This is a genomic window from Actinomadura sp. GTD37 (assembly GCF_041951365.1).
Classification (GTDB): domain Bacteria; phylum Actinomycetota; class Actinomycetes; order Streptosporangiales; family Streptosporangiaceae; genus Spirillospora.
In genome coordinates, this window is record NZ_JBGNUS010000007.1 from 1 (window position 1) to 57303 (window position 57303).

Consider the following 57303-nt stretch of genomic DNA (forward strand, 5'->3'; position numbering starts at 1 on the left):
GCCCGGGGGGTCGCCCCCCCGAAAACGGCGAAGGGCCCCTCGGGAAGCCGCAAAGCGGCGACCAGAGGGACCCTAGGACCCGTAGCGGGGGCAGGATTTGAACCTGCGACCTCTGGGTTATGAGCCCAGCGAGCTACCGAACTGCTCCACCCCGCGGTGATGTCTTAAGTCTATGGCATGGCGGGAGTGGTTCGTACGGTGGCGTTCAGCGGGTGCAGGCGGGGATGTCGCCTTTGCCGGTGGTGTAGGCGTTGATGGCCTGGATGCTGCTGTGGAGGGTGTCGGCGCGGACGAGGCGGAGGCCGTCGGGGCGGGCGGCGGCGGCGTCGGCGCAGTTGTCCTTGGGGGTGAGGAAGACGGTGGCGCCGGCTTTGCGGGCGGCGATCATCTTCTGCTGGATGCCGCCGATGGGGCCGACTTCGCCTTCGGGGGTGATGGTGCCGGTGCCGGCGATGAATTTGCCCTGGGTGAGGGGGCCGGGGGTGAGTTTGTCGTAGATGGCGAGGGAGAACATGAGGCCGGCGGAGGGGCCGCCGATGTCGCCGATGCTGATGTCGATCTTGAACGGGAACTTGTACTGGTCGGAGAGGACGATGCCGACGACGGCGCGCTTGCCGGTGGGGTCGGCGACGGTCTTGAGGGTGGCCTTCAGCTCTTTGCCGTCGCGCCTGTAGCCGAGGGTGGCGGCGTCGCCGATCTTGAGTTTGGCCATGGTGCCGGTGACCTGGGAGACGCTGGTGACCTTGGCGCCGTCGAGCGTGGTGATCTCGTCGCCGGGCTTGAGGGCGGCGGCGGCGGGGAGCCCCTTCTGGACGCCGTCGACGACGACGCGGGTGGTGAGGGGGACGCCGAGTTCGTGGAGGGCGGCGGCCTCGGCGTTCTGCTGGGAGTCCTGCATCGCCCGGGTGTTCTCCTGGTCGACCTCTTTGGGCGACTCGTCCTTGGGGAAGATCGTCTCTTCGGGGACGATGGCGGTCTCGCCGTCGAGCCAGCCGCGGAGGGCGGTGAACAGGTCGATGCGTCCGCCGGGCCCGCCGCGGTAGGTGACGGTGGTGAAGTTGAGGTGCCCCTGGTCGGGGTAGGTCTTGCGGCCGTCGATCCGGATGAGGGGCTGGCCTTTGTCGTTCGTGCCGAGGGTGTTGCTCGTGGGGCCGGGCATCAGCGCGACGTAGGGGACGCGCATGACGGAGCCGATGACGGCGAGCACGAGGACGAGCACGCTCGCGAGGGTGAGCGTGGTGGCACGACGAGACATGCCGGAAACTCTATGCGGTCGGGGCGCTCGGCAGGTCCCGACCCGGGTTCAGCAGGCGCCGACCCATTCGTCGTCCCCGTCGGTGAAGGTCTGGTGCTTCCAGATAGGGACGCCGGCTTTGAGGTCGTCGATGAGCCGGCGGCAGGCGTCGAACGCTTCGCCTCGGTGGGGGCAGGCCGCGGCGACGACGACGGCGATGTCGCCGATCTCCAGGTCGCCGACGCGGTGGACGGCGGCGAGGCCGAGGACGGGGTAGTCGGCGGCGACCTTCTCCATCACCGCGCGGAGCTCCCGCTCGACGGTGGGGTGGGCGCTGTAGGACAGGCCGCTGACGGCGCGGGCGTGGTCGGTGTCGCGGACGGTGCCGGCGAAGACGGCGATGCCGCCGGCGCCTGGGGCGCCGACGGCGGCGTACACCTCGTCGATCGACAGGGGGGTCTCGCGGACGCCGATCAGCCGGATGACGTCCCGGCCCGCAACGCTTTGGCTCACGTCCCGCAGGCTACCCCGCCGCGCGCGGGGCTACTTCTCCCGGGACGCGCCGGGCTCGTCGGGCTCGAGGGTGGCGACGAGGGCCTCGGGGAGGCCGGGGACGAGGTCGGGTCCGCGGAGGACTTCGTCCTCGGTGTCGTGGCTGCGCATGCGGAGGGCGGCGTGCCGGGTCCCGTCGCGGAGGACGCCGACGACCATGCGGACCTCCTCCCGGGCGGGGTGGCTTCCGACGAACTCGGCCGCCTCGGCGTGGTCGTCGGGGATGTCGGCCTCCACGTCGGAGGGGAGGACGACCCGTTCGATGACGAGGACGCAGCCGTCGACGGTGTCGGGCCAGGCGATGCCGGCGAGCGCCTCCTCGACGCTGCTTCCTTCGGGGAGGCGTTCTTGTTCTACGGGGACGAGGCTGTCGTCGTCCGCGGGCAACTGGTCGGCTATCCCCGGCTCGGCGCGGCGGAGTTCGGCGCTGCGGACGAGCGCGTACAGGCTGGGCCCGCTGTCCCACCCCTTTTCGGCCGAATGACGTTCGAGGTCCAGCACGACTGCTTCCAGAAGACTCACGGGGCCATCTTTCCCCCAATCGGGACCCGGAAATGCGGGAACCCGCGCTCCAGTCGGTAAGTTGCATCTACAGCACCGGCGGGCGGCCGGTGGTCGAGATCTCGATCGGAGGGGCCTCTTGACCTTCCGGACTCCCGGTTTCGGGCGCCGGCTCGGTACCGGACGGACGCGGCTGCTGCTGCCGGTCCTGGTGACGCTGGCCGTACTGCTGATCGTCTTCCTGGTCTTCACGGCGACCTACACGAACCTGCTGTGGTACCGCTCCATCGGCTTCTCGTCGGTGTACACGACGCAGCTGCGGGCGAAGATCGTCCTGTTCTTCGGGGCGGGCCTGCTGATGACGCTGGTGGTCGGCGCGAACGTGCTGGTCGCGTACCGGCTGCGTCCGGCGTACCGGCCGCTGTCGGTGGAGCAGCAGGGCCTGGAGCGGTACCGCGCGGTGATCGATCCGCGCCGCCGGCTGATCTCGTTCGTGCTGCTGGGCCTGCTGGGGGTGCTGACGGGCTCGTCCGTGGCCGGCCAGTGGCCGGTGTGGCTGGCGTTCCTGAACCGGACGCCGTTCAACGTCGAGGACCCGCAGTTCCACAAGGACGTGTCGTTCTACGTCTTCACGTACCCGTTCCTGCGGCTCGTCCTCGGTGTGGTGTTCGCCACGGTGATCCTGTCGATCCTGGCCGCGGTGATGGTGCACTACCTGTACGGGGGGCTGCGGCTGCAGGGTCCGGGCGACAAGGCGAGCCCGCCCGCGCGGGCGCACCTGTCGGTGCTGTTCGGGCTGTTCATCCTGCTGAAGGCGGTCGCGTACTGGCTCGACCGGTACGGCCTGGTGCACTCCGAACGCGGGGTGACGTCCGGCGCGTCCTACACCGACGTCAACGCGCTGCTGCCCGCCAAGACGATCCTGGCCGTCATCGCGCTGCTGTGCGCCGCGATGTTCTTCAGCAACCTGCTGCGGCGCGGCATGATGCTGCCCGGCGTCGGGTTCACGCTGCTGGTGCTGTCGGCGATCCTGCTGGGCGGCGTGTACCCGCTGCTGATCCAGCAGTTCCAGGTGAAGCCGGACGAGCTGGCCAAGGAGCGCCAGTACATCCAGCGCAACATCAAGTTCACCCGTGCGGCCTACGGTGTGGACGGCGCGAAGGTCGTCCCGTACGGGACGCAGGCCGAGACGGACAAGAAGAAGCTCCAGGAGGACGCCGACAAGCTGACCGCGGGCGGCGTGCGCGTCCTCGACCCGAACGTGGTGGGCGAGACGTTCCAGCAACTTCAGCGGATCCGGCCGTTCTACCAGTTCCCCGACACGCTCGACGTGGACCGCTACCAGGTGGACGGCAAGCCCGTCGACACGGTGGTCGCGCTCCGCGAGCTGTCGGGGGCGCCGGCCGGGCAGCGCAGCTGGATCAAGGACCACATGGTCTACACGCACGGCTACGGGTTCGTGTCGGCCTACGGCGACCGGTTCGACTCGCGGGAGCCCGCCTTCATCAACCGCGACATGCCGGCGTCCCCGGCCCAGCAGATCAAGGTGGCGCGGCCGGAGATCTACTTCGGCGAGCGCTCGCCGAAGTACTCGGTGGTCGGCGGGCACGGCCAGCAGGAGCTGAACTACCCCGACAACAGCGAGTCGGGGCAGCAGAGCAGCACCTACGACGGGCAGGGCGGCGTCCGCATCGACTCGTTCCTCCACAAGCTGCTGTACGGGGCCAAGTTCCAGGACAAGAACATCCTGCTGTCGGGCGCCATCAACAAGGACGCCAAGATCCTGTACGACCGGTCGCCGCGGGAGATGGTGCAGAAGGCCGCGCCGTGGCTGACGCTGGACGGCGACCCGTACCCGACCGTGGTGAACGGCCGCATCCTGTGGATCGTGGACGGCTACACGACGTCCAGCAGCTACCCGTACTCGGAGGAGATGAGTCTCGGGGAGGCCACCCGCGACACCATCACCGACACGCGGCAGGCCGTGGCGCGGCAGGCGAACGACCACATCAACTACATGCGGAACTCCGTGAAGGCCACGGTGGACGCCTACGACGGCAGCGTCCACCTGTACCAGTGGGACGAGAACGACCCGGTGACCAAGACGTGGATGAAGGTGTTCAAGGACACCGTCCAGCCGCGTTCGTCGATCCCGCCCGAGCTGGAGTCCCACTTCCGCTACCCGCAGGACCTCTTCAAGGCGCAGCGGAAGATCCTCACCAAGTACCACGTGACGGACCCGTCGGCGTTCTACAACGGCGAGGGCTTCTGGGAGGTCCCGCAGGACCCGACGGTCAAGGGCAAGCGGCAGCCGCCCTACTACCAGAGCCTGCGGATGCCCGGCCAGGACACGCAGTCGTTCTCGCTGACGACGGTGTTCAACCCGCGCAACAACCCGCAGCTGGCAGCGTTCATGTCGGTGGGGTCCACGCCAGGGCGCGACTACGGGCAGATCCAGATCCTGCAGATGCCGCGCAACGCGCAACCGGCCGGCCCCGGGCAGGTGCAGAACTCCTTCGAGACCGACGCGAAGGTGAAGGGCGACCTGTTCGCGCTGAGACAGGGCGGCACGAAGACCGTGGCGGGCAACCTGCTGACGATCCCGTTCGGCGGGGGCCTGCTGTACGTCGAGCCGATGTACACGAAGGCGTCGGGCGGCGCCGAGCAGCAGCCCTACCCGATCCTCGGCAAGATCCTGGTGCGGTACGGGGAGAGCATCGCCGCCGCCGACACCTTCGACGCGGCGCTGAAACAGGTCCTCGGCGGGACGGGCGCGCCCGCGCAGCCGGGAGCGCCCGAGGAGACGCCCGGCAGCGGGCAGCCGGAGCTGAGCGCGGCGGCCCAGAAGGCGATCGGCGACCTGAACACGGCCGTCACGGACTACGAGAACGCGCAGAAGAAGGGCGACTATCCGGCCATGGGCGACGCCTGGAAGCGGATCAAGGACGCGCAGGCGGCGCTCGCGGCGGCGGGCCGGGCCGCGCCGAAGACGTCGCCGGGCCCGTCCGGGTCGCCGTCTCCGAGCGCGACGCCGCCGGCGAGCTGACCGGCGCGGGGCCGCCGCCGGGCCGGCGGCGGCCCGGCCCGGTCTACCTGCGGCGCTTGCGGGCGCGGCGGATCGCGGCGGCGGCGCCGATCGCGGCGACGGTCGCGCCCGCGGCGGTGGCCATCGTGGCCTCCTTGCCGCCGACGCGGCGGCCGACGACGGCGTGCCGCCCGGCGGTCTCCTCCATCACGGTGCGGAGGGCGGCGGCGTTGTCGTACAGCGGCTTCCAGCCGGCGGCCCGCAGCCGGGCGCAGTCGACGACCCACGGGTAGGCGACGTAGTGCAGGTCGGTGGCGGGCGCCGGGGTCATGCCGAGCCGGTGCAGCCGCTGCGCCATCCCGAACGTGAGGGCGGCGGGCAGCTCGAAGGTGCGCTTGCCGGTGATCTCGGCGACCTCGTCGGGGCTCAGCCAGCCCTCGCAGCCGACGGCGACGGGACCGCGCACGTCCTCGGCGACGACGACGTCCAGCGCGGACGCGAGGTCCTCGACGTGGCAGAACTGCCAGCCGGGCGTGCTCCCCTTCACCGACAGGAGCCTCGGCGCCTCGAAGTGGCGGGTGACGACGGTGTCGACGCCGGGCCCGACGACCGCGGCGGGACGGACGACGGTGACGGCGAGGCCCGGGTGGGTGACGGGCGCGGTGGCGGCCAGCTCCTCCATCTCCAGGTAGTCGCCGGCGATGCTGGTGCTGGCCTCGGCGAGCAGCGGCGCGTCCTCGTCCAGCGGCACCTCGTTCTCCGGCCCCGCCCCGTACACCATCGCGGACGTGACCAGGACCACCCGGCGGACGCGGGCGGCCGCGGCGGCGGTGACGACCGTCTGGGCGCCGCGGACGTTGTGGGTGCGGCGCTCGCGCGGGTCGGCGTCCGGGGACCGCTCGATGTCCAGGTTGACGAGGACGTCCACGTCGGAGAGGCGTCCGGAGAGCAGCGGGTCGCGGATGTCGGTGACGCGCCAGGTGACGCCGGGCACGTCGCCGCGCTGCCCGTCGATGGCGACGACCTTGCGGATCTCTTGCCGTTCGGCGAGCCGGGCGGCCAGCAGCCGCCCCGCCCCGGTGGCGGCGCCGGTGACGGCGACGACCGGGCCCTTGCTACGCCGAGGGCGAACCTTGCCCGTTGCCACGGGGCTGCCCCCTTCCTTGTGTACGCGACCTTGCCGGGACCGGCTAACGTTGCGGATATGAGCCCATCATGCATCCCAGGGGCGATCCGATGAGCAACACTCCCTTCGGCTTCAATCGTCCCGGCGACGGAGACGACGACGACCGGCCCCAGGATCCATTCAAGGGCATGGGCGGCGACATGGCGCAGTTCGCCGACATGCTGCACCGGTTCGCCGACATGATCGGCGCGCAGGGTGCGGGCGGCGGGGGCGGCGGCCCGCTCAACTGGGACCTGGCCAAGAACATCGCGCGGCACACGGTCGTGGAGCAGGGCGACCCGTCGGTCGTCGACGCCGAGCGGCGCCAGGTCGAGGAGGCGCTGCGCCTGGCCGACCTGTGGCTGGACGAGAAGACCACGCTGCCCGCCGGCGTCCGGACGCCGCAGGCGTGGAGCCGGTCCGAGTGGATCGAGCAGACGCTCCCGGTGTGGGCGAAGGTGTGCGACCCGATCGCGACCCGCATGGTCGAGTCGATGGGCGGGGCGCTCGGCGGCGGCGAGATCCCCGCCGACATGCAGGCGATGGCCGGTCCGCTGATCGGGATGGTCAAGCAGATGGCCGGGGCGATGGTCGGCGGCCAGGCCGGGCAGGCGCTCGGCGCGCTGGCCCGCGAGGTGACCGGCTCGGCGGACGTGGGCCTGCCGCTCGCGCCGGACGGCGTCGGCGCGCTGCTACCCGCGGGCGTCGAGGCGTTCGGCGAGGGGCTGGAGGTCTCGGCCGACGAGGTCCGCCTCTACCTGGCGCTGCGCGAGGCCGCCCACCAGCGGCTCTTCGCGCACGTCCCGTGGCTGCGCGCGCACCTGCTGGGCGCGGTCGAGGAGTACGCGCGCGGCATCACCGTCGATTTGTCGGGCATCGAGCAGGCCGTCCAGGGGCTCGACCTGAGCAACCCGGAGGCGCTCCAGGAGGCGCTCGGCGGCGAGCTCCAGCTCCAGCCCGAGGAGACGCCCCGGCAGAAGGCGGCGCTGGCCCGGCTGGAGACGGCGCTCGCGCTGGTCGAGGGCTGGGTCGACACGGTCGTGAACGAGGCCGCGCAGGGGCGGCTGCCCGGCTCGGTGAAGCTGGCCGAGGCGGTGCGGCGGCGCCGCGCGACCGGCGGCCCGGCGGAGCGGACGTTCGCGACGCTGGTCGGCCTGGAGCTGCGGCCCCGCCGGCTGCGGGAGGCCGGGGTGCTGTGGCGGTCGCTGACCGAGGCGCGCGGCACGCAGGGCAGGGACGCGATCTGGGACCACCCCGACCTGCTCCCGACGGCCGACGATCTCGACGACCCGGAGGGCTTCGTCCACGGCCCCGACGAGATCGAGGGCCTGTCCGACCTGGACTGGTCCGATCTGACCAAGTCGGCGGACGACAAGCCCGACGAGAAGGGTCCGGGCGACGATCCCGGTCCGGGCGGCGAGCCCGGTCCAGGCGACGGCGGGCCGCGCGCATGAGCCGCTCGCGCCGGTCCCGGGTGCACGGCTGCCGCTACGAGCCCGGGTCGTCGGCGAACGCGATCCGGCGGCGGGTCGCGCGCGCGAGCCTGTGCTGGCAGCGCCCGCTCGACCAGGAGCGCCGGCGCCGGCGTCCCGACAACTCCCGCTATCCCCGCATCGGCCGCACGTGAGCGGAGGCCGGGGCAACGGCCCCGATCAGGCCGCCGTCCCGCACGGCCGGGTGCGCGCGTGAGCGACGGGTTCGCGGGTGCGCGTCCGGTGTCGGGCGGCCTGCACGACGACGCGGTGCGGGTGCTGTCGTCGTGGCGGGCGCCCGACGCCGGTCAGGAGCGGGTGCGGCGGGAGTTCCTGCGGCATCTGGCGGAGCATCCGGCCGACGGGATGTGGCGGGAGTGCGCGGCCGGGCACATCACGGCCAGCACCGCCGTGCTCGACGCGTCCCGCTCCCGCGTGCTGCTGACGCTGCACGCGAAGGTGAAGGCGTGGCTCCAGCTCGGCGGGCACTGCGAGCCGGGCGACGCCACGCTCGCGGACGCGGCGCTGCGGGAGGCGACGGAGGAGTCGGGCATCGCGGGCCTGCGGCTGCTGCCCGAGCCCGTCCGGCTGGACCGGCACGCGGTCCGCTGCCACCCTCAGGGGACCTGGCACCTGGACGTCCAGTACGTCGCGATCGCGGCGGAGGGCGCGAGGCACACGGTGTCGGACGAGTCGGACGATCTCCGCTGGTTCCCGGTGGGCGATCTCCCCGAGCCCACCGACGACGCCGTCCGGCGCCTGGTGGCACAGGCGGTCTCCGCGGGCCGCTGACGGGCGGGCCGACGGGGTCAGGAGCCGAGGGGGTGGCCCTCAAGAAGGGCGCGGGTGTTCTCCCAGCCTTCCAGGCCCGGGTCGAGAAAGCGCAGGTCGCCGGGGGTGCGCAGGCGGTGCCAGCCGGGGCCCTGCGGCATGAGGCCGGGGCGCGGCGCGGCGGCGCGGAGGCGGGCGAGGGCGTCCGGGGTGTCGAGGTCGACGTCGCGGAGGGCCGTGGCGAGCCAGTCCGGGAGGGGGAGGCGGGCGGCGAGCGCGACGAGCGTGCCGTCCTCGGCCTGGCAGGCGGCGGACGGGGCGTCGCCGAGGGCGCGGAACAGTTTGCCGAGCAGCAGCGGCGGCAGGTCGGGGGCGTCCGGCGCGACCAGGGCGGCGGAGCCGGCGCCGAGCGCGTGCAGGGCGGCGAACGCGCCGGTGAGCGTCGCCTCCCGGACGATCGGGGTGCCGGGCCAGGTGACGGCCTCGGCGTCCGGCTGGTCCGGCGGGTCGAGCACGAGCGCGGGCGTCACGAGTTCGAGCCCGGCGACGACCTCGTAGGTGTCCTCGAGCAGCGCGAGCGCGAACTCGCCGGCGTCGACGCCGGGCGGAACGTCCCTGGGGCGGGTGGGGAGGGAGAGCACCGCGGCGAAGCGGGCGGTTCCCGGCACCCGGTCGGGGGCGTCGGTCACCCGGCGGCCTCGTGCGGGAACTCGTCACCGGGGTGCAGGTGGTCGCCGTGGTGGATGCCGGTGACGTCGTCCTCGGGGGCGTCGGCCTCCAGCGGCAGGTGCGCGGCGGCGGCGACGCCCTCCAGGTAGCCGCGGGCGCGGTCGGCCTTCGGGTAGTTGGCCACCAGCTCCCAGAAGTCGGCGCCGTGCCCGGGGACGAGCAGGTGCGCCAGCTCGTGGACGAGGACGTAGTCGACCACCCAGCCGGGCATGCCGCGCAGCCGGGTGGAGAGCCGGATCGTGCCGTCGTCCGGGGTGCAGGAGCCCCAGCGGGCGCGCTGGTTGGCGACCCAGCGGACGCTGACCGGGTCGGCGCGGCCGTCCAGGTAGCGGCGGGACAATTCGCGGGCGCGCGACTGGAGGTGGGCGTCGGTGGGCCGCCGGCGGCGCTCCCGCTCTTCGAGCCGTTCCAGAATGGTCGCGATCCACTGTTCCTCTTCGGCCTTGCTGAGCCTGGACGGAACCATCACCACCACCTTGTCGCCGTCGCGGTAGGCGGACACGGTTCGCCTGCGCCTGGCGCTGCGGCGGACCTCAACGTTAGGGGGCACGCCTGAACCGTACTCGAAAATTTGCCTGCGCCAAAGGGGGTGTTTGACGTTGCCGCAGGTCAGCCCCTACGTTTTGACCATCCCTCCGGGGCCGGAAGGTAAAACTCCGCGGGCGGTGTACGCGGCTTTACTCGCCGGTGAATTCCGGGGTGCGCTTCTCCCTCTGTGCCGCGAGTCCTTCGAGCATGTCGCGGGACGCCATCGTGACCGGCTGCGCGAGCGACTCCCAGCGCAGCGCCGATTCCATGTCGCCGTGTCCGCCGCCCGAGAGGGCGACCTTGGTGAGCCGGGTCGCGATCGGCGCCTGCGCGGCGATCCTCGCGGCGACGGCGAGGGCCTCGTCCAGGACGTCCGCGCGCGGGACGGCCCGGTTGACGAGCCCGTTCTCGGCGGCTTCGGCGCCGGTGAGGACGCGTCCGGCCAGCAGCATCTCGCGGGCGAGCGGCAGCCCGGCGGCCTCGGGGAACAGCCAGGTCGCGGCCATGCCGGGGTGCAGGCCGAGGGCGGTGAACGGGGCGAGCAGCTTGGCGTCGCCGGCGGCGTAGCGCAGGTCGCAGGCGAGGGCGAGGCACAGCCCGGCGCCGACGGCGTGCCCGTTGACGGCGGCGATCGTCGGCACCTCGAGGGCGCGGATCGCCAGCCACGTCCGGTAGTACTCCAGCATCCGGTCGCGCAGCGGCGGGACGGCGACGGCGTTGGTGTCGGCCAGCCAGGACAGGACGCCGCCGGAGCTGAACGCGCTGCCGGCGCCGGTGACGACGACGCAGCGCAGCCCGGCGTCGGCGCGCAGTTCGGCGATCGCCGCCTTCCACGCGGCGGTCATCTCGTCCGACATCGCGTTGCGGCGGGCGGGGTCGTTCAGGGTGAGGACGGCGACCCCGTCGGGGCGGCGTTCGGCCAGCAGCACAGCGGCGGAGTCTCCGGACATAGCCCCGCACGTTACCGAATCATGCTCGGCCTGCGGTCGGCCGCACTCCCCCAGCGCCGTGAGAAAGCGCACACTTACAGCGTTGGCCCAGCTCAGCGACGCGGGCCGGTTCCGGCACCGGCGATACTTGCGGATGATTGTGGCGGGAACGACACTGGATCACCGACAATGTACGGCGTGAGCGATCTCCCCCGCCGCGCGGTGACGCGGTCAGCAAAGCTGGCGTCCCTCCCCATCGGCTTCGCGGGGCGCACCGCACTCGGCGTCGGGAAGCGGACGTTCGGCAAGCCGGCCGAGGCCGTCGCGATCGAGATCCAGACGCGGACCGCCGAGCAGCTGTTCAAGGTGCTCGGCGAGCTCAAGGGCGGGGCGATGAAGCTCGGCCAGATGCTGTCGATCTTCGAGGCCGCGCTGCCGCCGGAGATCGCCGGCCCGTACCGCGCGACGCTGACCAAGCTGCAGGAGTCCGCTCCCCCGCTGCCGGCGTCGACCGTCCACAAGGTGCTGGAGGAGTTCCTCGGCGCGGACTGGCGCGACTACTTCGAGTCGTTCGACGACCGGCCGGCCGCCGCCGCGTCCATCGGGCAGGTGCACCGCGCCGTCTGGCACGACGGCCGGGCCGTCGCGGTGAAGGTCCAGTACCCGGGCGCGGGCAAGGCGCTGATCAGCGACTTCAACCAGCTCGCCCGGCTCGGCCGGCTGTTCGGCGTGCTCATGCCGGGGCTGGACGTCAAGTCGATGCTCGCCGAGCTCAAGGAGCGGGTGGTCGAGGAGCTCGACTACACGATCGAGGCGGAGTCGCAGACCCGGTTCCGCGCGGCGTACCTGGACGACCCGGATTTCTCCATCCCCGAGGTCATCGCACAGTCCGGCGACATCCTCATCACCGAGTGGATGGACGGCACCCTCCTCTCGAAGATCATCAGCGACGGGGACCAGGAGACCCGCGACCACGCGGCCCTGCTGTACTGCCGGTTCCTGCTGTCCGGGCCGAAGCGGTCCGGGATGCTGCACGGCGACCCGCACCCCGGCAACTTCCGGCTGCTCGCCGACGGCCGGCTCGGCGTCCTGGACTTCGGCGCGGTCGACCGCATCCCCGGCGGCTTCCAGAAGCGGCTCGGCCTGCTGCTGCGCATCGGCACCATGGCCGACATCGACGAGGTCGAGGACGCCCTGCGCCGGGAGGACTTCATCCGCGAGGGCGTGGACGTCGACGCCGAGTCGCTGCAGGCGTTCCTCGCCCCGATCACCGAGCCGTTCGTCAACGAGACGTTCAAGTTCAACCGGGAGTGGCTGCGCGACATGGCCGTCCAGGTCACCGACCTGCGGCCGTCCAACGTCGTCCGGCAGCTGAACCTGCCGCCCGAGTACGTGATCATCCACCGGGTGCTGTCGGCGGGCACCGGGGTGCTGTGCCAGCTGGAATGCGAGATCCCGGCCCGCGCCGAGTCGCTGAAGTGGGTGCCCGGCTTCGCCGACGACGAGGACGGGGAACTCGTCACCGGCTGACCGGCCGGCCGATCCCGGCCAGAGCGCAGCGGGGCCCCGCGCACTGATGAGGTGCGCGGGGCCCCGTTCTTCGCGCGTCCGGTGAAGTGGGCCACCGGACGCGCTCCAGGCGCCCGCCGGGAGGCGCGCCGCCCGCCAAACCATCCAAGAAGGACGGGCGGGCGCCTGCCACCGGCGGGCATTCGGTTGTTCGGCCCGAAACGGGCCCGGCGCCCCCGCGACCGGGCCGGCGCTCAGTCCCGGTACGGCGCCGGCGCCGTCGGCGCGAGCAGGACGCGCCGGACGCGGGACGCCCTCGTCCGGGCGTCGCGCCGGGCGCGCCGCAGCGCGCGCACACGGGCGGCGACCTCGTCGGGCACGGTCGCCGGTATTCGTTCTCTGGACAGGTCCTGGCTGAGCAACGTCATCTCGTTCTCCCCGGCGGCCCGGAGGCGCGGTCCCCGCGTGGGGGCCACGCCTCCGGGGTCGATTCGGTCGATCGTCGCGGGCATCACTGCCTCACACCGCCACTTCGTCCGGGCGGGGGTGCTTGCGCGGGCGGCCGCGCGGCCGCTTGCGCGGGACGATCACCCCGCGGACGAAGAGCTCGCCGCCCCAGACGCCCCAGGGCTCCTTGCGCTCGAGCGCGCCGGCGAGGCACTCCCTGCGGAGCGGGCACTCCAGGCACAGGGCCTTGGCGAGCTCGACATCGGCGGGAGCCTCGGCGAAGAAGAGCTCCGGGTCGGTCCGGCACGGAAGCGTGAGGTCCTCTTCGCTGATAGCGAGGGCCCCCTGCATCACAGTCACCCTTGTTCCTCTCGTTGGATCTCAACGGGTGTGTCGGTGGGTCTGGGCAAAGAGAAAGGCCGCGGATCCGGTCTGGATCCGCGGCCTGGGGGCTTGCCGGTTGTCTTGCTAGACCGGTCGCCTCCAGGGGTACGGACCCGACACGCCACCCTTGACGGTGACGCCCACGTGGGCCGTGGCCGGAGCCGGAGCGCTCATGTCCTCGAGAAGGTGTTCGAAGACACTGCGCCCCTGGTCGTCCTGGATCAGCTGCTCAAAGCGCAGATCACGCAGATTGGCGCGCTGTCGTCCGCGCAGTCGCCAGCCGGGCGCCTGGAGATAGGCGCCGGGCATGGAGACGCGGGACATCGCGCCGCCGCGCACCGAGACACAGGGCTTCGAGGCACGGGGCATCGAGGCGCCGGGGACGGCGGCGGCCCAGGACGACGTGGATTTCAACGACGTGTTGCTCACCGGACTGCACACCACCTCTCTGGCTCCTCGGGCCGGGCCGGCGGATTCAAGATCCACACCGGACGGCCGGTTGATTGCTCGCGACGAGCGTACGGGGAGCTCGCCGAATCAAGCAAGATATTTTTGACCTGCGGTTTTGTGGGTGAGTTCACCCTTTTCCCGGGAAACCCGCCCGGTCTCCCCCGCGTCGGACCTCACGGGAGTCCCCTGAGGAACGATCATCCCAGGATACGGCCCCGCGCGCTCCCGCCGCCACCGCCCCGGCGGGCGGAGGCGGCGCGGGCGCCCCGCCGGACGTCAGCCCTCCGGCTGGTCGCGCAGGCCGCGGAAGAACGCGCGGACGTCGTTCAGCAGCAGGTCGGGGGCGTCGTGGGCGGCCCAGTGACCGCCGCGGTCGTACTCGCGCCAGTGGACGATGTTCTTGTGGTCGCGCTCCGCGAAGCGGCGCAGGGGGCGGAAGTCGTAGGCGAACGACGCCAGCCCGATCGGGAACGTGGTGGGCTCGGTCTCCTGCGGCTCGTGGTGGTTCTCGTAGTAGAAGCGGGCGGTGGACGCCGACGTGTTCGTCAGCCAGTAGATGGTGGCGATGGTCAGGATCGTGTCGGGGTCGGGCAGGGCGGCCAGGAGCTGGCCGACCCAGGCCAGCTGGCCGGCCGGGGAGTCCGACAGGGCGTGCGCGAGGGTCTGCGGCTGCGCCTCCTGGGACCGGTCGTGGATGGCGTGCTGGACGAACCCCTGGAGGAACTCCAGGTACTGCCCCTCCTCCGGGGTCAGGCCGGCGAGCTCGGCCGGGTCGCCCGACGGGAACGAGAAGATCTGGTTGACGTGGACGCCGATCACCCGGTCCGCGTGGCGGCGGCCGATCCACGGGCTGACGATCGCGCCGGCGTCGTTGCCGTGCGCGCCGAAGCGGTCGTAGCCGAGGCGCGCCATCAGCTCGGCCCAGGCGTCCGCGGTGCGGGCCGAGCCCCAGCCCTTGGTGCGGGGGCGCGACGAGAAGCCGAAACCGGGCAGGGACGGGACGACGACGTGGAACGCGTCCGCAGGGTCGCCGCCGTGCGCCGCCGGGTCGGTGAGCGGGCCGATCAGGTCCAGGTACTCCACGAACGTGTTCGGCCAGCCGTGCGTGAGGATCAGCGGGGTCGCGTCCGGCTCCGCCGACCGGACGTGCAGGAAGTGGATCAGCTCGCCGTCGATCTCGGTGGTGAACTGCGGGAACTCGTTGATCCGTGCCTCCTGGGCGCGCCAGTCGAAGTCGATCCAGCGGGCCACCAGGTCGCGGACGAAGGAGACCGGCACGCCGTACTCCCAGCCCGGCTGGACCGGGCCCTTCTGGGCGCCGTCGGTCACCTCGCTCTCGGGGAGCTCGTCGGCGAAGCGCGTGCGGGCCAGGCGGTCGCGCAGGTCGTCCAGGTCGGCCTGCGGCACGTCGACGCGGAACGGCGTGATCTCAAAGCTCATCGGAGCCCTCCTCATTTCGGTACCCCGAGTCTGTTCGGCGGCGGCGCGCCCGGGTAGTGCCTGGCGCACCGGCCGGGCTGCGGTCCGCAGGCCGCCGACGTGCAAAGTGCACAGGCGCGCGACCTGCATAATTGCCGCCATGCGCGACAGCCGCCTGCCGCTCTTCGCCGGGCTCGTCCTGTTCTGGACGTACCGGGTCCTGCTGCTGTGGGCCGGCCCGGTCCCCGGCGACCGGGCGGGGGCGGCGGCGCTGCTCGCCGGGACGGGCGCGGCGCTCGGCCTCGGCGTCCTGCAGGCGCGGGCGCTGGCCTGGAGCGGCTCGCTCGGCAACCTCGCGGCGCAGGCGGTGCTGGCGTACGCGCCGCTGCTCGTCCTCGGCAACGCCTGGCGGCCGGCGACGCCGCTGCTCGTGACGTCGGTGCTGCTGCTCGCCGCGCCCGCCAGGGCGCGCTGGCCGGCCGCCGCGGCCATCGTGGCCGCCGAGTTCGCGATCAGGACGGTGTGGCTGACCGACGCCGGCGCCGGGTACGCCGCGTGGGCCGCGGTGGTGACGCTCACCGGCGGCCTCCAGTTCCTCGCCCTGGCGCGGCTGGGGCATCTGGTCCGGGCGCTGGAGGCCACCCGCACCGAGCTGGCCGCCCGGCGCGCCGCCGGGGAGCGGCTGCGGATCGCGCGCGGCCTGCGCGCCGAGCTGGGGCGGCGGCTGTCGGCCGCCGCTGCGTCGGACGACCCGGGCGAGATCACGGCGGCCGCGCGGGCGGCGCTGGCCCGCGCCCGATCGGTCGCCGACGACTACCGGGACCGGTCGCTGGCGGCCGAGATCGAGGCGGCGCGCACGGTCCTCGCGGCCTCCGGCGTGCCGGTGCGCGTCGAGGCGGACGCCGCCGCGCCGCGGTCGCCGCGGGCCGACGCGGCGCTGGCAGGGGTGCTGCGCCGCACCGTGGTGGCGGCCCTGCGGCACGGCGGCCCCGACGGCTGCGTGATCGAGTGCCGCACCGGCCGCGGCGGCCCCGAACGGCTGCGGGTGGCCTTCTCCGGTCCCGTGCCGTCGTTCGACGGGCCGCTCGCGGACTCGTCCGCCGAGATCGCCGGCCTCGGCGGGCGGCTCGCCACCGGCCCCGCCGTGGCGGCGGAGATCCCGCGGGCGCGGGCCTGGACGGGCGGCCCGGTCGGCGCGGCGCCGTGGCTGGCCTTCGCCGTCCTCCTGGTCCTGGAGCTGGACCAGCTCGGCACGGTCGCGGCCAGCGTGGCCATGGCGCGGGGCGCGGGCGTCGCGGTGGACCCGGCCCGCCTCGCGGTGGCGGCGGTCACGCTGCCGCTCGTCGCGGCGCTGCAGCTCTACCACGTGCTGCCGCGCGGCGAGGCCCGGCCGCGCCGCTGGGCGCTCCCCGCCCAGGTCGTCCTCGTCCTGGCGGCGTTCGTCTTCGCGGGACCGCTCGTCCCGGCCGACCACGGCGGCCTGCCCGCGACGTACGGCGGGCTGGTCGCGGGCGTGGTGCTGCTGAACGTGCGTCCGCCCTGGTCGTGGGCGGCGGCCGCCGCGCTGCTGCTGATGCCGTTCCCGCTGCTGTACGGCGCGCGCCCGCCGGCGGTGGCGCTGCTCACCCTGCTCGGCTCGGCCGCCTTCATGATCACCGTGTACGCGCTGGGCCGGCTGCCCGTCGCGGCGGCCCGGCTGGACCGGGCGCGCCGCGAGCTGGTCCGCACGTCGGTGCTCCGCGAGCGGCTGCGGATCGCGCGGGACGTGCACGACCTGCTCGGCTCGCAGCTGTCGGCGATCATCATCAGGGGCGAGCTCGCGGCGGGCCCGGCGGACGGCGCGCGGCTGGCCGGGCTGGTGGGCGCGGCGCTCGCCACGGTCCGCTCGATCGGCGCGGAGCCCGCCCCGCTGCGGCTCGCCGCCGAGGTCGAGAGTGCGCGGGACCTGCTGGGGACGGCCGGGGTGCGCGTCCGCGTCACCGTCGTGGAGCCGCCCGCGGACGTCGCGGCCCTGTTCGCCGTCGTGCTGCGCGAATCGGTGACCAACGTGGTCCGGCACGCGCGGGCGCGGCGCTGCGAGATCGCCATCACGCCCGGCCGCCTCCGCGTCTCCAACGACGGCGCCCCCCGAGCGGGCGCGGCGCGTCCCGGCGGGGGCGGCGGGTCGGGGCTCGCCAACCTGCGCTCGCGCGCGGCCGAGGCCGGCGGCGCACTGGCCGTCGAGCACGCGGCCGGCCGGTTCACCGTCCGCGTCGAGGTGCCGGCCGCCGGCCCGTCAGATCCAGCCCGCCTCGGTGGCGATGCGGATGGCGTCGACCCGGTTGCGGGCGCCCAGCTTGGTCACCGCTGACGCCAGGTAGTTGCGGACGGTCCCGTAGGACAGGCCGATCCGGGCGGCGATCTGCGGCGGCTCCGCGCCGGACGCGGTCAGCCGCAGGACCTCGCACTCGCGGTCGGTGAGCGGGCAGTCCGGCGCGTCGAGCGCGGCGAAGGCCAGCTGCGGGTCGACCACGCGGCCGCCCGCGGCGACGGTGCGGACGGCGTCCACCAGCTCGCCGGGCGCGCTGTCCTTGACCATGAACCCGGCGACCCCGGCCGCCATCGCCCGCCGCAGCGTGCCGGGCCGCCCGACCCCGGTCAGGATCAGCGTGCGGCAGCCGGGCAGCCGCCCGGCCAGTTCCGCGGCGGCGCTGACGCCGTCCAGGCCGGGCAGCTCGATGTCGAGCACCGCGACGTCCGGCCTGTCGCGCAGGGCGGCGGCGACGATGGCGTCCCCGGTCGCGACCTGCGCCACGACCTGGATGTCGTCCTCCCTGTCGAGGAGCCCGGCCAGCGCCTCCCGCAGGATCCGCACGTCCTCCGCCAGCAGAACCCTGATCACCGCACGCCCCCCTCGGTCCCCGCGCGGGCGGGGCGCCTCGTCAGTTCTTGCGCTCGTCGGCGGAGACGCGGACGAGGCCCTCCTGCATGACGGAGACGACCAGCTCGCCCTCCCGGGTGAACACCTGGCCGCGGGCGAGGCCCCGGGCGCCGCCGGCGAACGGGGTGTCCTGGTAGTAGAGCAGCCAGTCGTCGGCGCGGAACGGGCGGTGGAACCACATCGCGTGGTCGAGGCTGGCGCCCATCGTCCGCTTGTCGCCCCAGGCCAGGCCGTGGTTCAGCAGGACGGTGTCGAGCAGCGTCATGTCCGATGCGTAGGTCATGAGGCAGACGTGCAGCAGCGGGTCGTCGGGCAGGTCGCCGTCCACCTTCAGCCACACCTTCGACTCGGGGGTGGCGAGCGACGGGTCCCTGGCCGCCTCCCACGACAGCGGCGTCGCGTGCCGGATGTCGAAGGGCCGCCGGGTGACGAACTCGCGCGCGCCGACCTCGCCGAACACCGGCGTCAGCCGGGTCAGGCCGTCCGGCAGCGTCTCGGGGGCGGGCGCGTCCGGCATGGCGGCCTGGTGGGACGGGCCGTCCTCGACGATCTGGAACGACGCCGACAGCGTGAAGATCGCCTTGCCGTGCTGGATCGCCATGACCCGGCGCGTCGTGAACGACCGGCCGTCCCGCACCCGGTCGACGGTGTAGACGATCGGGACGAGGGGGTCGCCGGGCCGGATGAAGTAGGCGTGCAGCGAGTGCACGGGCCGGTTCGCGGGGACGGTGCGCCCGGCGGCGACGAGCGCCTGCCCGGCGACCTGGCCGCCGAAGACGCGCTGCCGCCGCTCCTCGGGGCTGCGGCCGCGGAAGATGTCGTTCTCGATCTGTTCGAGGTCGAGCAGGTCCAGCAGGGCCTTCAGCGATTCCTTCACGGCGGCCAGTCTTCCGTATCGGGCCGGGTGGCCGGGATCTCACCCCGCGGGCACCTGCCCGGCGGGCTCGGCCGGGTGAGCGGGATCTCACCCCCGCGGGCACGGTCCCCGCAGGTCGGCCGCAGCAGGGGTCAGCCGCCGTCCCAGGTCAGCCGCAGCACAGGATCAACCGCAGCACCGGATCAACCGCAGCACGGGGTCAGCCGCCGCACAGGGTCAGGACGGCGTCGCCGTAGCGGTCGAGCTTGACCTTCCCGACGCCCGGGATGCCGGCCAGCTCCTCCAGCGACCCGGGGCCGTGCTCGGCGATCGCCTGGAGCGTCGCGTCCGTGAACACGACGTACGCGGGGACCTTCTGCTCGGCGGACACCTGGGCGCGCCAGTCCTTCAGGGCGATGAGGAGTTCCTCGTTCAGTTCGGAGGGGCAGTCCTCGCAGCGGCCGAGCTTGCGTTCGACGGCGGCGGTCAGCGGCCGGCCGCAGACCCGGCACGGCTGCGGGCCCTTCGCGGCGCGGCGCTTCGCCCGGTCGGCGCGGGGCGGCGTGTGCGTGGTGGTCTTGCCGGTCAGGCCGTCCAGGAAGCGGGACGGGCGGCGCGTCTGCGACCCGCCGGGCGAGCGCGACAGCGCCCACGAGAGCGCCAGGTGCACGCGCGCCCGCGTCACCCCGACGTACAGCAGCCGGCGCTCCTCCTCGACCTGCGCGGGCGTCTTGGCGTAGATGATCGGGAGCGTGCCGTCGGCCAGCCCGACGAGGAACACCGCATCCCACTCCAGGCCCTTGGCGGCGTGCAGGGACGCCAGCGTGACGCCCTCCAGCGGCGGCGCGTGCTGCGCGGCGGCGCGCTCCTCCAGCTCGGCGACGAAGTCGGGCAGCCCGGCCTTCGGGTCGTCGGCGGCCATGTCCTCGGAGAGCTGGGCGAGCGCGGCGAGCGACTCCCAGCGCGCGCGGGCCGCGCCCGCGCCCTCGGGCGGCCGGTCGGAGAACCCCGCCCCGGACAGGACGTGCCGGACGGTCTGGATCAGCCCCGTCCCGTCGGTCTCGGCGTCGCCGCCCGCCCGCGCCGCGCCGCGCAGCCGGACCACCGCCTCGCGGACCTCAGGCCGCTCGAAGAACCGCTCGGCGCCCCGCAGCACGTACGGGACGCCCGCCGCCGCCAGCGCCGACTCGTACGTCGCGGACTGCGCGTTGATCCGGAACAGGATCGCGATCTCGCGCGCGGGGACGCCCTCGTCGATCAGCTTGCGGGCCTGCCGCGCGGCGTCGTCGGCCTCGGCGACCTCGTCGTCGTACTCGTTGAAGACCGGCTCGGGCCCGTTCTCCCGCTGGGCGACCAGCTCCAGCCCGCGGCGCGCCCCCCGCGCCTGCCCGATCACGCCGTTCGCCAGCCGGACGACCTGCGGCGTCGACCGGTAGTCGCGGACGAGCTTCACGACCTTCGCGTCGGGATGCTCGCGGGTGAAGTCGAGCAGGTGGGACGGCGACGCGCCGGTGAAGGAGTAGATGGTCTGGTTGGGGTCGCCGACGACGCACAGGTCGTCGCGGTCGCCGACCCAGGTGTCGAGCAGCATCTTCTGCAGCGGGTTGACGTCCTGGAACTCGTCGACCACGAAGTACCGGTACTGCTCGCGGACCTGGTTGGCGACCTCCCGGTGCTCGGTGAGGACGGCGGCGGTCAGCTCCAGCATGCCCTCGAAGTCGAGCAGGTTGCGCTCGCGCCTCAGCTGCTCGTACATCGCGTAGACGCGCGCGACGTCGACGATCTCGGCGGACGGCCGGCGGCCCGCCTCGACGGCCGCGGCGGGGTAGTCCTCGGGGCGGTGCTGGGTGACCTTCGCCCACTCGATCTCGCCCGCGAGGTCGCGCAGCTCCGTCCGCGCGAACGACAGCCGGCACGCCCGCGCCGCGTCCGCGACCAGCGTGATCTTCGAGTCGATGATCTTGGGCGGCTCGCCGCCGACGACGCGCGGCCAGAAGTAGCTGAGCTGCCGCAGCGCCGCCGCGTGGAACGTGCGGGCCTGCACGCCGGGCGCGCCGAGCTGGCGCAGCCGGCTGCGCAGCTCCCCCGCCGCCCGCGTGGTGAACGTCACGGCGAGCACCCGCTGCGGCGTGACGACTCCGGTCATGGTCGCGTACGCGATCCGATGCGTGATGGCCCTGGTCTTGCCCGTCCCCGCGCCCGCGAGCACGCACACCGGGCCCTTCACCGCCTCGGCGACCGCCCGCTGCTCGGGGTCGAGCCCCGCCAGCACCGACTCAGCCAACATGCCCCCATAATCGCAGCCCGTCCCACCTGTATCAGCCGGTGCGGCAACCTGTGGACAACGAGACCCGGCGCACGCGGCGGGAATGCCGGGGACGCGCCCGCGGTTCTTCCGTACGCACTGATCGTCCGGACGAACGAGGGAGACGACGAACCGATGGCGACGCCTTCGACCGCTCAGGGCACGGGCCCGAGCGGCCAGCTCACCATGTACACCACGACATGGTGCGGGTTCTGCCGCCGACTGAAGAGCCAGCTCGCCCGGGACGGCATCGAGATGGTCGAGGTCGACATCGAGCGCGACCCGGCCGCCGCCGACTTCGTCATGAGCGTCAACGGCGGAAACCAAACGGTGCCGACGATCGTCTTCCCGGACGGCACCGCCGCGACCAACCCGAGCGCGAAGGAGGTCAAGCGCCGCCTGGCGGAGATCGCGCAGGCCGGCTGACCTCTGGAGAAGGCCCGCCGCCCCACGGGGTCGGCGGGCCTTCGCTCGTTCCAGTGCGCCGTCAGAAGGGCGGCATCTTGGGGAGCTCTCCGCCGTACCAGCGCATGATGAGCTGGGCGGCGATCGACAGCGGGCCCGGCGCGACGATCTCGCCCGCGTCGATGGCGGCGCGCAGCTCGTCGCGGCTGTACCAGGCCGCGTCCAGGATCTCCTCCGGGTCGGGGTTCAGCGGGACGTCGCCGTCCGCCCGCGCGGTGAAGCCCAGCATGAGGCTCTGCGGCAGCGGCCACGGCTGGCTGCCGAGGTAGCGGACGTCCCGGACGGGCACCCCGACCTCCTCCTTCACCTCCCGCGCGACGGCCTGTTCGAGCGACTCGCCCGGCTCCACGAACCCGGCGAGGATCGAGCGGCGGTCGGCGGGCCACTGCGGGCCGCGGGCGAGCAGGACGCGGTCGGCGCCGTCCGTCACCAGCATGATCACGGCGGGGTCGACGCGCGGGAAGTGCTGCGAGCCGTCCTGCGGGCACACGCGCACGTGCCCGGCGGACGCGACCCGGGTCTCGGCGCCGCAGCGCGGGCAGTACCGGTTCGTGTCGTGCCAGTGCTCCAGCGCGACGGCGTGCGTGAGCAGGCCGGAGTCGCGGTCGCCGAGGAGGGCGCCGACGCGGCGGAGCCCGGCCTGCTCGGTCCCCTCGACGGCGGGCGGCGGGCCGGGCACGCCGAAGTAGACGGTGCCGTCGTCGTCCGCGCCGAGGAGCCAGCGCTCGCCGTCCGGCGCCTGGTCCGGCGGGACGAGGACGAGCGCGGGGCTCGGCTCGTAGGTCACCGGGGACCGCCCGTCCTGGATGACGAGGACGCGCGTCCGCGGATCGTTCCAGGCGGCGTCGAGCCAGGCGTCGTCCTTGCGGTTCAGCGCGACCCGGTCGAGCGTTCCCCGCGCGAGGGCCAGCCACTCGAGGCTTTCCGTCACAGATGCTCCTCTCCGGGTGTGTCAGCGCAGCGCGGTGGCGAGTTCTTCCCACAGGTACGCGGCTGCCTCCGCGCCCTTGAGCAGCAGCGGGATCTCGACCTTCTCGTTCGGGGCGTGGATGCGGTCGCCGTTCAGCCCGACCGCGACGAAGACCAGCGGCGCGTCCAGGATGTCGGCGAGGTCGGCCTCGGGCCCGCTGCCGCCCTCCCGGGTGAGCAGCACCTCGGCGCCGAACGCCCGCTCCATCGCGCGCCGCGCGGCGGCGACGCCGGGCGAGCCGATCGGCGAGAAGCACGGCCGGACGCCGCCGGCCGGGGCGCGGACCTCGGCGTCCACGCCGGGCGGGGCGTGCTCGGCGACCCACGCCTTGAACGACTCCTGGACCTTGCCGGGGTCCTGGCCGGCGACGAGCCGGAACGAGATCTTGGCGTGCGCGTCGCGCGGCACGATCGTCTTGCCGCCCGGCCCGGTGTGCCCGCCCCACATGCCGTTGATCTCGGCGGTCGGGCGCGCCCAGACGCGCTCGAGGGTCGTGAAGCCCTTCTCGCCGTGCGCGGCGCGGCTCTCGCCGGCGGCGCGGAGCCACGCGTCCTCGTCGAACGGGAGGCGGGCGAACAGCTCGCGCTCCTCGCCGGTCAGCGGGACGACGTCGTCGTAGAAGCCGGGGAGGGTGACGCGGCCGTCGGCGTCGTGCAGGGCGGCGAGCAGCACGGCCATCGCCTGCAGCGGGTTGGGGACGGCGCCGCCGAACGACCCGGAGTGCAGGTCGGTGGACGGGCCGCGCAGCGTGACCTCGGCCTCGGCGAGCCCCCGCATCCCGGTGCACATGGACGGGACGTCCGCCGCCCACATCGTGGTGTCGCTGATCACGACGGCGTCGCAGGCGAGGCGGTCGCGGTGGGCGTGGAGCAGGTCGGCGAAGTGCACCGACCCCGACTCCTCCTCGCCCTCCACCAGCAGCTTGACGGTCACGGGCGGAGCCTGCCGCCCGGACGCGGCGAGCAGCGCGCGGATGCCCAGGGTGTGGAAGAAGACCTGCCCCTTGTCGTCGGACGCGCCGCGGCCGATGAGCCGGTCGCCCCGCTCGACGGGCTCGAACGGCGCGGTCTCCCACTCCTCCAGCGGCTCGACCGGCTGGACGTCGTGGTGGCCGTAGACGACGACGGCGGGCGCGTCCGGGTCCTCGGCGGGCCATTCGGCGAAGACGGCGGGCAGCCCGCCGGTCTCCCAGATCTCGACGGTCGGGAAGCCCTGCCCGCGCAGGTGGGCGGCGAGCCAGTCGGCCGACTCGCGCACGTCGGCGACGTGCGCCGGGTCCCCGGAGATGGACGGGATCGCCAGCCACTCCTTGAGGTCGGCGACGAACCGGTCCCGCTCGGCCTGGATGTACGCGACTACGTCGTTCACCCGCATGCCCCTTCGCATGTGTGTTTGTCGTACCGTTGCACCGGCTCCACGAGCCTTCACCACCAGCCTCCACCACCAGCCCGCACCACGAGCCCTCCACCACGGGCCCTCACCACCGGCCCTCACCACGGGCCGTCACCGCCGCGAGCTTACATCGGCGTCAACGCAGTGTTAGGGGAAGCAGCTTGATCCTCATCGATCCGCCGCTGTGGCCCGCGCGCGGGCGTGTCTGGTCGCACATGGTGAGCGACGTCTCGTACGAGGAGCTGCACGCGTTCGCCGCGGAACTCGGGATGCCGCCCAGGGCCTTCGAGCGCGACCACTACGACGTCCCGTCCGAGCTCTACGAGGCGGCCGTGTCCCAGGGGGCCCGTGCGGTCGGCTGCCAGGAGCTGCTGCTGCGGCTGACCAAGGCGGGCCTGCGTCGCCGCAAGGAGTACCGCCCCCGCGTCTCGGGCTGACGAAGACGGGTTGAGCAGGATCGGCCGGGCAGCGCTACGCGCCGAGCAGCATCAGCTCTGTCCGGATGTTGGTGCGCGCGTGCTCCTCGAAGCGTTCGCGTGCGGCGGGGGTGTGGAAGAGCTTGGGGAGGGCCAGTAGGCCGTTGAGCACTTCGGCCCGTCCGGCGCGGAAGAACTCGTCGGGGACGAACGCGTACTCCTCGCGGACGGCGGCGGCGTAGGCGGCGTACGCGTCGGGTTCCGCGCCGAGGATGGCGAGGTCGGCGTCGCACAGCACTTGGCCGTTGCGGTCGTCGTCGTCCGGTGCGTGCGTGGTGGTCAGCTCCACCAGCCGGACGACCTCCCGGACGCGGGCGGGCGCGAGGTCGGTGTCGGCCAGCATGCGGTCGGCGAGCTTGGCGCTGCGCTCCTCGTTGTCGGCCCGCTCAGGGTCGTAGACGGCGTCGTGGAACCAGGCCGCGAGCCGGACGGCGGCGGGGTCGGCGGCGTGGCCGGCCAGCTCGTCCACGAGGTCGAGGACGGCGGCCAGATGGTCGCGGGTGTGGTAGCGGCGGTGCGGCTCGCCGTAGCGCTCGTCCAGCTCCACCCCGATATGCCGGGTGTGCGGCCCTGCCAGCGCGACCCACCGGTCGACAAGATCCATGGCCCCATCCTGGCGGACCGCCGGGCGGGCCGGGACACGCGGTGCCGCCGTTGTTGCGCGCGCGGTGCGGGCTCGCCACTATGGTGATCACTAAGAGTTAGGCAAGGCTTACCTCACTGCTTGCCGCACTCACCAGCCGACCTGGAAAGGCCGATCGTGGCCGCCTCCGTCCTCCTGGTCGCCGGGAAGGCGACCGACTCGGTGACGCACGGGTTCCTGCCCGCCGCCGCGCGCCTCGGACTCGACGTGACGCTGCTCACCGACCGCCCCGCCGTCCACCGGACGGGCGGGCGCGCGTTCGGCGGGCGGGTCGTCGAGTGCGACGTCTCCGACTTCCGGGACATCATCGCGCGCGCCGGCGGCGAGCGGCCCGCCGCCGTCCTCTCCAACAGCGACTTTCTCCAGGCGCCCGCCGCGCTGGCCGCCGCCTACTTCGGCCTTCCGGCCAAGGACTGGCGGGCGGCGACCCGCGCGAAGAACAAGGCGCTCATGCGCCGCCACCTCGCGGACGTCGACCCGGTCTTCTCCGCGGACGCGCGGCTGGTCCCGGCGGACGCGCCGTACCCGCTCGTCCTCAAGCCGCGCGAGGGCGTCGCCAGTGAGGACGTGTTCCTCGTCCAGGACGCCCTGGAGCTCGCCGCCCGGGTCGACGAGATCGCCGCCAGGCGGGACGATCCGCTCGTGGCCGAGGAGTACTTGCCGGGGCGCCTCCACACGCTGGAGACGCTCGGCGACGGGCGGGGGCTACGGGTGCTGGGCTCGTTCCGCACGACCCTCTCGCCGCCGCCCTTCTTCGTGGAGGAGCGCCTTGAGTGGACGAAGCCGCCGCCGGAGACGCCGCAGGTTCTGCGGCAGTTGGAGGCGCTGGGGGTCGGGTTCGGTGCGTGCCACACCGAGTTCGTCGTCCACGAGGGGCGCGCCCGCATCATCGAGGTCAACTACCGGTTGATCGGCGACCACTGCGACTTCCTCCTGGCCGACCTGCTGGGCGTTCCGCTCTTCGAGCAGATCTGGCGGGTGCATCTGGGCGAACCGCTGCCCGGCCTGCCGGTGCCGCGTCCGCGGCACGCCATCGCCGAGCCGGTCATCGCCGACCGCTCGGGCACGCTCACGGCGGCGCCCGGCCCACTCCAGGTGGACGACGGCCCAGTGCGGCTCTCCTACCGTCCTCAGCGCGCGGTGGGGGACTCGGTCGCGGTCACCCGCACCAACCGCGACTACCTGGGCACGGTGCGCGCGATCGGCCCCGGACCGGACGAGGTCGACGCCGCTCTGGCGCGCTTCCGCGCGGCCCATGACTGGACGATCACGTGAGCGGCGAGAACCGTCTCGCCGCCCGCGTTCTGGACGCGCTGCTACGCGAGGACTACGGGGGCCTGCGGCGCTTCATCCGCGACAGGGCGTTAGACCTGCCGGGCCGTTCCGTGCGTCTGCTGCATGCGCGCCCGGTGTTCCTGTCCGAACTCGTCGTGGACCCTGGGCAGGACCTCAAGTTGAGCGACGTCTTCCAAGCCGTCCGCATGGTGGCCGACCCGCGCGACGACACGGCGGCCTTCGAACGCGAATGCCTGGACGCGCTGGCGGCCGGGAGACTCCAGGACGACGCGCGGCCGGCCGTGCTCCGGCGGCTGGCGCGCGTCCCGGACGAGCTGCGCACCGGCCCCGGGACGTTCTACGAGACGCTCGCGGCCTACAACGACCATCCGGTGCATCCGGCGGGGCGGGGCCGCGCCGGGCTCTCCATGGCCGATCTGAGCCGCTACGCGCCCGAGTTCACACCGTCGTTCCCCCTGCGGTGGGCCTCGGTCCGCGACCCGGTGCTCGCGGGGTCGCTGCCGGAGTGGTGGCCCGCGCCGTCCGATGTGGGCATGGATCCGGGGACGGCCGACGCGCTGTTCCCCGTCCATCCGCTGGCGGTGCGGCAGGTGCGCGGCCAGCCCGGCGCGGCGCCGGCTCCAGAACCGTTCCTGCGGGCGTCGCCGACGCTCTCCATGCGGACCGTGGCCCTGGGGGGCGGCGTCGCGCCGCTCGTCCACTTGAAGATGCCGCTGCCGACCAGCACCCTCGGCCTCCGCAACCGGCGCACCATCATGCCCGGCACCCTCCTGGACGGCGCACTGGTCGAACGCATCCTGCGCCGGGTGCTGCTGCGGGAACCCGGGCTCCCCGTCCTCCTCGCCGACGAGCAGACATACGGCCACGCCAACGACCCGCTCCTCGCCTACCTGGTACGGCGCTTCCCACCAGAGACGGCGCGCGCGCACATCGTCCCCGTGGCGGCGTTACTCGCGGAGGCCCCCGGCCAGGGCTGCGTCATCGAGCGCTGGGACGTCGAAGAGGTCTTCGACGGCTACCTGACGGCGCTGTTCGCATGGAACGTCACCCTGTTCCGATACGGGATCGCGCTAGAGGCGCATCAGCAGAACGTCGCCCTCGTCCTGGACGGGGCGTCCCCGCCCCGCCTCCTCATCAAGGACAACGACGGCGCGCTCATCGACCCGTCCCGGCTCGGGGAGCGCCTCGCACCCGCCCCCGGCACGGACCCGCGCGACCTCGTCGACCGCCGGATGACGACCGGCGACCCCGACGCGCTCGCCCGCGTGTTCGTCACCATCACGCTGCACCTGTGCGCCGCCGCGGTCGCCGCCGGCCTGGCCGAGCGCGGCCTGCTCCCCTGGCGCGCCGGGGTCGCGGCGATCCGCGAGCGGCTCGACGGCGCGCTCGGCCCGGAGGACGGGTTCCTGCGCTCCCGCACGCTCGACGCCGGCTCGCTGCCGGGCAAGGCCATGGTCACCGCCGGAACCCTCGTCGACAAGGCCAGGACCGGGGCGGCCGACATCAACAAGCACTACGGCCCGCCAGGGCCCAACTACCTACGGGACGCGACGTGCTGCTGACCGAACTCACCGAACTCGCCGGACCGGCCGTCACGGCGGGCGACACCACCGCGACCGCGCTGCTGAACTGCCTGATCCGGGAGGTCTGCGCGCCCGAGCAGCAGGTGTGGCCGGACGGCGGGCACCTCGTCGCCCGCCTGCCCCGCGCGGGCGTCGTGCTGCGGACGGGCCTGACCCGTCCCCCGGTCGGCCCCACCTTCCGCCTTGCGCCGCCGTACGAGGAGCGACGCGAGGACGAGTGGATCCCCGCCTCCTGGGAGAGGCTCGCGAACCTGGTCGCGGGCGAACTGGAGCTGGCGACCGGCCGACCCAATCCCGAGTTCCTCACCCAGGTGGACGCAAGCCACACGGCCCTGACCGCCATCATCGCCGACAGGGGCGCCCCCTCGGGCGACCGGTACATCGCCTCAGAGCAGGCTCTCGTGGCGGGCCATCGTTTCCACCCTTCTCCGAAGTCCCGCCAGGGGGCGCCCGGCGAATGGCTCCGGTACGCGCCCGAGACCAGGGCCCGTTTCCGTCCGCACTGGCTGGCCGTACCAGAGGACGTCATCGCCGAGGAAGGGGACCCGGACGCGTTCACGGACCTGTCGTCCCACGCGCCCCCAGTGCCGCCCGGCCGGAAGGTGCTCCCCGTCCACCCATGGCAGTTCTCCCTGCTGGCGGACAACCCCGTCCTGCAGAAAGCCCTGGCGCGGGGGCTGCTGCTCGACCTCGGCCCGTCCGACGCCGAGGCCGTGCCCACCTCCTCCGTCCGGACCGCCTACCTCCCGGACGCGGACGTGTTCTGCAAGTTCAGCCTGGACGTGCGCATCACCAACTGCGTGCGCAAGAACGCCTGGTACGAGCTGACCGGTGCGATCGCCCTCAACGAGTTGCTGCCGCCCGTCTTCGAGAAGCTGAACTCGACCCTGCTCGCAGAGCCCGCCTACCGCACTGTCACGCTCCCCGACCGCCGCCTCCACGAGGGCCTTGGCGTGATCCTGCGCCAAGGGGTCGGATCCCTTCCCGGCACACCGCTGCTGGCGGGCGCCCTGACAGACCCGTACAACACGTTCCTCGCGGACCTGCCCGCCCTCTCAACCCCGGAGAGCGCCGAAACATGGTGGGACGCCTATGTCGCCCAAGTGGCCCCGCCCGTACTGAGCGTCTACCTGGACCACGGCGTCGTCCTCGAACCCCACCTGCAGAACGTCCTCGTCTGCGTCGACTCGACGGGCATGCCCGTCCACGCGGCGTTCCGCGACCTCGAAGGCACCAAACTGACCGCCGGGCGCTGGGATCTGGCGCACCTGCCGTCCCGCGTGGCCGACAACCTCACCTACGCGCCCGACCGGGGCTGGAACCGGGTCGTCTACTGCCTCCTGGTCAACCACCTCACCGAGATCGCCGCCGCGGTGGCGGACCTGCACCCGCACCTGGAACAAGCCCTCTGGCAGAACACCAGGAAGCATTTCGCCGCCCACGACCGCCATCCCCAGGTGAGGGCCCTGCTCGCCGGAGTTCCCCTTCCGGCCAAGGCGAACCTGCGCACCCGCTGGTCCCGCGCGGCGGACCGGGGCGCCACCTACGTCCCGGCCCCGAATCCGCTCGCCGCACCCCGTCCGCTGTGAAGGAACTCGCCCTGAGCCTCGGCGCGTACCCGGCCTACGTCTACGACCTGCCGGGTCTGGCCGACCACATCGAGGCCATCCGCGCGGCGCTGGGCACCACGGAACTGTTCTACGCCGCCAAGGCCAACCCGGACGCAGAAATACTCCGCACCCTGGCACCCCACGTGGACGGAATCGAGGTGTCCTCTGGCGGGGAACTGAGGCACGTCCGCGAAACTCTGCCGGACAAACCCCTCGCTTTCGGAGGACCCGGCAAGACACCGGAAGAACTACGCCTGGCCCGAAGGACCGCCGGCCGAATCCACGTAGAGAGCCCTGCCGAATTGAGCCGCCTGGCCGCGCTGGGCCCGGCCGACGTCCTCCTTCGCGCGAATCTGCCGCTGGACACCCCGAACGCCGCCCTCGCCATGAGCGGGCCCTTCGGCATGGACGAGGACGCCCTCAACGAATGCGCCCGCCTCCTGGAGGACAACCCGCACCTCACCCTGCGCGGCGTCCACGCCCACCTGGCCTCCGGCCTGGACGCCCCCACCATGCTCCACCTGGCCCACCGAATAGCGGAATGGTCCCTGCCCTGGTTGAAGGCACACGGAATGGACGACCCCGAACTGAACGTCGGCGGCGGCATGGCCGTCGACTACACGTCCCCGGAAACGCGCTTCGACTGGCGGAGTTACGGCACGGGCCTGAGCCGGATCCCCGCCAGAGTCCGCATCGAGCCCGGCCGGGCCATGACCGCGTACCACGGCTGGTACGTCACCGACGTCCTGGACGTGAAGACCACCCGAGGCGAGACCTACGCCATCCTCCGAGGCGGCACCCACCACCTGCGGACGCCGGTCGCGAAAGGCCACGACCAGCCCTTCGAGGTCCTCACCGCGACCGGTCCGGAAAGCCCGGCCACGCTGGTGGGCCAGTTGTGCACCCCGAAGGACGTCTTCGCACGCGACGTCCTCGTCCCGCCCCTGTCCCCCGGCGACGTGATCGCGTTCTCCATGGCGGGCGCCTACGCCTGGAACATCTCCCACCACGATTTCCTCATGCACCCGAAACCGACCTTCCACTACCTGCGGCGGCCGGCCCGATGAGTTCGCGCCGCCGCGGAGGTCCGCACAGGAGGCATCTCAAGTTCCGACGAGCCGGCGAGGAGAATCATGCGTGAACTGAGGGTCGACATGTTCAGCACCGTCGACGGGTTCGGTGGAGGCGGGCCCCGCCCGGCCGCGTACTGGGGCTACGACGGGCCCGGACTGTCCGGATGGATCGCCGCGCAGGCCGCCGAGGAGCACGTCATGCTCATGGGCGCGACGACGTATCGGCAGATGTCCGAGATCGTCGCGACCGGCGACGACCCGTCCTTCCCCCGCATGGCCGAACTTCCCAAGATCGTGTTCTCCAAGACGCTCAAGCCGCCGCTGACCTGGGCCAACACCACGATCATCGACGAGCCGGTCGAGACGGCCGTCCCGGCGCTGAAGGCCATGGCGGACGGCCTGCCCATGCGCACCATCGGCAGCGCCTCCCTGGTCCGCAGCCTGTTCCGGCACGGCCTCGTCGACCGGGTCCGCACCATGGTCTTCCCGATGATCCACGGCGAGGAGGGGGAGGCCCCGGTCTTCGCCGAGCTGCCCGCCCTCGAACTGGACCTGACCGGCACCACCGTGCTCGACGACCGCCTCGTCCTCCTCGACTACCGGGTCGGCGGGCCGATCGCACCGGCGCCCGAGTGACTACCTCGGAGCCCGCGGGGCGCCGTACCAGCGCCAGGAGGTGAGGCGGGGCCGGCCCGGAAGCTCCGTGCGGCCGGTCGCCCAGAGGAGCGTCGGCCAGGGGTCGGTGTCGCGCGGCGCGTCCGGGAACAAGCGCCCCAGTGCCCGCGAGCACAGGCCGGCCGGCGGATCCCACGGGAGGCCGAGACCGGCCGCCAGATCATGGGTGTGGACGAGCGTCTCGACGATCCCCATGGCGGCGAAGCCCTCGGCGTCCGCCGCGCCGAAGCCGTGATGGGCGCGGACGTCCGGAGCGACCGTGCGCACCATGGCGACGAGGAGCCCGCCGCACGCGTCGAGCACGCGCAGGAGCCCGTCCGGCCCGGCATCACGGTTCGCGTGGATCGCGTTCGCCGGGCCGGACGGACGCCGGCTCTCCCATACGAACGGCACGTCGCCGTCCATCGGCGGCGTCTTCGGGGCGAGCTGCGCGGCGTAGGCGAAGAGGTCGTCGCTCAGGTGCTCGACGGTTTCCCAGCAGTCCCATTCGAGGGACCCGGCCTTGGCGTCCCAGGCGTCCGGCGGCGCCTTCGCCAGGGCGGAGACCGCCAGCTGGACGGCCTCTCGCAGATCGTCGGCGGTCACGGTCTCGGCTGAGGGCGGCATGCCTCGACGCTAGTCCCAGGCGATGACCCGCACACGCCCGGGACGGCCGCACGACACCAAGAGCGGTCAATATCTAGGGGAAAGGCGGGTATGCCCGTTTGCGGCGGATCTGAGTCGTCGGAGGAGGGGCGTTGCTGGAGCGGGTGCGCGGTGCCGCGCTGTCGGGGGTGCGGGCCGTTCGGAACACGGGTGTCATGCGGCCGATACGCCCGGACCGGGCGGCGCGGCTGCTGCTCCCCTATCTCCGGTTCGGGCCCGTCCCGGCCACGATCGGCGCGATGTCGGCGCTGCGGTTCCCCAAGCGCACCGCGCTGATCGACGAGCGCGGGACGCTCACCTACGCGGAACTCGAACGGCACGCCGCCGCGCTGGCCACCGCCCTCCGCGGACGGCTCGGCGACGGACGCGTCGGCATCCTGTGCCGCAACCACCGGGGATTCGTCCAGACGGTCCTCGCGGCGTCCCGCCTGGGCAACGACGTCGTCCTGCTCAACACCGACTTCTCGGCCGCGCAGCTCGGCGAGGTCGCGGAGCGCGAAGGCGTCGGGTTGCTCGTCCACGACGAGGAGTTCGCCGCGGCGGTGGACGAGTCCGGCTTCACCGGACGGCGCCTGCTCGCCTGGGCGGAGCCGGGACCCGACACGATCGGCGCGCTCATCGGCGCGACCGAACCCCAACCGATCAGGCCGGACCGGACGAGCAACGTGATCGTGATGACGTCCGGCACGACCGGCACGCCGAAGGGCGCCCGGCACGACATGTCGCTCTCGGCGCTGCTGCCGGCCGCGCTCACCCACCTGGCGCGCGTCCCCGTCCGGCACGGCGCGCCGATCGTGATCGCGCCGCCGCTGTTCCACATCCTCGGCTTCGCCTACCTGGCGGTCGGCCTCGGGATGGGCATGCCGCTCGTCCTGTCGCGCCGGTTCGACGCGCGGGAGACCCTCCGGCTCATCGCGGACCACCGGGCCGACACGCTCGTCGCGGTGCCGATGATGCTCCAGCGCGTCCTGGACGTGGAGGACGCGCCGGAGACGCCGACGCTGCGCGTGGTCGTGTCCGGCGGCTCGGCGCTCCACCCCCACCTGTCGGACGCGTTCATGGACGCGTTCGGCGACGTCCTCGTCAACGTGTACGGGGCGACGGAGACGGGCTGGGCCACCATCGCCACGCCGGACGACCTGCGCGCCGCGCCCGGCACGGTCGGGAGGCCGTCGCTACGGCTGACCGTCAGGATCCTCGACGCGGACGGGCGGGAGGTCCCGGACGGCGAGACCGGCGAGGTCTACACCGGCGGCGGCCTGCGGTTCGCCGGCTACACCGGGGGCGGGGGCAGGCGGGTCGTGGACGGTCTCACGGGCACCGGCGACCTCGGCCATCTCGACGGGGCGGGGCGGCTGTTCATCGACGGCCGCGCCGACGACATGATCGTGTCCGGCGGGGAGAACGTGTTCCCGGGCGAGGTCGAGAACCTGCTCGGCGGCCATCCGGAGGTCGCCGAGGTCTCGGTGACCGGTGTGGACGACGACGCGTTCGGCCGGCGGCTCGCCGCCCACGTCGTGCGGACGCCCGGCTCGTCGATCACCGAGGACGACCTCAAGACCTATGTGAAGAAGCGGCTGGCCAGGTACAAGGTGCCGCGCGACGTCCGGTTCGTCCGGGAACTCCCCCGCACCAGCACGGGCAAGGTCAAGGCGAGGTCGCTGCCGGGCTGAGGGCGGCGTCCGGGGCCAAGGCCGCACGGTCCCGGACGCGCCCGGTCATGTCGCGCCGGTCGCGGCGCGCGGGGTCAGGCGGCGCCTCGCCGCTTGGCCGCCATGCAGATGCGGGCCAGGTCGTTGAGCGCGTCGGCGCGCCGCTCGTCCAGGGGCCGCCTGTCGCCCGGGTCCGCCTCGGCGAGGGTGTCGATGACCAGGGAGAACACCGGCCATTCGGCGGGGCCGATGGCGCCCTGGAAGTCGACGCCGTCGGCCAGGTCGTCCAGGTCGAGGTTGCGGGCGAAGGTGGCGAGGGCGGCCTCGGCCGCGACGACGCCGATGCGCATCGCCAGCGCCGCGGGCTCACGATCGAGGGACCGCACGGTGTTGGAACCCATGTTCGATAACCTAGAACATATGAGCGATCCGCGTCGAACGTTTGGTCGAAAACGTTATCCGGCGATCGCCTGCTGGAACAGGTACGAATGCGCGAAGTGCAGGACGCCGTCCACCATGCTCGGACGCATGCCGGTCGCCGGCCCGCCCGCCAGCTCGTCCTCCAGCTCGCGGCGGATCTGCGCGGCGGCGTCGTCCGGCGTCTGCGAGAACGCCAGCCAGGGGTCGAGCGGCCGGACGTAGTCGAACCGCTCGGCGCGCTTCACCTCCGCCCCCGCCGCCGCGACGAGGTCCGCGATCCCCGACTCGGTGAGCGCGGCGGCGTGCGACGGGTCGCGGAGGCGCTCGATGCGGTCCGGGTCGCCCTCCACGCCGTCCGGGCGGACCAGGTCGGCGATGATCAGCGCGGCGCCGGGGCGGCTGACCCGGACCATCTCCTTCACCACGGCCTCCGGGTCGGCGACCTGGTGCAGCGAGAACCGGGTGGCGACCAGCGTGAACGACCGGTCGACGTACGGCAGCGCGGTGGCGTCGCCGCGCGTGAAGGTGATGTTCGTGAGCCCCGCGTGGTCGGCGTCGCGCTTGCCCTCGGCGAGCATCGCGGGCGTGAGGTCCAGGGCGGTGACATGCCGGACGCGGTGCGCGATCGCGCGGGACACCAGTCCGGTGCCGGCCGCGACCTCCAGCACGACGTCCTCCAGGTCGAGCTCCGGGTCCATGAAGCGGACGAGCCGGTCCAGATGGCGGGTGAACGCGGCGTTCAGCTTCGGGTCGGCGAACCCCGCCGCCTGCTTGGAGAACTCCCGTACGACCTTCTCATCGTGGGTAACCGTCACGTCGCCTCCCTCGGATGGTTGCCCGGATCATCCCCGAAAGCACGCACGGTGAACAGGGGGAGTGAGACTCATCACGCCACCCCGGGACAAATCACACCACGGCAGGACGCATCGGGAGCCGTCCGCCGGTCACGCCGCGGGGACGCCGTCCAGCAGCGCGGCCAGCCCGGCCGCGTCCAGCAGGTCGGCCGGGCGGACGGTGACGTTGGCGCCGACGTAGTGGAACGCCGCGCTGACCTGCGCGACGTCCACCCCGGTCAGCTCGGCCCACGCCAGCCGGTACGCGGCGAGCTGCACCGAGACGAAGCGCGCCTCGTCCCCGGACGGGGGCGAGCCCGTCTTCCAGTCGACGACCTCGTAGCCGCCGCCCGGCGACCGGAAGACGGCGTCCATCCGGCCGCGGACCAGCCGGTCGCCGATGACGGTCTCGAACGGCACCTCGATGTCGAGCGGTTCGCGCTCCGCCCACTCCGACTCCTCGAACCGGGTCCGCAGCCGCTCCAGCTGCGAGTCGTCGGCGGCGCCCTCGTCGGCGGCGCCGGGCAGCTCGTCCGGATCCAGCAGGCGCTGCTGCCCCCAGCGGCTCTCCAGCCAGGCGTGGAACGCGGTGCCGCGCCGCGCGTAGGGGGCGGGCGGACGCGGCATGGGCCGGCGGATCTGCCGGGCCAGCGCCGCCGGGTCGCGCGCGAGCGACACCAGCGACGACACCGACAGGTGCGCGGGCAGCTCGACGAGCAGCCCGTTCCCGCCGCGCCCCCGGTCGCGCTCGGCGAGCAGCAGCTCGACGTCGCGCGCCCACGCGGTCATGCGGGCCCGGTCGGCGTCCGACAGCCCGGAGTCGCCCGCCCACCGCCGCGTCCGCCCGGCCATCTCGTCCTCGACCATGCGGGCCGCCTCGACGACCGCCGCGTACCGCTCGCGGGCGGTGAGGTCGGAATGGCCGCGCTCGCCGGGCGCGACGGGCCACTGCGCCTCCTCCGGGTCGGCGAGCAGCGGGTTGGCGGCGCCCTCCTCCGGCGGGTCGGTCCACACCGCGACGGACCCCGCGCCCGCGACGCACACCGCGCGCACCTCCTCCAGGAACGGCGACGGCCCGAGCGGGCGCCCCGACGCCCCCCACCAGTAGCCGGTCGTGATGAGCAGGCTGGACGCGCGGGTGACCGCGACGTAGGCGAGCCGCCGCTCCTCCCGCAGGTCGCGCTCGGAGCACGCCTGGTCGAAGGCGGCGAGGTCGTCCTTGTCCAGCCCGGTCAGCGGGGGCAGGTCGGCGCGGTCGCCGCGCAGCATGAACGGCAGGACGCGCGGGTTCGCCGTCCAGCGGGTGGCGTTCTGCGGCGGCGACGGGAAGATCGACCCCTTGGCGGGCCCGCCGTTCTTCTGCGGGACGTACGACAGGCCCGGCACGACGACCACGGGCCACTCCAGGCCCTTGGACGCGTGGACGGTGAGGAGCTTGACGCTGTCGGTCTCGCCGACGCGCCCGGCCTCCAGCCCGAACTCCTCGGACTCGGCGGCCTTGAGGTAGGCGAGGAGCGCGCCGAGCGTCGGGTCCTCGGCGTCGCCCGCGAAGGTGGCGGCGGCGTCGATGAAGGCGTCGAGGTCGGCGCGGGCGGTGACCGGGTCGAGCCCCGAGCGCGCGGCGACCTCGATGTCGAGGCCGAGCGCCCGTTCGACCTCGGTGACCAGGTCGGGCAGCGGCAGCCCGACCTGGCTCCGCAGGCCGCGCAGCTCGTCGCGGAGGCGCCGCAGCCGCCCGTACCCCTCGGGCGAGTACGCCTCGGGCGGGCCGAGGTCGTCGAGCGCGTCGACGAGGCTCCCGGTCTCCTGGTTCAGCTCGCCGACGAGCTGGCGGAGCGGATCGCCGTCCGCCGCGGACCCGTCCGGCGGCGGCTCCTCCCCCGCCGGTTCGGACGCCGCGGCCTCGGGCGCCGCCGGTTCGGGCGCCGGTTCGGGCGGGGTGATGTCGCGGGCGGACTCCTGCGCCAGGGCGCGGGCCCGCCGCCCGAGCGCGACGAGGTCGCGCGGCCCGAGGCGCCAGCGCGGGCCGGTGAGCAGCCGGGCGAGGGACGCGCCGGCCGTCGGGTCGTGCATGACCCGCAGCGTCGCGACGACGTCCTGCACCTCGGGGACGGTGAGGAGCCCGCCGAGCCCGACCACCTCGACCGGGATGCCGCGCGCCTCCAGGGCCCGCCTGATCAGCGGGAACTGCGACCGCTTCCGGGCGAGGACGGCGACGTCGGAGTACCGGAGCGGCTCCGCCTGCGGGCCGCCGTCGGGCGCCGTCTCAGGGTCGGCCGCCATGAGGCCCGCGACGCGCCCGGCGATGCGGTCGGCCTCGTCCTCGACGGTGGGGAAGAGGGCGCATTCGACGCGTCCGCGCCCCTCGCGCCCCGCGCCGGGGATGAGGCGCGGCACGGCCTTCGTATCGGCGCGCAGCTCGTCCTGCACCCGGGCCGCCGCCTCCAGGATCTGCTCCCCGTTGCGGAACGACCGGCTCAGCTGGACGACGGGGGCCGGCGTCGGCCGCCCCCCGTCCACCCCCGGCCGCAAGGGGAAGTCGTAGGCGAACCGCAGCAGGTTCCCCGCGCTCGCGCCCCGCCACCCGTAGATCGACTGGCACGGGTCGCCGACCGCCGTCACCGGGTGCCCGCCCGCGAACAGCGACCGCAGCAGGACGAGCTGCGCCTGGCTGGTGTCCTGGTACTCGTCCAGCAGGACGACGGAGAACCGGGACCGCTCGATCAGCCCGACCTCGGGGTGCCGGGCGGCGATCCGGGCGGCGAGCGCCATCTGGTCGCCGTGGTCGATGACCTCCCGGTCGGCCTTGGCCCGCCCGTACGCCTCGATCAGCGGCATGAGCTGCTCGCGGACGGCGTGCTTGGCGAGGATGTCGCGCTGCGCCTTCAGCGGCTTCTTCACCGCAGCGAACCGCTCGTCCAGCCAGGCGCCGACCTTGCGGACGTCCTCGGCGGTCCGCAGGTGCTCCGCCAGGTCGCCGGCCAGTTCCATGACGGCCTTGGTGACGGTGTCGGGCTGCCAGTCGATGCCGTCCATGGGGCCGTTGTAGGCGTCGACGACCCGCGAGCAGATCTGCCAGGCGACGGCGGGCGAGATCAGCCGCATGGTGGGTTCGAGCGCCTCGCGCAAGGCGTGGTCGCCGAAGAGCCGCGCCGCGTACGAGTGGTACGTCGACACCATCGGCTCGCCGTCGAACAGGGCCTCGCCGCCGAGCCGCTCCAGCTCGTCGCCCGGCAGGACCTCCCGCAGCTTGTCGAGCCGCTTGCGCACGCGCGCACCCAGCTCGGCGGCGGCCTTGCGGGTGAACGTCAGCCCGAGGACGCGTTCCGGCCGGACGAAGCCGTTCGCGACCAGCCACACCACCCGCGCGGCCATCGTCTCGCTCTTCCCGGACCCGGCGCCCGCGATCACCGCCATCGGCGCCATCGGCGCCTCGATCACCCGGGCCTGCTCCTCCGTCGGCTCCGGGATCTCCAGCAGCCGGGCCAGCTCTCCCGGCGTGATCACCCCACTCCCCCCGAGCAATCGATCAGCGTGTCAGTCCCCGACCTGGCCGCCCTCGTCATGGACGGGGCAGCAGGAGCGTACGGGACAGGTGCGACACTTGTCGTTCGCCCGCGCCTGGAAGACGTCGCTCGCCATCCCCGTCGCGACGATCTCGACGAGCTTCTTCGGCCATTCGGGGTCGGCGTCCTCGGCGGGCGGCGGCTGCTCCTGCTCGCGCGCCTTCGCGGTGAACGCGGCCTTGCCGACCTGGATGAGCTTCGCGCCGCCCGGCTCGATCAGCCCGTGCCGCTCGAACGCGCCGAGCATCACCGCGTACTGGTAGACGCCGAGTTGCGGGTGCCGCGCCAGGTCGTCCTTGGGGACGGCGGTGGAGGACGTCTTGATGTCGATGATGACGGCGCGGCCCTGCTCGTCGCGTTCGGCGCGGTCGATGCGGCCCTTGATGACGACGCGGCCGAGGTCGACCTTGAACGACTCCTCCAGCGCGACGACCTCGTTGGGGTTGTCGCGGTGCCAGCCGAGGAACTTGTCGACCATCCTGGCGGCCTGCTCGCGCTGCTTGTCGGAGTACCAGGAGCTGCGGAACTCCAGGTCGTTCCAGATCTCGTCGAGCCGTTCGGCGACGTGGACCTCGTCGATGCCGTCGTCGGCGCCCGCCATCTCGGCGACGGCGTGGATGACCTTGCCCATCGTGCTGTACTCGTTGGGGCCGCCCTCCTGCGCGCCGACCGCCGAGGCGAGCAGCCAGCGCAGCCCGCAGGTGGTGAACGCCTCCACCTGGGACGGCGAGATGGTGATCTGCTCGTCGTCGGCGAACGCGGGCCCGGGGTCGGACAGCGCGGTGATGGCGTACCAGTTCTGCGGTCTCGCGCCGCGCACGCCCGCGCGCGCGAGGCGGGCCAGGTGCCCGGCGGCGGCGCGCCTCAGCGGCTCCGGGCGGGACGGGTCCGCGACGACCGAGCGCAGGTCGGCCACCAGGGCCGACAGCGACAGCCACCGTGTCTTCTCGTCCAGTTGCGACTGCTCGATGGCGCCGGGAAGGAGCTCGTTCAGGAACCGCGACGGGCGGTCCTCGGTGTCGTCGCCGCCGACGGCCGTCACGACCAGGCGCTTGCGCGCGCGCGTGACCGCGACGTAGAAGAGGCGTCGTTCTTCGTCGAGCATCTTGGCGGCCATGGAGGCGCCCGCGGCGGCGTCGCCCTCCGGCTCGGCGCCGGCCGCGTGCTCGACCAGCTCCTCGACGCCCAGCAGCGACCCGCGCAGGCGGACGTCGGGCCAGACGCCCTCCTGGACGCCGGCGACCACCACGACGTCCCACTCCAGCCCCTTGGAGCGGTGCGCGGTGAGGATGCGGACCGCCTCGCCCTCCGGCGCCTGCTCGGCCAGCGTGTCACCGGCGATCTCCTGCGACGCGATGTTGTCGACGAACAGCTCCGGCCCCGCCTGGGGGAGCCGGTCGACGAACCGTGCCGCGTGGTCGAACAGCGCCACGACGGCGTCGAGGTCACGGTCGGCCGCCGCGCCGCGCGTCCCGCCCTTGACGCTCTGCTCCAGCAGGACGTCCGCCTGGCCGCTCTCCTGCCACACGGCCCACAGCACGTCCTCCGCCGTCCCGCCGTCATGGACGGACCGCCGCGCCACGTCGATCAGATGCGCGATCCGTTCGGCGGGCGCCCGCACCTTCTCGTGGACGAGTATCAGCTCGCGGGGGTCGTTGACCGCCGCGATCAGCAGATCCCCCAGCGGACGGTCCCCGCCCGACAACTCCTCCAGGTCGCGCAGCGCCCGCTTGAGCCGCCGCATGGCCAGCGCGTCGGCGCCGCCGAGCGGGCCGGTCAGGAGGTCCTCCGCGACGACCTCGTCCAGGAAGCCCTTCTTCAGCGCGGCGCGCAGCAGGACGAGGAACGGCCGGACGGCGGGTTCCGCGACCAGCGGCACCTCGTCGCCCGCGACGACCACCGGCACACCGGCTTGGGCGAGCGCGCGGCGGAGCACCGGAACCTGCCGTACGGCGCTGCGCACCAGGACGGCCATACGCGACCAGGGCACGCCGTCCAGGAGATGGGCGCGACGCAGTTCGTCGGCCACGAGCGCCGATTCCTGGCTCTCGGAGTCGGCGATGACGGCCCGCACTTCGCCGTCGTCCAGTTCCTCCACGGGATGCAGCGCGCGGTGCTCGGCGGCCACGGCCGACCCCGCGGGCAGCCTGCGCGCGATGCGGCGCGACGCCGCCAGGATCTCCGGCCCCATGCGGCGGCACGTCTGCAGCGCCACCACGGGCGCGGGCTCGCCGTCCAGTGTGAGGAAGCGACGGGGGAACTCCTGGATGCCCCTGACGTCGGCGCCACGGAAGCCGTAGATGGACTGGTCGGGGTCGCCCACCACGACGAGGTCGCGTCCCTCCCCGGCGAGGAGGTGCAGGAGGGCCTCTTGGGCGGGGTCGGTGTCCTGGTACTCGTCCACGAACACGACGTCGTAGGCGTCGCGCTCCCTGATCCGCACCTCCTCCTCCGCGAGCATGCCCGCCGCCACGTGGATGAGTTCGCCGTAGTCGTAGGTGGGGACGGGATCGAGCAGGAAGCGGTCGACGTAACGGTCCATGAACCCGCCGATGGCGGGCCAGTCGTCGCGCCCGCGCATGCGTCCCAGCGCGATCAGGTCTTCGGCGACGTACTGACGCTCAACGGCGCGCAAGGTGAAGTCACGCAGTTCTTCCGCGAACCCGCGCGTCGCCAGGGCGGCCCTCAGCCGCTCGGGCCAGTCGCGCGCCCCGTCCGCCAGCTCGCCCTCCAGCAGCCGGCGCACCTCCAGCAGCTGCTCGGGCCCGGACAGCAGGCGCGGGGCCGGCTCCTCGTTCAGCACGGCGTCGCGCCTGAGCAGCGTGTAGGCGTAGCTGTGGAAGGTGAGCGCGAGGGGCGTGCGCGTCGTCCGGTGCAGGCGGCCGGTGATGCGCTCCCGCAGCTCCCCGGCCGCCTTCCGGCTGAACGTCAGGACGAGAACGCGCTCCGGATCGACGCCCCGGTTCTCGATGCGGTCGACGACCGCCTCGACGATCGTCGTCGTCTTCCCCGTGCCCGGCCCCGCCAGCACCAGCATCGGCCCGCCGGCGTGCTCGACGACCCGCCGCTGCCGCTCGTCGAGCACGGGCGGAACGGCCCGCGCGGGACCGGCGCGGCGCACGAGACGGTAGGAACCAGAGGGCACAACAGTTCATTGGAACAGATCACCGGGACGGTTCTGACCACAACGCACGCATGTCGCCAGGGAGAAAACCCACACCGCGTCCTCGGGCGGTGCTGTCAGGCCGTGGCGACCTTCTGCCTGAAGGCGCGCAGCGCGGCGGCGCCTACCGCCTTGTCCTGTTCGCCGTTGCCCCCGCTGACACCGACGGCGCCGACGACCTCGCCTTCGTGGACGATAGGGAAGCCGCCCACGAAGATCGCGAACTTGCCGGGGTGCATCCGGTCGATGCCGAACGCCTCGTTGCCGGGCAGGGCGGGCCCGTTCGGCGGCTCGTTGAACTTGTGGGTGTCGCGCTGGTGGCCGGCGGCGGTGAAAGCCTTGGCGATGGCGATGTCCACACCGGTGAGCCGGGCGCCCGTCATCCGGTGCACGGCGATGGGATGGGCCCCGTCGTCGGCGATGCAGATCGTCTGCTTGACGCCGATCCGGCGCGCCTCCTCCTCGGCCGCGGTGAGGATGACGAGCGCGTCTTCGAGGGTGAGCCGGTGAACGGTGTGCACGTGGCCTCCAACCGGGCGACGCCCCGCATTTAAAAATGTGGGGTATTGCCGAATTCAGAACGATAAAGCAGGATGTGGCAGACGGTTTTCCCATTTCACGCCGTCCGCCGCGAACAGCTCCACTCCCGTCAGTCTCGGAGGACCACGCCCTTCGGGGCTATGTACACTCTGCCGAACGAACCGGACGGGATGTGGGCACATGGCACATCACCCTGCGATCGTGACGACCACCGACGAGCACGTGCCGATCGGCACCCTGCTGGCCGAGCCGCTGCTGCGCGGCACCCTCATCGCCGGACGCGACGGGCTGGGACGCGGCGTCGGCTGGTGCCTCCCGCTGTCGGAGACCCGCCGCTACACCGAGGGGCAGGACCCCGACCTCGCCGGGGTCGCCGTCCATCTGCCGGTGACCGCGCTCGCCGCGCCGGGCGAGGCGGCGGCCGTCGTCGCGGGCCTCGCCCGCCGGGACGCCGCCGCGCTGCTGGCGTGGCGGCCGCCCGGCGTCGAGTCCGACCTGGTCGCGGCGGCGCGGGCCGCCGACGCGGCCGGGATCGCGCTGCTCGCGCTGCCCGCCGAGGCCGACTACCGGGCGGTGAGCCGGCTCATCGGGCAGAAGGCCCTCGCCCAGTCCGCGCACATCCTGGAGTACGGGTCGCGCGTGCACCGGACGCTCGCGGAGGTCCTCGCACGCGGCCCCGGCGTGCCCGCGATGGCCCGCGCGGTCGTCGCGCTGTCGCACTGCAGCGTCCTCATCTGCGACGCGGACGGTGAGCGCCTGGCCTGGGAGGAGGCCCCCGACGCCCTGCCGCCCGACCCCGACGCGCTGCTGTTCGCCCTCCCGGACGAGCTCACCCGCCCCGGCGACCGTCCCGAGTCCGCGGCCGACGGCGCGCACGCGGCCGAGGTGCGGCTGCGGGTCGTCCAGGACGGCCCGCCCGTCCACGCGCTCGTCACGCCGGTGCTGGTGGGCGGGCAGGTGTTCGGGCGGATGGTGATGATCGAGCGGGCCTGCCCGCCGGATCCGCACGACCTGGCGCAGCACCGTGTCGTCGCCGAGCACGGCGCGACGCTGATTGGATCGGAGATGCTCCGGCAGCGCTCGGTGCGGGCGGCGGAGGAGCGGGCGCGCGGCGACTTCGTGGAGGCGCTCGTCCACGGCCGGTTCGCCGACTCCTACGAGCTGGGCGCGCGGGCCCGGCACCACGGCTTCGACGTGGCCGGCCACTTCGCCGTGCACGTGGTGGCGGCGGCGTCGCTGCGTCCGGTCGGCCGCGACTACCTGCGCCGGACGGTGGCCGCGACCCGGACGGCGCAGAACCTGGAGCCGGGCGGCCGCGCGCTGACCGCCGCGATCAGCTCCACGATCGTGGTGATCCAGCAGGTCGCGGCGGAGCAGGACCCGATCGGGCAGCGCGGGGAGGCCGCGCGGTTCGCCGAGCGGCTGCACCGGGCGCTGCTCCCCCGGCTGGGCGACGACCTGCGCGTCACGCACGGCCGTCCGGCGCGGGGCGCCGCCGGTGTCGCGGCCGGGTACCACGAGGCGCGGCTGACGATGGGCCTCGCCCGCGACGCCGCCGCCGACGCCGTCTGCGGCTACGACGACCTGCGCGTGTTCGCGGCGCTGAAGGACGTCGCCGACAGCGCGGAGGCCCGCGCGTTCGCCCGCGAGACCCTCGCCCCGCTGCGCCGCGCGAACGGCGGCGACCTGGAGCAGATCGTGCTCGCCTACATCAGGACGTCGGGGAACCTGAACGCGGCGGCCCGCGACCTCGGCCTGCACCGCAACACGATGCTCTACAAGCTGGACCGGGCGTCCCGCGCCCTGCGCATGGACATCAGGTCAGCGGACGCCCAGTTCACGTTCTGGCTGGCGCACCACATCGACACGCTGACGGCGGTCGCCGGCGCCCTCGCCGACGAGATGGCCCCGCCCGCAGCGGTCCCCACTAGGGCCACCCCCCGTTGACCGCAGGTGAATTGGTGCTCTGGCGGGGCGGTATCCGAGAGATCGGGTGCCGCCCCGTTGACGTGCGGGGATGTGGGCTGACCTGCGGTTTCGGGTGCTCTGCGTCCGACGCTAGCGTTGATCTTGTCTCACTAGTGCGCGCTGGTTGCCGCTGGTGCTCGCTGTTCACGGGCCACCTGCGGGCCATGGCCCGGAACGGTTGTCGCTGGCTACGGGCCGTCTAGGGCGCGGTCTATGGCCTTGTTGGCACGGGTCTCGCTGAGCTGGCGCTCTAGCGGGTTGGTGCCCCAATCGGTGACGGCGATAAGGACCGTGCCGCATTGGTCGGCGTCGCAGCGTGGATGCCGGGCGGCGGTGTCGAACGTGCGGACGGGGCGGTGCAACTGGCGTCCTGCTTGGCGTCCGGCGGCGCGTAGGCGGTCGCGCTCGTCGGGCGAGTGGTACACGGTGCGGGTTTGCCCGGATCGCCTTAGCTGCTCGGCGATGACGGCGGCCAAGTCTTCGCTCATCGGGTCGTCCCTCCTGGCGTTCGTCTCCAGGATGGCGCGGTGCGGGTGCGGGTGCCAAGTGATCGCGGTGGGGAGCGTGCCGGCGGCCGTCTCGCGCGCGGTGCGGTGGGTGCGCGGGGTGGTGGCGGCTGCCGGTCCAGCGGCACGGGCACGGGTGGGTGCCGGTGCGGCTCTTTCCGTGTGCTGGCGTGCGCTGTTGTGGGGAGCCGGGCGCGGGCTTGGGCGGGGCGGCGGGCTGCTAGCCTTCCGTGGCTCCGGGCGCCCTTGGGGGCTGCCCGATATCGGCCGGGGGCGGCCCGCCGGAGGGGTCCCCGCCCAAGCCCGTGCCCGGCGACCCTTCGCCTACCCCGGCCCTGTGGGGGTCTGCATGGGTGCCCGCCTTGCCCAGTCTGCGCGACGGTGGCTTAGCGTGCTGACCGTGCCGCGCACGCTCTTACGGGTAGAGCCCTACGCCGGAGGCGGGTCGTTGTAAGGGGTGGGGGTCGGGGTTGGTTGGGAACCGAGGTAGCCGGACCTTGCGCTGTGGCAGTGAACAGATCGAGGGTCTCGGACCACATGTTCGGGGCCTTCATCCATGTTGGCGGTGCTCGGTGGCGGGTCTGCGTGATGGCACCGTTGCCCCGTTGACGGCATAGGACACTCCCGTGCGGGTCGTCGTCGTTTGTGGGCAGGTTGGCGGTTTTCGGGTGTGGTCGGGGGTGGGGGTCGTAAGTTCGCAGGGTTGGAGGGTCATGCAGAGGAGGGTGCTTGGTGCTGCGTCCGAGGGTGTCGGAGGTCGCTGCGACGGTGCTTGCGTTGGGGGTGTTGGCTGCGGGGTGGGGGGCGCTGCGGTGGTCGGGGACGGTGCGGTGGGCGTTGGTGGGTGCCGGGGTCGCGGCGGTGGCGGTGCTGGTGATGTGGGGGTTGCTGGGGCCGGGGTCGCGGTGGCTTTCGGGTGAACGCGGGCAGTTGAGCGAGGCCGAGCGGTCGAGGTTGACGGTGGCCGAGCGGGTGGAGTCGGTGAATCAGGCGCGGGCGGCACTGATGCAGTCGGTGACCGGGTTGGTGGTGATCGTGGGTGTGGTGTTCACCGCTGCCGGTCTCCTCTACACCGCTCGCACGTTGGAAACCACCCGCCAAGGACAGGTCACCGACCGCTACGCCAAAGCGATCGAGCAACTCGGGTCGGACAAGCCCGAGGTCCGCATGGGTGGTGTCTACGCGCTGCAACGCCTGATGAAGGACTCGCAAGAGGACCGACCTACCATCCGCTCGGTACTGGCCGCCTACATCCGCACCCACGCCCAGGACAAACCGCCGGTCGGATCGGACAAGACCCGTTTGGCCGTCGATGTGGAGGCCGCACTCACCGTCGCCGCCCCCTCTCAGACTAGTGACCGCGACCCCTTCGACCTGCGCAACGTCGACTTCCACAAACGCAACCTCAACCGCTTAGACCTAACTGGCGCGAACCTGCGCGACGCGAACCTGAGCGACGCGAACCTGAGCGACGCGAACCTGAGCGACGCGAACCTGCGCGGCGCGAACCTGCGCGGCGCGGTCCTGAGCGGCGCGGTCCTGAGCGGCGAGAACCTGCGCGACGCGATCCTAAGCGGCGCGAACCTGAGCGGCGCGAACCTGAGCGGCGCGGTCCTGAGTGACGAGAACCTGAGCGGCGCGATCCTGCGCGGCGCGGACCTGAGCCGCATGGACCTGAGCGACGCGTACCTGAGCCGCATGGACCTGCGCGACGCGAACCTGCGCGGTGCGGACCTGAGCCGTGCGGACCTGAGCGGTGCGGACCTGCGTGGTGCGAACCTGCGTGGTGCGAACCTGCGCAGTACGGACCTGCGCGGCGCGGACCTGCGCGGCGCGTACCTGAGCGGTGCGGACCTGAGCGGTGCGGACCTGCGCGGTGCGGACCTGCGCGGCGCGGACCTGAGCGATGCGGACCTGCGCGGCGCGGACCTCCGAGAAGTGGTGGGTTTGGATCCGGAGAGCGCGCGGAAGGCGGGCACACATACCGACGACACGACTCGGTGGCGGTAATCCGGTCCTGACCCGGCCAACCACGCGCATACTCGGGCGTCCGAGAGAACACCAGGCGTCGGGGGCAGGTACCCGTTCGCACGCCGCCTGAGTGCGGAATGCCCGTCGCGATGCCTAGCAGCCGGCGGCCGTGCCTGCGCTGCTGACTGAGGTAGCCCGGAATGCGAGCACGGCTGCCGGTCGTGGAGCCCTCGTCCATGCTGGCCGCTGGGAGCGGGCCGTATCGGGGGCTCTCGGCGGCGGGCAGAGCCCCGGGATGCTGTCAAGGCGTCGGCGGGCCGAGCCAAGGCGGCCGGAGGTCGTCTTGGTCTCGTGCCCGCCCGTACGTCCATTGACGACGGGTCCCGCCCGAACCTGTTCCGTCCGGTCGGCGGCACCCGAGCCACCATGCGTGAAGGCGCGCGGCGGTGCGCCGCGCGCCTTGAAAACCTACGTAGGGAAAATCCTCACACAGCAAAGCCCCGGCCAAAGACCAGGGCTGCTTGGCTGTAGTCAGACGTCCAAGGCGTCTCGCTTCACGTGGGCAACCAACTCGGCGAAGCTGGCGGGTGACAGTGTGAGGTGACCAGCGTCCGGTGCCTTGCTGTCCCGGAGGGCAACGGCCCCGTTGAGCTGAGCGACCTCAACGCAGTCAGACTGAGTCGTGGTGCTGCCGCTACGGCTGGACTTCCTCCAGATAGTCATGAATACCGCTCCATGGTCTCAATGAGCAGGCGCAATGACGCGTTCTTGGGAAGGGCCACGTCCCCGATGAGGTCGAACCAGACCCGATATGAGGGTATCTCAGTTGCATCCTGGACGAGTCGCCCACCGCCGGGGGCGAGTGTGTAGACCACGTCAGCGCCATCCACGGTCATGATCTTGAACGATCCATCGCGGCCGACGTGTGCACCGACGTCTCTTGGAACGACTCGCACGGTGATGTTGGGGTGGCGCGCCAGTTCAACGAGGTGAGCGACTTGTTCGCGCATGATCTCTGGTCCGCCGACGGGCTGGTCTAGCACGCCTTGATCCAGGATGACCCAGACTCTGGGCCTCGGCTTGCGGTCAAGGCACGCCTGGCGGCTGAGGCGGGCCGAGACCCCGTCTTCGACGTCCTCAACGCCGGATGCCTCGAACATCGCTCGGGCGTACCCCTCGGTCTGAAACAGGCCGGGTACCCAGCCGAGTTCCCATATCCGCAGGTGAGATGCCTTGGCCTCATGCTCCAGGTGGGTCTTGAACCACTCGACTTCGTGACCAGCTTTCGCGAACTTGACCAAGCGCTGGAAGCGGCTGCCCGTGTTCCAGGCCGCATCCAGCTTGATCGCGTGGGCACTCTGAAGTTTGGTGTCTCCAGATTCAACACGTGCGACTAGAGAACGGTCTCGATCGATGATGGAGCCCACCTCGACTAGCGAGAGATTCCGTTCATGCCGGTGTCTACGCAGCTCAAACGCGATGTAGTCCCACAGGTTACCGTCCGGGGCGAAGGGGGGATGTGCGCGCATGAACACCTTCCGTGAGTCGCATTTGTTGAACTCTCCTAGTCAAGCGTAGGTGACAGGGACGACCCTTGCCAGAGGTGAAACGGCGAGGAGTGAGCATGTTGAACGCGAAGATGGACATTCGGGGCGAGCTGGGCGTGGCCTCCCTCGCATCGCGGACGGCTCCGGGGCCTGTGCCGTCCACGGGTGAGGAGCTGGAGAGATGATCACGTTCAAGCCGGACGTCGAAAAGATCAAGGTCGCGCGGGATCACGTCGCGGAGATCGCCGCCGAGTGGCCGGTTGATGACTACACGGTGCGGGTTGTGGCCTCGGAGTTGGTCACTAACGCGATCCTGCACGCAAGCACCGATGAAGTACGGGTCGATGCGTACGCGGACGGTGACGCGTACGTGGTCGAGGTGTGGGACGGCGACGGGACGCTCCCGGTGGTTCACTGCCCTGGGCCTTACGGGCTGGGTGGTCGGGGGCTGCTGCTCGTCGGGGAGCTGGTGTTCCGGTGGGGGACGCTGCGCGATGAGTCGGCGGACGGGAAGACCGTTTTCGCGGAGTGGCGGGCGCGGTGAACTCCTACGAACAGGTCCTTGCTGATTCGCTCTATCAGCGTGCTGTTCTGCGGGTTTATGGCCCGTGGTTGTCCTGCGATGCGCTTTCGGGGGCGGAGCGTCGTAGGGCTCTGGCGCGGGTCCGGCATGCCCGGCTCGTGCTGTCCATGCGCGGCGTGAAGTTGTCATCGCCGCCTGCGGAAGTGACTTTCAACGAGATGGGAGCCCCCTATGGGCAGTAACAGGCGGACAGTCGACAGTCCGATGCTCGTTGGCGGCTGGGACTTCGGACCTGGGCAGCTCCTGGCACCGGGTGAGGTGGCTGCGATGTTCCGCGTCGATCCCAAGACCGTCACCCGATGGGCGGAGGACGGGAAGCTGGCCTTCGTCCGCACGCCCGGCGGTGTCCGCCGGTTCAGCCGTCAGCAGGTCGAGCACCTCATGTCCGGTGGCGACACCCGGTGACCTGCGCGTTGGGACGCGGGTGCGGCGGCCCGCGTGCCGATGCAAGGGGGCGGGGCTATGGGGCCGCTGGACAGGCCAGACCGCAGGAACGCGAATCGGGAAACGGGAAGGGGTACGTGAAGTGAGGCGGAGCGTGGTGCGGGACCTGGTGCGGGGGGCCGGACGGTGGCGGCTGGTTCTGGACGCTCGGACGTTGGGGAACCATGACGTCGCGGTGCGGGAGCTTGAGGTGCTGCGGGTCGCGGTGCGTCCGCTGGGATGGCGGTGCGTGGGGCTGTACGACCGGCGGGAGTTCCGGTTCCCGGTGCCGCTGCTGTGGGTGTACGGGAGCGGGCACGCGGACGACATCGGGGCGGTGGTGACGGTGCGGGCCCTGGCGGGCGAGGCCTGGGGCTACTTCGAGGCGGGTGACGGACGGGAGGGCTTCATCTCGCCGTGCGGGGACGTCAAGGCGGCGGCCGAGGCGTTGGACCTGTTGTTGCGGCATCGCATGTTGCCGGTCCGTCAGTGGGCCTGACGTGCAACGGGCGAGTGACCTCTCGGGGGTGGTGACAGTGCCTCATGCCGCCGCCGTTCTTCGGGAGGCCGTTGCGTGGCGGGGATGCGCGGAACGGTGAAGGGCCGCTGCCCGGCTCGAATCTGAACCGGGCTTCTACAGCAGATCCGACCTAGAGCGCAATATTTTCGGCCGGATGCGGCCAGACTACGACTGTTGGACGCTGGATAAACACGTTTGTCAAGGGGGGCATTTTAGTTAGCTCTGGTTATTTTCGCAAGGGTTCCGAGCAGATTGGTGATGTTGGTCTGTTCGGCTGCGGGGGTGACCGGGGTTGCGTGGACAGCGGCGAGTTCGGAGCGTCGGGGCGGTCGGGGACGGTGGTGGTGCGGCTTCGGGTGCGGTGCGGGGTGGTGTGCTGGCGGGGATGCTGGCGCGGGTCGGTGATGTTGCGGCGTGGGGGGCGTGGTCGCGTCAGGTGGCGCACACGGGGCACTGCTCTCGGCCGGTGCGGGTGCGGGGCGGCGCGACGGTGGTGGACCTGCGTTCGGGTGAGGCGCGGGCGGAGTGGTCCAGTGATGGGGAGCCGGATGGGGTGCTGCTGCTGGCGTGTGGGGATCGGCGGGCGGTGGTGTGCCCGTCGTGTGCGGAAACTTACCGGCGGGACACCTGGCAGTTGATCGCGGCGGGCCTGCGGGGGCGTGCGCCGCGACTGCCGGGGCGAGTGGATGCGGTTCCGGCGAGCGTGGCGGGGCATCCGGCGGTGCTGGCGACGTTCACCGCGCCCGGCTTCGGGGCGGTGCACCGCGCCAGGTCGGATGGTGTGTGCCGGGGGCGGCGGGGGCCGCTGGTGTGCCGTCACGGGGTGCGGGCGTGGTGCGACGGGCGGCACGCTGTGGGTGATCCGGTTGTCGGCCGTCCGTTGTGCTGGGACTGCTACGACTACACCGGTCACATCCTGTGGCATGCGGCCGTGCCAGAGCTTTGGCGGCGCACGGTGATCTACGTGTACCGGTCGCTGGCGCGGATCGCGTCGGAGCGTACGGGGGTCCCGGTGGGCGTGCGCGCGGTCCGGTCGCTGGTGCGGGTCTCCTACGTGAAGGTGGCGGAGTATCAGCGGCGGGGGGCGGTGCATCTGCACGCGGTGATCCGCCTCGACGGGGTGGAGGTCGGCGAACGCTCGGCGGTGGTGGCTCCTCCTGCGTGGGCGGACGCGACCGCACTGGGGGCGGCCGTCCGGGACGCGGCGGGGCGGGTCGGGGTGCGGCTTCCGGACACCGGGGCGCATGTGGGCGCGGTCGCGCGGTGGGGCTCGCAACTCGATGTGTCGGTGGTGGGTGATCCGGGTCGGGCGGCGGCGTATCTGGCGAAGTACGCGACGAAGACGGCGGCTGACACTTTTGCGGGGTTGCCCGCGCGGCGGTTCTCGGCTCGGGCGGCGGGCCGGGTGCTGCGGCGGGTGGATAACCCGCATGTGTCGCTGCTGGTGTCGGCGTGCCTGCGGCTGGCGGAGCGTCCGGAGTGCGCGGGCTGGCGGCTGGCCGAACACGTCCACAGCCTGGGGTTCCGGGGGCATTTCGCGACGAAATCGCGGTGGTATTCGGTGACGCGGGCGACGTTGGGGGCGGTGCGGCGGGCCTGGCGGACGGAGCGGGCACGCGAGCGGGATGGGCGTGCGGGGCGTGACCCGTGGGTGGAGGCCGACCGTGACGACGGCGGCGCGGTGGTGGTGGTGCGCGACTGGCGATATGTGGGGTCGGGCTGGACCCAGCTGGGTGATGCCGACTTGGCAGCGACGCTGGCGCGCGATCACGCGGCGGCGCGGGCGTATGCGGATATCGCGTCGGTGGCGCGGAGTGGGTGACCGGTGTCCAGGCGGTGGGCTTGGCCGAGCGTGCGGGACGGCGCGGCCGGATCACGGGCAGGGTCGCACGGCAAGGACGCGCCGCGAACGCGGCTCGATAGGTACGGGCGGGCCGCAGGCGGCGGAGTGCGGCAGGTACGCGCGATGGCCAGCGCCCGAGGTGATCGGTTGGGGTGGTGGGCGGTCGCCGGCCACAACCCCATGCATTCCAGCAATTTCAAGTCAAGGGCTGCATGCGGCAATTATGCGCCATAAATTGGCCGATTCCGGTCGTTGATCAGCTGCTCTCGTGTCTGCATTTCTGTTGGCCCGTGGCTGGCCCGTAGCGGGAAATTCCGGAGTGGTTCCTGATGGCCTCCGTTGATGTTATGTCGGTCCGTGATGTGGCCTCTGAGCTGCATGTAGCGCGCTCTACGGTGTATCGGTGGCTTGCTACGGGGCGCGGCCCTAAAGCGTTCCGGCTGCCGAACAATGAACTGAGAATTGTGCGCGCAGATTTTATAGAATGGCTTCATCGGCTCGGAACGGACGGAACGGAGTTGCCCCGGTGATCAAAGCCCAAGACGTTCAATTCTGGCAGATCCGCAAGCGCGCGAACAGGCGCAAGCCGTGGGAGGTGCGGTGGCGCGTGGATGCCGCGCAGTTCTCCCGGTCCTACCTGACCAAGGCACTGGCTGAGACCTACCGGGCGGGCCTGGTGGCGGCCGCCCGCGACGGGGAGGTGTTCAGCCTGGCGACGGGCGAACCGGTCTCCTGGGAGCGCAGCACCGAAACCTTCTACTCCCTGGCGCGCTCCTATGCTGCGATGCGGTGGGCGGACTCGCCCGCCAACTCCCGCAAGTGCACCGCTGATCAGCTCGTCCCGATCACGCTCGCGCTCCTCGACCCGCGCAAGGCCAAGCGCAACCGTCCCGCTGACGCGCTGCTCCGGCGCGCACTGCGCTCGTATGCGTTCATCCCTCCCACCTGGGAGCGGCCCGTACCGGATGACGTGGCGGCGGCGCTGGCGTGGCTGGCGGACGCCTCCCGCCCACTGGCGGACCTGACCGACGCAGAGGTGATCCGGGACGGGCTGTCGGCGCTGGCGGTCAACATCAACGGCAAGCGCGCGGCGGCCAAGACCCTCGCGCGGCGGCGCGGCGTCTGGCACACCTGCCTGGAATACGCCGTAGAACGCAAGCTCCTCGCGGTCAACCCGGTGACCGGGATCAAGATCAAGCGCGCCCGGATCACTGACGCGGTCGACCCGCGCGCGGTGCCCAACCTGGACCAGGCGCGGCGGCTGCTCGCGGCGGTGGCGGACCTGACCAACGGCAAGGGGCGCGGCCCGCACATGGCCGCCTTCTTCGCCGCGCTCTACTACGCCGGGCTACGCCCGGCCGAGGCGCGGCACCTGCGCGGCGATGACCTCACCCTCCCCGCCACCGGCTGGGGCACGGCCACCCTGTCGGGAAGCACTCCCGACGTCGGAGACAAGTGGACCGATGACGGCGGCCAGTACGACCCGCGCGCCCTCAAGCATCGTCCGGCCGGTGACGTGCGCGTCGTCCCGCTGCCTCCCGTCCTGGTCGCGCTGCTGCGCGCCCATCTGAAGCGGTGGGGGACGGCTCCGGACGGGCGGGTGTTCTTCGACACGGCGGCCGGTGCCGACTGCGCGCCGATCACGAACGTGATGTACGGCGGGCTGTGGCGGCGGGCGCGGGCTGTCGCGCTGACCGACTCCGAGCAAGCGGCGGGCCTGGCCAAGCGGCCCTATGACCTGCGGCACGGCTGCGCGTCCCTGCTGCTCAACTCCGGCGTTCCCGCAACCGAGATAGCACGCCGACTGGGACACTCCCTTACGGTCCTGCTGTCCACATACGCGCACTGGTTCACGGGCATGGAACAAGAGGCAAACCGGCTCATCGACGCCGCTCTCAGCGGCTCTGAGCCCTCCGCAAGCGACTCCGACACCGACGGGCTATCCACGGGCCAAACCCCTGGCCCGGCGGACGCGTAGCCTCGTTTCCCCAGGTCAAGAGCCTAAAGAGACGAGACTACGCGTTCACCGCAGGCGTGTTGTTGTTATGGCTGGGCTCATAACAACAACACGCCGCAGATCAACGGGGGGGTGCGTCGGCTGGGTCGGGGCCGGCGAAGGAGGAGAGGAGGCCGAGGGCGGCCGTCGCGGCGCAGACGGCGAACACCGCGCCGAAGGCGGGGCCCTGGTCGAGGACGGCGCCGACCCAGGCGGCGCCGAGCGCGGAGCCGCCGAAGCGCAGCAGGTTGAACAGGCCGAGGCCGGCGCCGCTGCGCCCGGCGGCCGAGCGGGTCGCGCCCGTCGCGGCCGGGGTCTGCACGAACGCGACGCCCGCGCCGGTCAGGGCGAGGGCGGCGAGCAGCCACGGCACCGTCCAGGACTCGGCGAGCACGACGGCGACGAGCACCTGCCCGGCGATGAGGACGACGAGCCCGCCGCGCAGCACGGCGCGCGGGGACAGGCGTTCCATGAGCACGCCGGTGACCGGGCCCAGCACCGACATCATCACGGGAAGGCTCAGCAGGACGGCCCCCGCGTAGAGGGTGCCGGTGTGCCGCTCGGTGGTGAGGTAGACGGGGACGGCGAGCAGCGTGGCGCCGAGGCAGAACATCTGCGCGAGGACGCTGAGGCAGGAGCGCAGGTAGCGGGCTTCCAGCAGGAGCCGCGGCGGGATGAACGCGTCCGGGCGCCCCCGCGAGGACGCGACGTAGGCCGCGGCGGCGAGGAGCCCCGCGAGGGAGCCGCACCAGACGACGGGGGAGGTCGCGCCGAGGGTCGCGGCGGCGGACGTGGCGCCGAGCCCGAGCCCGGCGGCGAGGGTGAGCAGCGCGGCGCCGCGCCAGTCGAGCGGGACGGGCCGCGCCCGCCCGGCCGGGACGAACCGGACGGCCAGCGCGGCGGCGGCGACGCCCAGCGGCACGACCGGCCAGAACACCGCGTGCCAGCCGAACCAGGTGGCGAGGGCGCCGCCGAGCGTGGGGCCGGCGGCCTGGCCGACGCCGTTGGCCGCCGCCCACAGCCCGAGCGCCCGGCCGCGCCGCCCGCCGCCGAACAGGGACGCGATCAGCGCCATGACGGCGGGCAGCATCGCGGCGGTCGCGACGCCCTGCGCGGCGCGCATCGCGACCAGCGCGGCCAGGTCGCCGGCGAGCCCGGCGCCCGCCGAGGCGAGGCCGAGCACCAGCATCGCGGCGACGAACACGCGGCGCGCGCCGCAGCGGTCGCCGAGCCACCCCGACACCGGCAGCAGGACGGCGAACGGGAGCGTGAACCCGATGACGATCAGGGTGCCGGCGGAGATCGAGGCGTCCAGGTCCCGCAGGATCAGCGTCAGCGGGACGTTGACGATGGTGTTGGCGACGGTCCCGGTGAACGTGCCGAGAAGCAGCGGGACGAGCGCCACCCACGATCCCCGCGGCGGGTCAGCCTCGGCCAACGGGCCGCCGCCGGGGCCCGCCGCTCGCGGCGTCCTCCGGGGGGACGTGCACGAGGATCTGCCCGTCCTCCTCCTTCACCGGGTACACCGTGACCGCCTTGGTCGCCGGGGGCGTGACCGGCTCCCCGGACGCGAAGTCGAACACGCTGCCGTGGCAGGAGCACAGCAGCCCGTCCTCGGTCGCCCGGCCGGACGACAGCAGGCAGTCGAGGTGGGTGCAGTAGTTCGACATGGCGTGCACCACGCCGTCCCAGCGGGCGACGGCCACCTCGGCCTCGCCCACGAAGAAGCGGCGGACGACGCCCTCGGGCACTTGGCCCGAGCGGGCCACGCGCTGGTATTCCATCGGTCGCTCCCTAGGTTTCGGATGTCAGTCGAGCGCGTCGAACAGGTCGGCGAGGTCGGCGTCCTCATCGCGGAGGAGGTCCGGATCGAGGACGGCGTCGCGGGCGATGAGCTGCCGGGCGACGGCGAGGTCGGCGCCGCGGTCCACCGTGAACGCGGCGCGCAGCACGCCGTCCGCGAGGTAGAAGGCGATGAAGTCGAAGTCCTCGACGCGGCCGCGGACGACGAGCCGGTCCGTGCCGTCCGCGAAGCCCGCGTGCTGGAGGTCGCGGCCGAACTGGTCGGACCAGAACCACGGCGGCGCCGTGTGTGCCGACCTGCCGCCGAGCATGTTCTTGGCCGCCGCCATGCCCTGCGCGCCCGCGTTGTCGAAGTGCTCGGCGCGGACGTGGCGTCCGAGCCGGGGCCGCCACTGGCAGGCCACGTCGCCGGCCGCGTAGACGCCGGCCGCGCTCGTCCGGCAGTACTCGTCGACGGGGATGCCGGCGGCGGTCTCGATCCCGGAGCCGAGGACGGGTTCGATGTTCGGCACCATCCCGGCGCCGACGACGACCACGTCCGCCTGGAGCGTCGCCCCGCCGCTGGTGGTGACGACGGCGCCGGACGGGGTCTCCGCGTAACGCTCGACCTTCTCGCCGGTGCGCAGGTCGACGCCGTTCGTGCGGAGGAACGCGGCCATCACGTCGCCCATCGGGTCGCCGAGGACGTGCCCGAGCGGGCGCGCCGCCCGCTCGACGATCGTGACCCGCGCGCCGAGGCCGATCGCGGCGGAGGCGACCTCGCAGCCGATGAAGCCCGCGCCGATCACCACGACCCGCGCGCCCGGCCGCAGCGCGGCGCGGAGCAGGTCGGCGTCGGCGATGGTCCGCAGGTACCGGACGCGGTCCCCCTCCACGCCGGGCAGCCTGCGGGGACGTCCGCCGGTCGCGACGAGCACGGCGTCCCCCCGCAGCGCCGACCCGTCCGCGAGTTCCAGCGAGCGCTCGGCGGGGCGGACCGCCGCGACCTCGGCGCCGAGCCGCAGCTCCACGTCGTTGGCCGCGCACCAGCCGGGGGTGAGCAGGCACAGCTCGTCGCGGTCCTGCTCCCCCGCCAGGTACTCCTTCGACAGCGGCGGACGCTGGTAGGGGGCGTGGTGCTCGGCCCCGACCAGCGTGACGCGGCCGTCGAAGCCGCGGCGGCGCAGCGTCCGGGCCGCGACGGCCGCGGTCTGCCCCGCGCCCGCCACCACAACCGACTGGATCATGATTGCTCCTCGCTCAGGATGCGGGGCCGGGGATCGACGTAGACGACGCCGCCGTCGACGCGCACCGCGTGGCTCGGCTGGCACTCGTCGCCGTCCTCGACCCGGCCGGTCGCCGGGTCGAACACCCATTGGTGGCCCGGGCAGATCACCCGCCCGTTCAGCACGGCCCCCTTCGACAGCGACCGCTGCTTGTGGACGCACACGTCCGCCAGCGCGTAGACGTCGCCGCCGACGAGGAACAGCGCGATCCGGCGTCCCTCCACGGTCACGGCGAGACGCTTGCGCCTGCGCACATCCGCGAGCGCGGCCGCCGCCACCCACTCGCCCGCCTGCTGGTCCACGGGCGTCCCTCCTCACGTGCGGGCCGGCGGCGGGACGGGACGCGCCCCGCCGCCGGGTCGGATCGGATCAGGCACTGACCAGGTCGGGCCGCACGTAGGAGTCGTAGAGACCCTGCGTGTAGGAGAACCGCATCTCCGCGCCCCACCGGCACATCTGCAGGCAGCGCTGCTGGAGCTCCGGCGTGTCGGCGTGGTCGAGGACGATCTGGTAGCCGCGCTCCCCGTGCACCACGTCCGAGGTGATGTGCAGGTCGAAGAACTCGATCTCGTCCTCGTCGAACCCGTACACCTCGCGCAGCGGCACGATCTGCTTCTTGTAGATGCTGGGGACCTGTGACTCCAGTCCGACGACGAGCGCGGCGGTCGCGACCACGAAGT

Annotated in this window: 53 protein-coding genes and 1 tRNA gene (1 of these 54 only partly in view); 22 read left to right on the forward strand and 32 right to left on the reverse strand. The window is 72.8% G+C overall.

Translation table 11 applies throughout. The annotated features are described in order from the left end of the window. Positions 1 to 82 precede the first annotated feature (82 nt). The 4 genes from ACA511_RS30360 to ACA511_RS30375 all read right to left on the reverse strand — a co-directional run bounded on the left by ACA511_RS30360 (position 83) and on the right by ACA511_RS30375 (position 2308). Positions 83 to 156, reverse strand: a tRNA-Met gene (locus ACA511_RS30360). A 49-nt stretch (positions 157 to 205) separates the two neighbouring features. After that, a complete protein-coding gene (locus tag ACA511_RS30365; RefSeq protein ID WP_375028089.1) occupies positions 206 to 1255 on the reverse strand; it encodes a PDZ domain-containing protein in 1050 nt (349 codons plus the stop codon). Between the two features lie 48 nt (positions 1256 to 1303). Beyond that, on the reverse strand, positions 1304 to 1747 hold the full coding sequence (locus ACA511_RS30370) for a molybdenum cofactor biosynthesis protein MoaE (RefSeq protein WP_375028090.1): 444 nt from the start codon (positions 1745 to 1747) through the stop codon (positions 1304 to 1306). A 30-nt stretch (positions 1748 to 1777) separates the two neighbouring features. Further along, positions 1778 to 2308 (reverse strand): PPA1309 family protein, encoded by a 531-nt coding sequence (locus ACA511_RS30375; RefSeq protein ID WP_375028091.1) that lies wholly within the window; start codon positions 2306 to 2308, stop codon positions 1778 to 1780. A gap of 118 nt (positions 2309 to 2426) precedes the next feature. On the opposite strand from ACA511_RS30375, the gene ACA511_RS30380 reads away from it, so the two are divergent. Beyond that, positions 2427 to 5333, forward strand: a complete 2907-nt coding sequence (locus tag ACA511_RS30380) for a UPF0182 family protein (RefSeq protein WP_375028092.1) — start codon at positions 2427 to 2429, stop codon at positions 5331 to 5333. A gap of 43 nt (positions 5334 to 5376) precedes the next feature. On the opposite strand, the gene ACA511_RS30385 is transcribed toward ACA511_RS30380, so the two are convergent. Continuing rightward, positions 5377 to 6459, reverse strand: a complete 1083-nt coding sequence (locus tag ACA511_RS30385; protein WP_375028093.1) for an NAD-dependent epimerase/dehydratase family protein — start codon at positions 6457 to 6459, stop codon at positions 5377 to 5379. An 89-nt stretch (positions 6460 to 6548) separates the two neighbouring features. On the opposite strand from ACA511_RS30385, the gene ACA511_RS30390 reads away from it, so the two are divergent. From ACA511_RS30390 to ACA511_RS30400, 3 genes are read left to right on the forward strand one after another with little or no spacing between them, the layout of a single operon-like run. After that, entirely contained in the window at positions 6549 to 7931 is a 1383-nt protein-coding gene (locus ACA511_RS30390; protein WP_375028094.1) for a zinc-dependent metalloprotease, read from the forward strand. Further along, positions 7928 to 8104: a hypothetical protein gene (locus ACA511_RS30395; RefSeq protein WP_375028095.1), complete on the forward strand. Its 177-nt coding sequence runs from the start codon at positions 7928 to 7930 to the stop codon at positions 8102 to 8104. Before ACA511_RS30390 ends, ACA511_RS30395 begins: the two co-directional genes overlap by 4 nt. Before the next feature lie 58 nt (positions 8105 to 8162). After that, on the forward strand, positions 8163 to 8741 hold the full coding sequence (locus tag ACA511_RS30400) for an NUDIX hydrolase (RefSeq protein ID WP_375028096.1): 579 nt from the start codon (positions 8163 to 8165) through the stop codon (positions 8739 to 8741). A gap of 17 nt (positions 8742 to 8758) precedes the next feature. On the opposite strand, the gene ACA511_RS30405 is transcribed toward ACA511_RS30400, so the two are convergent. The 3 genes from ACA511_RS30405 to ACA511_RS30415 all read right to left on the reverse strand — a co-directional run bounded on the left by ACA511_RS30405 (position 8759) and on the right by ACA511_RS30415 (position 10927). Then, positions 8759 to 9409 (reverse strand): hypothetical protein, encoded by a 651-nt coding sequence (locus ACA511_RS30405; RefSeq protein ID WP_375028097.1) that lies wholly within the window; start codon positions 9407 to 9409, stop codon positions 8759 to 8761. Further along, on the reverse strand, positions 9406 to 9951 hold the full coding sequence (locus ACA511_RS30410; RefSeq protein ID WP_375028406.1) for a M48 family metallopeptidase: 546 nt from the start codon (positions 9949 to 9951) through the stop codon (positions 9406 to 9408). Before ACA511_RS30410 ends, ACA511_RS30405 begins: the two co-directional genes overlap by 4 nt. Positions 9952 to 10126: 175 nt before the next feature. Continuing rightward, positions 10127 to 10927 (reverse strand): enoyl-CoA hydratase/isomerase family protein, encoded by an 801-nt coding sequence (locus tag ACA511_RS30415; protein WP_375028098.1) that lies wholly within the window; start codon positions 10925 to 10927, stop codon positions 10127 to 10129. Between the two features lie 177 nt (positions 10928 to 11104). Here ACA511_RS30415 and ACA511_RS30420 point away from each other — a divergent pair, with 177 nt between their 5' ends. Further along, positions 11105 to 12436 (forward strand): ABC1 kinase family protein, encoded by a 1332-nt coding sequence (locus ACA511_RS30420; RefSeq protein WP_375028099.1) that lies wholly within the window; start codon positions 11105 to 11107, stop codon positions 12434 to 12436. 233 nt (positions 12437 to 12669) lie between these two features. Here ACA511_RS30420 and ACA511_RS30425 read toward each other — a convergent pair whose 3' ends face one another. The 4 genes from ACA511_RS30425 to ACA511_RS30440 all read right to left on the reverse strand — a co-directional run bounded on the left by ACA511_RS30425 (position 12670) and on the right by ACA511_RS30440 (position 15136). Further along, a complete protein-coding gene (locus tag ACA511_RS30425; protein ID WP_375028101.1) occupies positions 12670 to 12843 on the reverse strand; it encodes a hypothetical protein in 174 nt (57 codons plus the stop codon). Positions 12844 to 12934: 91 nt separating this feature from the next. Further along, a complete protein-coding gene (locus ACA511_RS30430) occupies positions 12935 to 13213 on the reverse strand; it encodes a WhiB family transcriptional regulator (RefSeq protein WP_375028407.1) in 279 nt (92 codons plus the stop codon). Between the two features lie 117 nt (positions 13214 to 13330). Beyond that, a complete protein-coding gene (locus tag ACA511_RS30435) occupies positions 13331 to 13675 on the reverse strand; it encodes a hypothetical protein (protein WP_375028102.1) in 345 nt (114 codons plus the stop codon). A gap of 297 nt (positions 13676 to 13972) precedes the next feature. After that, a complete protein-coding gene (locus ACA511_RS30440) occupies positions 13973 to 15136 on the reverse strand; it encodes an epoxide hydrolase family protein (RefSeq protein WP_375028103.1) in 1164 nt (387 codons plus the stop codon). A gap of 139 nt (positions 15137 to 15275) precedes the next feature. On the opposite strand from ACA511_RS30440, the gene ACA511_RS30445 reads away from it, so the two are divergent. Continuing rightward, positions 15276 to 17465, forward strand: coding sequence for a histidine kinase (locus ACA511_RS30445; RefSeq protein ID WP_375028104.1), 2190 nt, complete (start codon positions 15276 to 15278; stop codon positions 17463 to 17465). Here ACA511_RS30445 and ACA511_RS30450 read toward each other — a convergent pair. From ACA511_RS30450 to ACA511_RS30460, 3 genes are all read right to left on the reverse strand, one after another. Next, complete coding sequence (locus tag ACA511_RS30450) at positions 17391 to 17996, reverse strand: DNA-binding response regulator (protein ID WP_375028105.1); 606 nt, start codon at positions 17994 to 17996, stop codon at positions 17391 to 17393. The two genes, ACA511_RS30445 and ACA511_RS30450, sit on opposite strands and share 75 nt — an antisense overlap. 40 nt (positions 17997 to 18036) lie before the next feature. After that, complete coding sequence (tesB, locus tag ACA511_RS30455) at positions 18037 to 18912, reverse strand: acyl-CoA thioesterase II (RefSeq protein WP_375028106.1); 876 nt, start codon at positions 18910 to 18912, stop codon at positions 18037 to 18039. Between the two features lie 199 nt (positions 18913 to 19111). Beyond that, positions 19112 to 21178, reverse strand: a complete 2067-nt coding sequence (locus tag ACA511_RS30460; protein ID WP_375028107.1) for an ATP-dependent DNA helicase UvrD2 — start codon at positions 21176 to 21178, stop codon at positions 19112 to 19114. 153 nt (positions 21179 to 21331) lie between these two features. Between ACA511_RS30460 and ACA511_RS30465 the strand changes: the two genes are divergently transcribed. Continuing rightward, positions 21332 to 21622: a mycoredoxin gene (locus tag ACA511_RS30465; protein ID WP_375028108.1), complete on the forward strand. Its 291-nt coding sequence runs from the start codon at positions 21332 to 21334 to the stop codon at positions 21620 to 21622. Positions 21623 to 21683: 61 nt separating this feature from the next. Here ACA511_RS30465 and nudC read toward each other — a convergent pair whose 3' ends face one another. After that, positions 21684 to 22592, reverse strand: a complete 909-nt coding sequence (gene nudC, locus ACA511_RS30470; RefSeq protein WP_375028109.1) for an NAD(+) diphosphatase — start codon at positions 22590 to 22592, stop codon at positions 21684 to 21686. A gap of 21 nt (positions 22593 to 22613) precedes the next feature. Further along, positions 22614 to 23999: a dipeptidase gene (locus tag ACA511_RS30475; RefSeq protein ID WP_375028110.1), complete on the reverse strand. Its 1386-nt coding sequence runs from the start codon at positions 23997 to 23999 to the stop codon at positions 22614 to 22616. A gap of 185 nt (positions 24000 to 24184) precedes the next feature. Between ACA511_RS30475 and ACA511_RS30480 the strand changes: the two genes are divergently transcribed. Next, complete coding sequence (locus ACA511_RS30480; protein WP_375028111.1) at positions 24185 to 24460, forward strand: DUF4031 domain-containing protein; 276 nt, start codon at positions 24185 to 24187, stop codon at positions 24458 to 24460. A 34-nt stretch (positions 24461 to 24494) separates the two neighbouring features. On the opposite strand, the gene ACA511_RS30485 is transcribed toward ACA511_RS30480, so the two are convergent. Further along, positions 24495 to 25103, reverse strand: a complete 609-nt coding sequence (locus tag ACA511_RS30485) for an HD domain-containing protein (RefSeq protein WP_375028112.1) — start codon at positions 25101 to 25103, stop codon at positions 24495 to 24497. Positions 25104 to 25223: 120 nt separating this feature from the next. Here ACA511_RS30485 and ACA511_RS30490 point away from each other — a divergent pair, with 120 nt between their 5' ends. The 5 genes from ACA511_RS30490 (at position 25224) to ACA511_RS30510 (ending at position 31340) form a co-directional block, all read left to right on the forward strand. Beyond that, positions 25224 to 26417, forward strand: a complete 1194-nt coding sequence (locus ACA511_RS30490) for a siderophore biosynthesis protein (protein ID WP_375028113.1) — start codon at positions 25224 to 25226, stop codon at positions 26415 to 26417. Next, on the forward strand, positions 26414 to 28000 hold the full coding sequence (locus ACA511_RS30495; protein ID WP_375028114.1) for an IucA/IucC family protein: 1587 nt from the start codon (positions 26414 to 26416) through the stop codon (positions 27998 to 28000). The genes ACA511_RS30490 and ACA511_RS30495 overlap by 4 nt, the downstream gene beginning before the upstream one ends. Further along, a complete protein-coding gene (locus ACA511_RS30500; protein WP_375028115.1) occupies positions 27991 to 29610 on the forward strand; it encodes an IucA/IucC family protein in 1620 nt (539 codons plus the stop codon). The genes ACA511_RS30495 and ACA511_RS30500 overlap by 10 nt, the downstream gene beginning before the upstream one ends. Then, positions 29607 to 30698, forward strand: coding sequence for an alanine racemase (locus ACA511_RS30505; RefSeq protein WP_375028116.1), 1092 nt, complete (start codon positions 29607 to 29609; stop codon positions 30696 to 30698). Before ACA511_RS30500 ends, ACA511_RS30505 begins: the two co-directional genes overlap by 4 nt. A gap of 66 nt (positions 30699 to 30764) precedes the next feature. After that, positions 30765 to 31340, forward strand: coding sequence for a dihydrofolate reductase family protein (locus tag ACA511_RS30510; protein ID WP_375028117.1), 576 nt, complete (start codon positions 30765 to 30767; stop codon positions 31338 to 31340). On the opposite strand, the gene ACA511_RS30515 is transcribed toward ACA511_RS30510, so the two are convergent. Continuing rightward, positions 31341 to 31985, reverse strand: coding sequence for a hypothetical protein (locus ACA511_RS30515; RefSeq protein WP_375028118.1), 645 nt, complete (start codon positions 31983 to 31985; stop codon positions 31341 to 31343). A gap of 194 nt (positions 31986 to 32179) precedes the next feature. Between ACA511_RS30515 and ACA511_RS30520 the strand changes: the two genes are divergently transcribed. Continuing rightward, positions 32180 to 33697 carry an AMP-binding protein gene (locus ACA511_RS30520; protein WP_375028119.1) on the forward strand — a complete coding sequence of 506 codons (1518 nt, stop codon included), beginning with the start codon at positions 32180 to 32182 and terminating at the stop codon, positions 33695 to 33697. Positions 33698 to 33771: 74 nt separating this feature from the next. On the opposite strand, the gene ACA511_RS30525 is transcribed toward ACA511_RS30520, so the two are convergent. From ACA511_RS30525 to ACA511_RS30545, 5 genes are all read right to left on the reverse strand, one after another. Next, entirely contained in the window at positions 33772 to 34077 is a 306-nt protein-coding gene (locus tag ACA511_RS30525) for a hypothetical protein (RefSeq protein ID WP_375028120.1), read from the reverse strand. A gap of 54 nt (positions 34078 to 34131) precedes the next feature. Beyond that, positions 34132 to 34911 carry a class I SAM-dependent methyltransferase gene (locus tag ACA511_RS30530; RefSeq protein ID WP_375028121.1) on the reverse strand — a complete coding sequence of 260 codons (780 nt, stop codon included), beginning with the start codon at positions 34909 to 34911 and terminating at the stop codon, positions 34132 to 34134. A 129-nt stretch (positions 34912 to 35040) separates the two neighbouring features. Further along, a complete protein-coding gene (locus ACA511_RS30535; RefSeq protein WP_375028122.1) occupies positions 35041 to 38436 on the reverse strand; it encodes an ATP-dependent helicase in 3396 nt (1131 codons plus the stop codon). Between the two features lie 30 nt (positions 38437 to 38466). Next, positions 38467 to 41640, reverse strand: coding sequence for an ATP-dependent helicase (locus ACA511_RS30540; protein WP_375028123.1), 3174 nt, complete (start codon positions 41638 to 41640; stop codon positions 38467 to 38469). 95 nt (positions 41641 to 41735) lie between these two features. Beyond that, positions 41736 to 42179, reverse strand: coding sequence for a heme-binding protein (locus ACA511_RS30545; RefSeq protein WP_375028124.1), 444 nt, complete (start codon positions 42177 to 42179; stop codon positions 41736 to 41738). A gap of 220 nt (positions 42180 to 42399) precedes the next feature. Here ACA511_RS30545 and ACA511_RS30550 point away from each other — a divergent pair, with 220 nt between their 5' ends. Then, positions 42400 to 44145, forward strand: coding sequence for a PucR family transcriptional regulator (locus ACA511_RS30550; protein WP_375028125.1), 1746 nt, complete (start codon positions 42400 to 42402; stop codon positions 44143 to 44145). Positions 44146 to 44354: 209 nt separating this feature from the next. On the opposite strand, the gene ACA511_RS30555 is transcribed toward ACA511_RS30550, so the two are convergent. Then, positions 44355 to 44654 (reverse strand): hypothetical protein, encoded by a 300-nt coding sequence (locus ACA511_RS30555; RefSeq protein ID WP_375028126.1) that lies wholly within the window; start codon positions 44652 to 44654, stop codon positions 44355 to 44357. Between the two features lie 750 nt (positions 44655 to 45404). Here ACA511_RS30555 and ACA511_RS30560 point away from each other — a divergent pair. After that, positions 45405 to 46682, forward strand: a complete 1278-nt coding sequence (locus ACA511_RS30560; RefSeq protein ID WP_375028408.1) for a pentapeptide repeat-containing protein — start codon at positions 45405 to 45407, stop codon at positions 46680 to 46682. A 492-nt stretch (positions 46683 to 47174) separates the two neighbouring features. On the opposite strand, the gene ACA511_RS30565 is transcribed toward ACA511_RS30560, so the two are convergent. Together ACA511_RS30565 and ACA511_RS30570 are read right to left on the reverse strand one after the other, a co-directional pair. Beyond that, a complete protein-coding gene (locus ACA511_RS30565) occupies positions 47175 to 47366 on the reverse strand; it encodes a DUF397 domain-containing protein (RefSeq protein WP_375028127.1) in 192 nt (63 codons plus the stop codon). After that, entirely contained in the window at positions 47363 to 48172 is an 810-nt protein-coding gene (locus ACA511_RS30570; RefSeq protein WP_375028128.1) for a helix-turn-helix transcriptional regulator, read from the reverse strand. Before ACA511_RS30570 ends, ACA511_RS30565 begins: the two co-directional genes overlap by 4 nt. 199 nt (positions 48173 to 48371) lie before the next feature. Between ACA511_RS30570 and ACA511_RS30575 the strand changes: the two genes are divergently transcribed. The 6 genes from ACA511_RS30575 to ACA511_RS30600 all read left to right on the forward strand — a co-directional run bounded on the left by ACA511_RS30575 (position 48372) and on the right by ACA511_RS30600 (position 53537). Then, a complete protein-coding gene (locus ACA511_RS30575) occupies positions 48372 to 48734 on the forward strand; it encodes an ATP-binding protein (protein ID WP_375028129.1) in 363 nt (120 codons plus the stop codon). Between the two features lie 243 nt (positions 48735 to 48977). Further along, complete coding sequence (locus tag ACA511_RS30580; RefSeq protein WP_375028409.1) at positions 48978 to 49178, forward strand: BldC family transcriptional regulator; 201 nt, start codon at positions 48978 to 48980, stop codon at positions 49176 to 49178. A gap of 193 nt (positions 49179 to 49371) precedes the next feature. After that, positions 49372 to 49695 (forward strand): hypothetical protein, encoded by a 324-nt coding sequence (locus ACA511_RS30585; RefSeq protein WP_375028130.1) that lies wholly within the window; start codon positions 49372 to 49374, stop codon positions 49693 to 49695. 406 nt (positions 49696 to 50101) lie between these two features. Continuing rightward, a complete protein-coding gene (locus tag ACA511_RS30590; RefSeq protein WP_375028131.1) occupies positions 50102 to 51538 on the forward strand; it encodes a replication initiator in 1437 nt (478 codons plus the stop codon). 368 nt (positions 51539 to 51906) lie between these two features. Then, positions 51907 to 52089 (forward strand): helix-turn-helix transcriptional regulator, encoded by a 183-nt coding sequence (locus ACA511_RS30595; protein WP_375028410.1) that lies wholly within the window; start codon positions 51907 to 51909, stop codon positions 52087 to 52089. Further along, entirely contained in the window at positions 52086 to 53537 is a 1452-nt protein-coding gene (locus ACA511_RS30600) for a tyrosine-type recombinase/integrase (protein ID WP_375028132.1), read from the forward strand. The genes ACA511_RS30595 and ACA511_RS30600 overlap by 4 nt, the downstream gene beginning before the upstream one ends. Before the next feature lie 100 nt (positions 53538 to 53637). Here the strand turns inward: ACA511_RS30600 and ACA511_RS30605 are convergent, their stop codons facing one another. From ACA511_RS30605 to ACA511_RS30625, 5 genes are all read right to left on the reverse strand, one after another. Continuing rightward, positions 53638 to 54960 (reverse strand): MFS transporter, encoded by a 1323-nt coding sequence (locus ACA511_RS30605; RefSeq protein WP_375028133.1) that lies wholly within the window; start codon positions 54958 to 54960, stop codon positions 53638 to 53640. Positions 54961 to 54979: 19 nt separating this feature from the next. Beyond that, positions 54980 to 55339 (reverse strand): Rieske (2Fe-2S) protein, encoded by a 360-nt coding sequence (locus ACA511_RS30610; protein WP_375028134.1) that lies wholly within the window; start codon positions 55337 to 55339, stop codon positions 54980 to 54982. Positions 55340 to 55363: 24 nt separating this feature from the next. After that, on the reverse strand, positions 55364 to 56584 hold the full coding sequence (locus ACA511_RS30615; RefSeq protein ID WP_375028135.1) for an NAD(P)/FAD-dependent oxidoreductase: 1221 nt from the start codon (positions 56582 to 56584) through the stop codon (positions 55364 to 55366). Beyond that, a complete protein-coding gene (locus ACA511_RS30620; RefSeq protein WP_375028136.1) occupies positions 56581 to 56925 on the reverse strand; it encodes a Rieske (2Fe-2S) protein in 345 nt (114 codons plus the stop codon). Before ACA511_RS30620 ends, ACA511_RS30615 begins: the two co-directional genes overlap by 4 nt. Before the next feature lie 67 nt (positions 56926 to 56992). Beyond that, positions 56993 to 57303: the 3' end of a TenA family transcriptional regulator gene (locus tag ACA511_RS30625; RefSeq protein ID WP_375028137.1), read on the reverse strand. It continues 403 nt past the right edge of the window; only the last 311 of its 714 coding nucleotides appear in the window; its start codon lies beyond the right edge, outside the window; it ends in the stop codon at positions 56993 to 56995.

Coding starts and splice junctions, on each gene's coding strand:
- ACA511_RS30565 (WP_375028127.1), bottom strand. CDS start 47,366: ATGACTATCTGGAGGAAGTCCAGCCGTAGCGGCAGCACCACGACTCAG.
- ACA511_RS30525 (WP_375028120.1), bottom strand. CDS start 34,077: ATGGGTTCCAACACCGTGCGGTCCCTCGATCGTGAGCCCGCGGCGCTG.
- ACA511_RS30460 (WP_375028107.1), bottom strand. CDS start 21,178: ATGTTGGCTGAGTCGGTGCTGGCGGGGCTCGACCCCGAGCAGCGGGCG.
- ACA511_RS30415 (WP_375028098.1), bottom strand. CDS start 10,927: ATGTCCGGAGACTCCGCCGCTGTGCTGCTGGCCGAACGCCGCCCCGAC.
- ACA511_RS30595 (WP_375028410.1), top strand. CDS start 51,907: ATGTCGGTCCGTGATGTGGCCTCTGAGCTGCATGTAGCGCGCTCTACG.
- ACA511_RS30575 (WP_375028129.1), top strand. CDS start 48,372: ATGATCACGTTCAAGCCGGACGTCGAAAAGATCAAGGTCGCGCGGGAT.
- ACA511_RS30445 (WP_375028104.1), top strand. CDS start 15,276: ATGCGCGACAGCCGCCTGCCGCTCTTCGCCGGGCTCGTCCTGTTCTGG.
- ACA511_RS30520 (WP_375028119.1), top strand. CDS start 32,180: ATGCGGCCGATACGCCCGGACCGGGCGGCGCGGCTGCTGCTCCCCTAT.
- ACA511_RS30610 (WP_375028134.1), bottom strand. CDS start 55,339: ATGGAATACCAGCGCGTGGCCCGCTCGGGCCAAGTGCCCGAGGGCGTC.
- ACA511_RS30510 (WP_375028117.1), top strand. CDS start 30,765: ATGCGTGAACTGAGGGTCGACATGTTCAGCACCGTCGACGGGTTCGGT.
- ACA511_RS30570 (WP_375028128.1), bottom strand. CDS start 48,172: ATGCGCGCACATCCCCCCTTCGCCCCGGACGGTAACCTGTGGGACTAC.
- ACA511_RS30425 (WP_375028101.1), bottom strand. CDS start 12,843: ATGACGTTGCTCAGCCAGGACCTGTCCAGAGAACGAATACCGGCGACC.
- ACA511_RS30590 (WP_375028131.1), top strand. CDS start 50,102: ATGCTGGCGCGGGTCGGTGATGTTGCGGCGTGGGGGGCGTGGTCGCGT.
- ACA511_RS30515 (WP_375028118.1), bottom strand. CDS start 31,985: ATGCCGCCCTCAGCCGAGACCGTGACCGCCGACGATCTGCGAGAGGCC.
- ACA511_RS30555 (WP_375028126.1), bottom strand. CDS start 44,654: ATGAGCGAAGACTTGGCCGCCGTCATCGCCGAGCAGCTAAGGCGATCC.
- ACA511_RS30615 (WP_375028135.1), bottom strand. CDS start 56,584: ATGATCCAGTCGGTTGTGGTGGCGGGCGCGGGGCAGACCGCGGCCGTC.
- ACA511_RS30365 (WP_375028089.1), bottom strand. CDS start 1,255: ATGTCTCGTCGTGCCACCACGCTCACCCTCGCGAGCGTGCTCGTCCTC.
- ACA511_RS30395 (WP_375028095.1), top strand. CDS start 7,928: ATGAGCCGCTCGCGCCGGTCCCGGGTGCACGGCTGCCGCTACGAGCCC.
- ACA511_RS30580 (WP_375028409.1), top strand. CDS start 48,978: ATGCTCGTTGGCGGCTGGGACTTCGGACCTGGGCAGCTCCTGGCACCG.
- ACA511_RS30430 (WP_375028407.1), bottom strand. CDS start 13,213: ATGCAGGGGGCCCTCGCTATCAGCGAAGAGGACCTCACGCTTCCGTGC.
- ACA511_RS30465 (WP_375028108.1), top strand. CDS start 21,332: ATGGCGACGCCTTCGACCGCTCAGGGCACGGGCCCGAGCGGCCAGCTC.
- ACA511_RS30485 (WP_375028112.1), bottom strand. CDS start 25,103: ATGGATCTTGTCGACCGGTGGGTCGCGCTGGCAGGGCCGCACACCCGG.
- ACA511_RS30440 (WP_375028103.1), bottom strand. CDS start 15,136: ATGAGCTTTGAGATCACGCCGTTCCGCGTCGACGTGCCGCAGGCCGAC.
- ACA511_RS30390 (WP_375028094.1), top strand. CDS start 6,549: ATGAGCAACACTCCCTTCGGCTTCAATCGTCCCGGCGACGGAGACGAC.